The organism is Alcanivorax hongdengensis A-11-3, from assembly GCF_000300995.1.
In the GTDB taxonomy this organism is placed as follows: Bacteria; Pseudomonadota; Gammaproteobacteria; order Pseudomonadales; family Alcanivoracaceae; genus Alcanivorax; species Alcanivorax hongdengensis.
The window spans coordinates 54104-107364 of the sequence record NZ_AMRJ01000011.1; the positions used below are offsets into that span (position 1 = coordinate 54104).

53 protein-coding genes and 1 pseudogene (1 of these 54 cut by a window edge) are annotated in these 53261 nt (G+C 59.8%); 37 read left to right on the top strand and 17 right to left on the bottom strand.

From position 1 onward, the window contains the following. Together A11A3_RS08580 and A11A3_RS08585 are read left to right on the top strand one after the other, a co-directional pair. Positions 1–54, top strand: partial view of an AAA family ATPase gene (locus A11A3_RS08580; RefSeq protein WP_008928893.1) — the 3' end only. 876 nt of this gene lie to the left of the window's left edge; only the last 54 of its 930 coding nucleotides appear in the window; its start codon lies off the left edge, out of view; its stop codon occupies positions 52–54. Position 55: 1 nt separating this feature from the next. Beyond that, positions 56–1402 carry a VWA domain-containing protein gene (locus A11A3_RS08585; RefSeq protein WP_008928894.1) on the top strand — a complete coding sequence of 449 codons (1347 nt, stop codon included), beginning with the start codon at positions 56–58 and terminating at the stop codon, positions 1400–1402. Here A11A3_RS08585 and A11A3_RS08590 read toward each other — a convergent pair. Beyond that, positions 1399–3813, bottom strand: coding sequence for a hybrid sensor histidine kinase/response regulator (locus tag A11A3_RS08590; RefSeq protein ID WP_040296942.1), 2415 nt, complete (start codon positions 3811–3813; stop codon positions 1399–1401). The two genes, A11A3_RS08585 and A11A3_RS08590, sit on opposite strands and share 4 nt — an antisense overlap. A gap of 158 nt (positions 3814–3971) precedes the next feature. On the opposite strand from A11A3_RS08590, the gene A11A3_RS08595 reads away from it, so the two are divergent. After that, the gene (locus tag A11A3_RS08595) at positions 3972–4526 is read left to right on the top strand and encodes a porin family protein (protein WP_008928896.1); all 555 of its coding nucleotides are present in this window, start codon (positions 3972–3974) and stop codon (positions 4524–4526) included. Positions 4527–4550: 24 nt separating this feature from the next. On the opposite strand, the gene A11A3_RS08600 is transcribed toward A11A3_RS08595, so the two are convergent. Beyond that, entirely contained in the window at positions 4551–5879 is a 1329-nt protein-coding gene (locus A11A3_RS08600; RefSeq protein ID WP_008928897.1) for an ABC1 kinase family protein, read from the bottom strand. Between the two features lie 158 nt (positions 5880–6037). Next, a complete protein-coding gene (locus tag A11A3_RS08605) occupies positions 6038–6466 on the bottom strand; it encodes a phasin family protein (protein ID WP_008928898.1) in 429 nt (142 codons plus the stop codon). Positions 6467–6714: 248 nt separating this feature from the next. Here A11A3_RS08605 and A11A3_RS08610 point away from each other — a divergent pair, with 248 nt between their 5' ends. Then, complete coding sequence (locus A11A3_RS08610) at positions 6715–7095, top strand: hypothetical protein (RefSeq protein WP_008928899.1); 381 nt, start codon at positions 6715–6717, stop codon at positions 7093–7095. Between the two features lie 18 nt (positions 7096–7113). Here A11A3_RS08610 and A11A3_RS08615 read toward each other — a convergent pair whose 3' ends face one another. Continuing rightward, positions 7114–7317, bottom strand: coding sequence for a hypothetical protein (locus A11A3_RS08615; protein ID WP_008928900.1), 204 nt, complete (start codon positions 7315–7317; stop codon positions 7114–7116). A gap of 157 nt (positions 7318–7474) precedes the next feature. Then, positions 7475–8311: an SDR family oxidoreductase gene (locus A11A3_RS08620; protein WP_008928901.1), complete on the bottom strand. Its 837-nt coding sequence runs from the start codon at positions 8309–8311 to the stop codon at positions 7475–7477. A 154-nt stretch (positions 8312–8465) separates the two neighbouring features. Between A11A3_RS08620 and A11A3_RS08625 the strand changes: the two genes are divergently transcribed. Beyond that, positions 8466–9482, top strand: coding sequence for an AraC family transcriptional regulator (locus tag A11A3_RS08625; protein WP_008928902.1), 1017 nt, complete (start codon positions 8466–8468; stop codon positions 9480–9482). A gap of 102 nt (positions 9483–9584) precedes the next feature. Here A11A3_RS08625 and A11A3_RS18225 read toward each other — a convergent pair. Beyond that, positions 9585–9764: pseudogene (locus tag A11A3_RS18225) on the bottom strand (hypothetical protein); the annotation flags it as partial. A gap of 143 nt (positions 9765–9907) precedes the next feature. On the opposite strand from A11A3_RS18225, the gene A11A3_RS08635 reads away from it, so the two are divergent. Genes A11A3_RS08635 through A11A3_RS08645 form a run of 3 tightly spaced genes read left to right on the top strand, consistent with a single transcriptional unit; the run spans position 9908 to position 11695 of the window. Next, complete coding sequence (locus A11A3_RS08635; protein WP_008928904.1) at positions 9908–10306, top strand: HIT family protein; 399 nt, start codon at positions 9908–9910, stop codon at positions 10304–10306. Continuing rightward, complete coding sequence (locus tag A11A3_RS08640; RefSeq protein WP_008928905.1) at positions 10306–10500, top strand: CPXCG motif-containing cysteine-rich protein; 195 nt, start codon at positions 10306–10308, stop codon at positions 10498–10500. Before A11A3_RS08635 ends, A11A3_RS08640 begins: the two co-directional genes overlap by 1 nt. 13 nt (positions 10501–10513) lie before the next feature. Further along, the gene (locus A11A3_RS08645) at positions 10514–11695 is read left to right on the top strand and encodes a cation:proton antiporter (protein ID WP_008928906.1); all 1182 of its coding nucleotides are present in this window, start codon (positions 10514–10516) and stop codon (positions 11693–11695) included. Here the strand turns inward: A11A3_RS08645 and A11A3_RS08650 are convergent. From A11A3_RS08650 to A11A3_RS08660, 3 genes are read right to left on the bottom strand one after another with little or no spacing between them, the layout of a single operon-like run. Then, complete coding sequence (locus A11A3_RS08650) at positions 11692–11973, bottom strand: Rdx family protein (RefSeq protein ID WP_008928907.1); 282 nt, start codon at positions 11971–11973, stop codon at positions 11692–11694. The two genes, A11A3_RS08645 and A11A3_RS08650, sit on opposite strands and share 4 nt — an antisense overlap. After that, entirely contained in the window at positions 11973–12554 is a 582-nt protein-coding gene (locus A11A3_RS08655; RefSeq protein WP_008928908.1) for a YajG family lipoprotein, read from the bottom strand. Before A11A3_RS08655 ends, A11A3_RS08650 begins: the two co-directional genes overlap by 1 nt. Positions 12555–12581: 27 nt before the next feature. After that, a complete protein-coding gene (locus A11A3_RS08660) occupies positions 12582–13553 on the bottom strand; it encodes a polyprenyl synthetase family protein (RefSeq protein WP_008928909.1) in 972 nt (323 codons plus the stop codon). Positions 13554–13781: 228 nt separating this feature from the next. On the opposite strand from A11A3_RS08660, the gene rplU reads away from it, so the two are divergent. The 4 genes from rplU to proB all read left to right on the top strand — a co-directional run bounded on the left by rplU (position 13782) and on the right by proB (position 16932). Beyond that, on the top strand, positions 13782–14093 hold the full coding sequence (rplU, locus tag A11A3_RS08665) for a 50S ribosomal protein L21 (RefSeq protein WP_008928910.1): 312 nt from the start codon (positions 13782–13784) through the stop codon (positions 14091–14093). Between the two features lie 30 nt (positions 14094–14123). After that, a complete protein-coding gene (gene rpmA / locus A11A3_RS08670; protein WP_008928911.1) occupies positions 14124–14384 on the top strand; it encodes a 50S ribosomal protein L27 in 261 nt (86 codons plus the stop codon). 115 nt (positions 14385–14499) lie between these two features. Further along, complete coding sequence (cgtA, locus tag A11A3_RS08675) at positions 14500–15690, top strand: Obg family GTPase CgtA (RefSeq protein ID WP_008928912.1); 1191 nt, start codon at positions 14500–14502, stop codon at positions 15688–15690. Between the two features lie 108 nt (positions 15691–15798). After that, complete coding sequence (gene proB, locus A11A3_RS08680; protein WP_008928913.1) at positions 15799–16932, top strand: glutamate 5-kinase; 1134 nt, start codon at positions 15799–15801, stop codon at positions 16930–16932. A 127-nt stretch (positions 16933–17059) separates the two neighbouring features. On the opposite strand, the gene rpsT is transcribed toward proB, so the two are convergent. Then, a complete protein-coding gene (gene rpsT / locus A11A3_RS08685; RefSeq protein ID WP_008928914.1) occupies positions 17060–17326 on the bottom strand; it encodes a 30S ribosomal protein S20 in 267 nt (88 codons plus the stop codon). 260 nt (positions 17327–17586) lie between these two features. Here rpsT and murJ point away from each other — a divergent pair, with 260 nt between their 5' ends. From murJ to A11A3_RS08745, 12 genes are all read left to right on the top strand, one after another. Then, complete coding sequence (murJ, locus tag A11A3_RS08690; RefSeq protein ID WP_008928915.1) at positions 17587–19152, top strand: murein biosynthesis integral membrane protein MurJ; 1566 nt, start codon at positions 17587–17589, stop codon at positions 19150–19152. A 97-nt stretch (positions 19153–19249) separates the two neighbouring features. Continuing rightward, on the top strand, positions 19250–20203 hold the full coding sequence (gene ribF / locus A11A3_RS08695; protein ID WP_008928916.1) for a bifunctional riboflavin kinase/FAD synthetase: 954 nt from the start codon (positions 19250–19252) through the stop codon (positions 20201–20203). Next, positions 20200–23013: an isoleucine--tRNA ligase gene (gene ileS, locus A11A3_RS08700; protein ID WP_008928917.1), complete on the top strand. Its 2814-nt coding sequence runs from the start codon at positions 20200–20202 to the stop codon at positions 23011–23013. Before ribF ends, ileS begins: the two co-directional genes overlap by 4 nt. Then, positions 23006–23512 carry a signal peptidase II gene (lspA, locus tag A11A3_RS08705; protein WP_008928918.1) on the top strand — a complete coding sequence of 169 codons (507 nt, stop codon included), beginning with the start codon at positions 23006–23008 and terminating at the stop codon, positions 23510–23512. The genes ileS and lspA overlap by 8 nt, the downstream gene beginning before the upstream one ends. Further along, the gene (locus A11A3_RS08710; protein ID WP_008928919.1) at positions 23505–23975 is read left to right on the top strand and encodes an FKBP-type peptidyl-prolyl cis-trans isomerase; all 471 of its coding nucleotides are present in this window, start codon (positions 23505–23507) and stop codon (positions 23973–23975) included. The genes lspA and A11A3_RS08710 overlap by 8 nt, the downstream gene beginning before the upstream one ends. 95 nt (positions 23976–24070) lie before the next feature. After that, positions 24071–25006 (top strand): 4-hydroxy-3-methylbut-2-enyl diphosphate reductase, encoded by a 936-nt coding sequence (ispH, locus tag A11A3_RS08715; RefSeq protein ID WP_008928920.1) that lies wholly within the window; start codon positions 24071–24073, stop codon positions 25004–25006. A gap of 280 nt (positions 25007–25286) precedes the next feature. After that, positions 25287–25778, top strand: a complete 492-nt coding sequence (locus A11A3_RS08720; RefSeq protein ID WP_008928921.1) for a pilus assembly FimT family protein — start codon at positions 25287–25289, stop codon at positions 25776–25778. Further along, positions 25778–26299, top strand: coding sequence for a type IV pilus modification protein PilV (pilV, locus tag A11A3_RS08725; RefSeq protein WP_040296954.1), 522 nt, complete (start codon positions 25778–25780; stop codon positions 26297–26299). Before A11A3_RS08720 ends, pilV begins: the two co-directional genes overlap by 1 nt. Continuing rightward, the gene (locus A11A3_RS08730; RefSeq protein ID WP_008928923.1) at positions 26296–27048 is read left to right on the top strand and encodes a PilW family protein; all 753 of its coding nucleotides are present in this window, start codon (positions 26296–26298) and stop codon (positions 27046–27048) included. Before pilV ends, A11A3_RS08730 begins: the two co-directional genes overlap by 4 nt. 35 nt (positions 27049–27083) lie before the next feature. Next, positions 27084–27581 (top strand): PilX N-terminal domain-containing pilus assembly protein, encoded by a 498-nt coding sequence (locus A11A3_RS08735; protein WP_237738845.1) that lies wholly within the window; start codon positions 27084–27086, stop codon positions 27579–27581. Between the two features lie 14 nt (positions 27582–27595). Then, on the top strand, positions 27596–31012 hold the full coding sequence (locus A11A3_RS08740) for a PilC/PilY family type IV pilus protein (RefSeq protein ID WP_162136912.1): 3417 nt from the start codon (positions 27596–27598) through the stop codon (positions 31010–31012). After that, positions 31012–31470 carry a type IV pilin protein gene (locus A11A3_RS08745; protein WP_008928926.1) on the top strand — a complete coding sequence of 153 codons (459 nt, stop codon included), beginning with the start codon at positions 31012–31014 and terminating at the stop codon, positions 31468–31470. Before A11A3_RS08740 ends, A11A3_RS08745 begins: the two co-directional genes overlap by 1 nt. Here the strand turns inward: A11A3_RS08745 and A11A3_RS08750 are convergent, their stop codons facing one another. Further along, the gene (locus tag A11A3_RS08750) at positions 31471–32004 is read right to left on the bottom strand and encodes a pilus assembly FimT family protein (protein ID WP_008928927.1); all 534 of its coding nucleotides are present in this window, start codon (positions 32002–32004) and stop codon (positions 31471–31473) included. It abuts the gene before it with no gap. Between the two features lie 103 nt (positions 32005–32107). On the opposite strand from A11A3_RS08750, the gene A11A3_RS08755 reads away from it, so the two are divergent. Further along, positions 32108–33184, top strand: coding sequence for an NAD(P)/FAD-dependent oxidoreductase (locus tag A11A3_RS08755; protein ID WP_008928928.1), 1077 nt, complete (start codon positions 32108–32110; stop codon positions 33182–33184). Here the strand turns inward: A11A3_RS08755 and A11A3_RS08760 are convergent. Genes A11A3_RS08760 through A11A3_RS17425 form a run of 3 tightly spaced genes read right to left on the bottom strand, consistent with a single transcriptional unit; the run spans position 33160 to position 36345 of the window. Then, complete coding sequence (locus tag A11A3_RS08760) at positions 33160–34539, bottom strand: sigma-54-dependent transcriptional regulator (protein ID WP_008928929.1); 1380 nt, start codon at positions 34537–34539, stop codon at positions 33160–33162. The genes A11A3_RS08755 and A11A3_RS08760 overlap by 25 nt on opposite strands. A 14-nt stretch (positions 34540–34553) precedes the next feature. Continuing rightward, positions 34554–36107: a sensor histidine kinase gene (locus A11A3_RS08765; protein WP_008928930.1), complete on the bottom strand. Its 1554-nt coding sequence runs from the start codon at positions 36105–36107 to the stop codon at positions 34554–34556. Continuing rightward, positions 36097–36345, bottom strand: a complete 249-nt coding sequence (locus tag A11A3_RS17425; protein WP_083851722.1) for a PP0621 family protein — start codon at positions 36343–36345, stop codon at positions 36097–36099. The genes A11A3_RS08765 and A11A3_RS17425 overlap by 11 nt, the downstream gene beginning before the upstream one ends. Before the next feature lie 79 nt (positions 36346–36424). Here A11A3_RS17425 and A11A3_RS08770 point away from each other — a divergent pair, with 79 nt between their 5' ends. After that, positions 36425–38050 carry an NAD+ synthase gene (locus A11A3_RS08770; RefSeq protein WP_008928931.1) on the top strand — a complete coding sequence of 542 codons (1626 nt, stop codon included), beginning with the start codon at positions 36425–36427 and terminating at the stop codon, positions 38048–38050. A 258-nt stretch (positions 38051–38308) separates the two neighbouring features. On the opposite strand, the gene A11A3_RS08775 is transcribed toward A11A3_RS08770, so the two are convergent. Then, a complete protein-coding gene (locus A11A3_RS08775) occupies positions 38309–39127 on the bottom strand; it encodes an outer membrane protein assembly factor BamD (protein ID WP_008928932.1) in 819 nt (272 codons plus the stop codon). A 65-nt stretch (positions 39128–39192) separates the two neighbouring features. Here A11A3_RS08775 and rluD point away from each other — a divergent pair, with 65 nt between their 5' ends. From rluD to A11A3_RS17250, 5 genes are all read left to right on the top strand, one after another. Beyond that, positions 39193–40170, top strand: a complete 978-nt coding sequence (rluD, locus tag A11A3_RS08780) for a 23S rRNA pseudouridine(1911/1915/1917) synthase RluD (RefSeq protein ID WP_008928933.1) — start codon at positions 39193–39195, stop codon at positions 40168–40170. After that, positions 40167–40913 carry a peptidoglycan editing factor PgeF gene (gene pgeF / locus A11A3_RS08785; protein WP_008928934.1) on the top strand — a complete coding sequence of 249 codons (747 nt, stop codon included), beginning with the start codon at positions 40167–40169 and terminating at the stop codon, positions 40911–40913. Before rluD ends, pgeF begins: the two co-directional genes overlap by 4 nt. A 148-nt stretch (positions 40914–41061) precedes the next feature. Next, on the top strand, positions 41062–43647 hold the full coding sequence (gene clpB / locus A11A3_RS08790) for an ATP-dependent chaperone ClpB (RefSeq protein WP_008928935.1): 2586 nt from the start codon (positions 41062–41064) through the stop codon (positions 43645–43647). A gap of 142 nt (positions 43648–43789) precedes the next feature. Continuing rightward, a complete protein-coding gene (locus tag A11A3_RS08795) occupies positions 43790–44416 on the top strand; it encodes a sulfotransferase family 2 domain-containing protein (protein WP_008928936.1) in 627 nt (208 codons plus the stop codon). Continuing rightward, a complete protein-coding gene (locus A11A3_RS17250) occupies positions 44413–45264 on the top strand; it encodes an endonuclease/exonuclease/phosphatase family protein (protein ID WP_008928937.1) in 852 nt (283 codons plus the stop codon). The genes A11A3_RS08795 and A11A3_RS17250 overlap by 4 nt, the downstream gene beginning before the upstream one ends. Here the strand turns inward: A11A3_RS17250 and A11A3_RS08805 are convergent. Next, positions 45258–45728 carry a DUF4124 domain-containing protein gene (locus A11A3_RS08805; RefSeq protein WP_008928938.1) on the bottom strand — a complete coding sequence of 157 codons (471 nt, stop codon included), beginning with the start codon at positions 45726–45728 and terminating at the stop codon, positions 45258–45260. The two genes, A11A3_RS17250 and A11A3_RS08805, sit on opposite strands and share 7 nt — an antisense overlap. A gap of 449 nt (positions 45729–46177) precedes the next feature. Between A11A3_RS08805 and A11A3_RS08810 the strand changes: the two genes are divergently transcribed. Together A11A3_RS08810 and ilvN are read left to right on the top strand one after the other, a co-directional pair. Next, positions 46178–47899 carry an acetolactate synthase 3 large subunit gene (locus A11A3_RS08810; protein WP_008928939.1) on the top strand — a complete coding sequence of 574 codons (1722 nt, stop codon included), beginning with the start codon at positions 46178–46180 and terminating at the stop codon, positions 47897–47899. After that, on the top strand, positions 47899–48390 hold the full coding sequence (gene ilvN / locus A11A3_RS08815; protein ID WP_008928940.1) for an acetolactate synthase small subunit: 492 nt from the start codon (positions 47899–47901) through the stop codon (positions 48388–48390). The genes A11A3_RS08810 and ilvN overlap by 1 nt, the downstream gene beginning before the upstream one ends. A 46-nt stretch (positions 48391–48436) precedes the next feature. On the opposite strand, the gene ilvY is transcribed toward ilvN, so the two are convergent. Beyond that, positions 48437–49330 carry an HTH-type transcriptional activator IlvY gene (gene ilvY / locus A11A3_RS08820; RefSeq protein ID WP_008928941.1) on the bottom strand — a complete coding sequence of 298 codons (894 nt, stop codon included), beginning with the start codon at positions 49328–49330 and terminating at the stop codon, positions 48437–48439. Between the two features lie 148 nt (positions 49331–49478). Between ilvY and ilvC the strand changes: the two genes are divergently transcribed. The 4 genes from ilvC to msrQ all read left to right on the top strand — a co-directional run bounded on the left by ilvC (position 49479) and on the right by msrQ (position 53060). Then, entirely contained in the window at positions 49479–50495 is a 1017-nt protein-coding gene (ilvC, locus tag A11A3_RS08825) for a ketol-acid reductoisomerase (RefSeq protein WP_008928942.1), read from the top strand. Between the two features lie 97 nt (positions 50496–50592). After that, positions 50593–51375: a CDP-diacylglycerol--serine O-phosphatidyltransferase gene (gene pssA, locus A11A3_RS08830; RefSeq protein WP_008928943.1), complete on the top strand. Its 783-nt coding sequence runs from the start codon at positions 50593–50595 to the stop codon at positions 51373–51375. Positions 51376–51474: 99 nt separating this feature from the next. Beyond that, entirely contained in the window at positions 51475–52470 is a 996-nt protein-coding gene (msrP, locus tag A11A3_RS08835) for a protein-methionine-sulfoxide reductase catalytic subunit MsrP (protein ID WP_008928944.1), read from the top strand. After that, complete coding sequence (gene msrQ / locus A11A3_RS08840; RefSeq protein WP_008928945.1) at positions 52470–53060, top strand: protein-methionine-sulfoxide reductase heme-binding subunit MsrQ; 591 nt, start codon at positions 52470–52472, stop codon at positions 53058–53060. Before msrP ends, msrQ begins: the two co-directional genes overlap by 1 nt. Positions 53061–53261 lie beyond the last annotated feature (201 nt).

Here is a 53261-nt window from a genome sequence, read left to right on the forward strand (position 1 = left end):
ACCCTGGCCCGGGACCTGTTGCCTCGCTGGTTGCGTCAGCAGCGGAGCCGCTGAGGTGCCCCAGCGTCGTCTGCAGGAATTGATCCAGGCGCTGCGCGGCGCCGGCCTGCGCATTTCCCCCGCGGAAGCCACCGAAGCCATGCAGGCGGCGGCGTTGATTGGCTATCGGCACCGCGATCGACTGGAGTCGGCGTTGGCGGTGACCCTGGTCAAACGCCAGCAGGACCAGTTGGCGTTTGCCGAGACCTTTGCCCGCTTTTTTTCCCTGTCCGCTGCGCACGCCGATGACGCTGACAACACGGCGTCCCCCGGTGAGGCGGATCAAGCGTCGATGCCGGCGCCCGCGGCCAAACGCGATGACCCGGCCCTGCTGGCACAGTCGCCACAGCAGCTGCAGCAGCAAATGGCGGAAGCGGCGGCGCAGATGGATTTCACTGCCATGGAAGTGATTACCCAGCAGGGGCTGTTTACCCGACGACTGCTGATGAGCATGGGCATGGGGGCGGTGGACGAACGCATTCTCCAGCTTGATCAGGGGGATGGCCGCGATCAGGCCCATGCCGGGCAGTTGCGTCAGTGGCGCCAGCAGGTCCGCGCGCAGGCCGCCGCGCTGGTGCGCCGCCAGTTCCAGTTGCACGGTGCCGGCAAGGGTCGCGCCCTGCGCGAGCAAACCATGCGCGAGGTGCCGTTTCGGCAGTTGCGTGAGTTTCGGGATACCCGGGCGCTGGTGCGCAAGATGGCTCGCCGTCTGGCCAGCCTGCATCAGCGCCGAATGCGCCGCAGTCGACGCGGTCTGCTGGATGCCCGACGTACGCTGGTGGCCTCGGTTCGCAACGATGGGGTTCCGGCGCGGTTGTTCTGGCGTCAGCGTCCGCGGCGCAAGAGCCGGGTCATGGTGATCTGTGATGTGTCCAGTTCGGTGCGTGAGCCGGCCCGCTTTCTGCTGCAGTTTCTTTATGCCATGACCGATGTGTTGCCGCGGGTGCGCAGCTTTGCCTTTGCCTCACGGCTGGAAGAAATCACGGATGACTTTGCCGACTACCGGCCGGAAGTGGCGGTGGGGCGCATCCTTGACCGGGTGTCGGGCAGTGGGACCGATTATGGCAGCATGTTCGAAACGTTCTGGCAGCGCTGCGAAAAGCAGCTGGACAGCAACACCACGGTGATCGTGCTCGGTGATGCCCGCAATAACTACCTGCCCGATGGCGCCGAAACCCTGGCGCAGATCCGCCGGCGGGTGAAGCAGGTCTGGTGGTTGAATCCGGAGGCGCCGTCGCGCTGGAACAGCGGCGATGCGGTGATGGACCGTTATCTGCCGCACTGCCGGGTGGCCCGGCAATGCGGTTCGCTCAACGACCTGGAGCGAGTGGTGGATGCATTGCTGGCCGGGCTGGATCGCTAGCTCGCCATCCCCGCATCCCCACGCAGCACCTGCTGCAGGGCCTGCTGTAGGCGCGCCAGATTCACCGGTTTGGCGATATGGCCGACCATGCCGGCATCGTGGCAGGCGTGGATCTTGTCGGGCACGGCGTGGGCGGTGAGGGCAATGATCGGTGTCCAGGCCAGCCGCTCTTCCTGCTGCAGCTTGATGATGCGTCTGGAGGTTTCGAAGCCGTCCATATCCGGCATTTCGCAGTCCATCAGGATCAGGTCGAAGGTTTCTTTCGGGTTGGACAGCAGTACGGCAATGGCCTCCATGCCGCTTTCCGCCACCTCGGTGTGATAGCCGAGTTTCTTGCACAGGCCTTCGGCCACCATCAGGTTGATATGATTGTCATCCACGATCAGTAGCCGGTAATTACCGGGGGTAACCGTGGGGGTGCTGGCGGTGCTGGCCACCGGTGAGGCTGGCTGGTTGTCGGCAAGAGGCAGGGGCAGGCGAAACCAGAAGCGCGAGCCACGATGGGTTTCGCTGTCCACACCGATTTCTCCACCCATGATTTCCACCAGTTGCCGGCAGATGGCCAGGCCCAGGCCGGTGCCGCCGTAGCGTCGGCTGGTGGAGCTGTCGCCTTGCTGAAAGTAGTCGAACAGCTGGCCCAGCTGTTCCTGGCTGATGCCGATGCCGCTGTCTTCCACCTCGAACATGACATAGTCACTGTTGTTGGCGTCGCGCTGCGCGCGCACCGTGATGCGGCCGTTGTCGGTGAATTTCACAGCATTGCTGATCAGGTTGACGAGAATCTGTCGCAGGCGAACCGGGTCGCCCACGCAGCGGTCCCCCAGGGCCTCATCCAGCTCGCAGGTCAGCGTGTTGGAATGCACGTGGGCCCGATGCTCGAACAGGGCCGTGGACTCGTGGATCAGTGTCGGCAGCTCGAAGCGGGTTTCCTCGATGGGCATCTTGCCGGCTTCAATGCGCGAATAATCGAGAATGTCGTTGATCAGGTTGAGCAGGCTGTTACCGGACTGTTCGATCACGTTCAGGTTGTGGCGTTGGTCGTGGTCCAGTTGCGAGGCCTTGAGCATGTCCACGGTGCCGATGATGCCGTTCAGGGGGGTGCGAATTTCATGGCTCATGACGGCCAGGAATTCACTGCGGGCACTGAGGGCGGCATTGAGCTCGCGGGTGCGCTCGGCCACCCGTTGTTCCAGGGCGTCGGTGGCTTCTTTCTGGATGCGGGTATTTTCCGTCTTCAACACGGTCATACGATTGGCCAGCGCGAAAGACAGTAATAACGCCTCGGCCACCACGCCCAGTTGCATGGCATTCTCCATGAACCAGTTACCCTCGATCACCTGGAAGGTTTTAAGAATGTAGGCCACCGTGGCCAGGCCGATGGTGGCAAATGCCAGCAGAAAGTAGCGCGCCGGGGTATAGCCGCGGTAGAGCAGAAAGAGCGCCAGGCCGCTGGCGATGAAGGCCCAGGGAAGAACGATGGCGGTGCTGGCCTGAATAAAGAAATGAAAATCCACCAGGCTCAGGGGGGCCGCAATAAAGAGCCCGATGGCAATGCGATTGAGCCAGCGGTGCAGCCGCGGCAGCCGGGTTTTCAGCTCCAGAAACTGGGCAGAGAAAAGCAGCGAAAACGCCAATGTCAGCAGATTGAGCACGGGCAGTGAGTAATGATTCCACCAGGTGGCCTCTGGCCAGAGCCACTGGTAGCTGAGCCCTTCGCGGGTAAAGAGGTTGAGGCCGAAGCAGCCCAGGTAGAGCACATAGAACAGATAGCCCACATCACGGATCGACATGAAGATCAGCAGATTGAACAGACACATGATGGCGATAGAGCCAAAGTAGAGCCCGTTGAGCAACGTCAGCTCGTTGTCCTGTTGGGACAGGGCGGAGGGCGTCATCAGCTCCACCGGCATTTCAATGACGTTTTCGCCCTGGGCCCGCATCAGCACATAGCGGCCCTGCTGCTTGGGCAGCTGTAGCGGGATGACCAGCTGGTGATGGGGTAGCGGGCGTTCACTGAAAGGGATGCGGTCACCCAGTCGCATGTGTTCAAGCTGCTGGCGCTGCGGGTTGAACAGATAGACATCCAGATAGTCGAGATGGGGGCGCGCCGCCCGCAAAAACCAGAACGGCAGGGCGCTGCGATTATCCAGTTTGAGCAGAAACCACTGGTAACCGTCGAGAAAGCCCAGGGAGGGGTAGTTCATGTCCAGCGACTGCCCCTGGCCGGCCAGCAGGGCATTGAGCGCCATGGCCGGGCTCAGGGCGTAGTTCGGGTCACTCAGCCACTGCACCTGCGGTGAGGCCACATAGGTATGCTGCTGATCGTTCAACGTCAGCGCCTGGCTGTGGCCGGCCATGGCCAGCAGGCACAGGTAGACCCACCCCAAAATAGTGACACGTCCCTTTGACATTCCCGGTCCTGTTGTTCTGTTAAGTGTGACGGGGTTCCCCCCGCTGACGGTGCGCCGGTTCCGGTTATTCTGGCATTTTACAGAATTTACCGGAACAGCCGGAACAAGACGACAAATGGTGTCTCGAAATCGGTGACGAAACGGAAAAGGAGTATTTCATGAAGGTCACGATTCTGCGCAATGCCGTGCTGTTTTCCTGTTCTCTGGTCATGGCCCAGGGCGTTTATGCTGCGGGCCCCTACATTGGCGGCAGCTACAGCCAGATCCAGTACGACAACGAGGAATACGATACCGACACCCTGAAAATCGATTCGGCCACGGTACAGGCCGGGGTGGATATCACCGATTTCCTGGCCATCGAGGCCCGCGGGGGGCTGGGTTTTGACAAGGACTCCAAAGGCATTGCCGACTTCAAGATGGACCACCTCTACGGGGGCTACCTGAAGCTGGCGGCGCCGCTCAGTGAGGTAGTGCGCCCCTATGTGATCGGCGGCTATACCAAGGTGAAAGGTTCCGTGGAAGCCAACGGCACGGTCGCCGGCGTGGACTATTCCGTTGATGAGGATCGCACCTTCGAGGATCAGTCCTACGGCGGTGGCCTGGATTTCAACCTCACCGATACCCTGGGCGCCAATCTGGAATACATGCGCTACGTGGACAAGGATGACGAGGAGATTTCCGGCATCAGCGTGGGCCTGCGCTCCGCATTCTGATCGCCGTCTGGCAATGCGCCCGGGTTACTCCCGGGCGTTGTCCAGGGCCCGCTCCAGATTGGGCCGGAATGCCGTATTCACCCCCAGCTTCATCATGGTCCAGTAGTGGCCGCTGATGACCCTCTCCACCAGCAGTGAGCGCGACGACGGCTGGAACTTGAGCAACTGTTCCAGAGGCGTGCGTTTGACCTGCCGCATGATGTCCTTGTGCAGCTCGGCCCGGGCAAAGTCATAGGGCGTATCTCCGAACGCACGCAGCAGCAAATCGATCCAGGTGGCATAGAACTGATCGTTGACCGTGGTGCCGGCCTTGCGCGCGCCCAGTGCCTGCAGGTGCTGATCGAGTTCGGCCCAATGCTGACCCATGGCGGCCATGACGATATTTCGCAGCAGCTCGGTATCCTGGGCATTGAGCCGTTTTACCGCCCCGAAGTCATACATGACGATGGTGCCATCAGGCCGGAAGGCAAAGTTGCCCGGGTGCGGGTCGCAATGGACCGCGCGCAGGGCAAAGATCTGCTCGCCCAGCGCATCGAACAGCCGCTCGCCGAGCTGGTTGCGGGTCTGCTGGTCAAAACCGTGCGCGTCGTCCACCTGGTCCAGCGGCGTGCCTTCTTCCAGGCTCAACGTCAGTACCTTTTCGCTGGACAGATCATCGTAGACACGGGGGATGATCAGCCAGGGCTGATGCTGGTGGAATTCACGGAAGTGCGCCAGATTGCCGGCTTCCTGGCGGTAATCCAGCTCTTCCTGGAGCTGATTGCGGATTTCCCGGAACACCGCTTCCAGGGCCTGTTCATCGACTTTCAGCAAACTGCCAAGGCGCAGGATCCGCCGCAGGTGTTTCATGTCCGAATCAATGGATTCCTTGACCGCCGGGTACTGAACCTTGACCACCACGGTATCGCCGTCCGGCGTGACCGCCCGGTGCACCTGGCCGATGGAGGCCGCCGCGAAAGGCGTCTGTTCAAACTCGCGGAACAGGCTGTCCAGCTCGCCGCCCAGTTCCTTTTCCAGCTGGCGGCGGATCACATGAAAGGGCATGGGCGCGGAGGCGTTCTGCAATACTTTCAGCTGTTCGCTGATCTGGGCGGGCAGAATGTCCTGCATCTGCGAGGCGATCTGGCCCACCTTCATCACCGCGCCTTTCATTTCACCCAGGGTGGCCGCCACTTCCCGGCCAATGTGTTCCATCAGCTTGTCGCGGCTGGCGGCGCTGGCGTCGGCGGACTGGAACAGGCTTTTCACCTGATGGCCCGCGACTCGCGTGGCAATGGACGTGGTCATGCCGGTCAGCCGCATGAGGCGGCCGGCGGTGGTGGTCGGGCGTTTGCGTGGGCGGCGGTCAGCCATGGTCTGTCCTCGTTTGTGACTCTACAAGGCTAGACCGGCGACCCGGGACTGTACATGGTACAAGCAGGCCATTTGCCGCGTTTTTATGGCCGATAAAGAAAAAAGGGGCCCGTGAAGGGCCCCGAAAGGAGAGTACTACAGAAAGGGAACTGTCAGGCTTAGCCGCGCTTTTCGCCCGCCGCTACCAGCTCGTTGAACAGCTTTTCGCTTTCTTCACGAGCGGTGGCTACGGCGCCCAGACCGGCCAGCACAAATTCGTTGGTTTCGTCAGCTTTTTCGCCGCGCTCTTTCTTGCCGGCGGCAACAAACTTCTCATACAGCTCCTGACGTTTTTCCGGAGCGGTTTCCAGCAGGCTGCGGGCGCTTTCCAGCAGGCCGCGACCGGCCAGCAGGGCCTTGGATTTGCCTTCGGCGCTGTCGCCATAGGCTTCGGTACCGGCTTCCACGTACTTACTGTACAGCTCTTCAGAGCTTTCTTCTGCCTTGTCATAAGCGCCCAGGCCAGCCAGGTACAGTTTGTTGCCCAGGTCTTTGGCGCGGTTTACCAGCGTTTCGCTTTGTTCGCGGAGGTCTTTCAGCTCGCCCATGATATTCTTCCCTCATTGATTCCGGTGAATGTGGAGCCAATCCGGCTCCCGGTTGCTACAAGAGGTAACAACAGCACTAAGGGTAGAGGGGAGAGCGGGGTAGAGGCTGGGCAGCTGTCTGACAATTGGACATGTGGATCGTCAGTGCTGTGATATCCGTCAAAGTCTGTACGCCAATTTATCCATGGTCGTTATTTATTCGCAGGCGTAGACTGACTAAAAAAGACTGGACCGGCAGAGAGTGAATAATGATAGAAAAATTTATTGCCAAGGTGCCCACCCGAATCTGGTCGGAAGGCCGTCCACCGCGGGCACGCCAGTGGGAAAGTGAATTCAATGTGGCGTCCTGGGTGCGGGTTGGCGGTGCCGCCGGTCAGGTGCAGTTGGTGGTGCGCTACATGGACGACAAGAATGACCACGCCGTGCTCGTGGACACCGCCGACGTGGGTGGCGACGGCAGTGCCCTGCTTTCCGGTATGGTGCGTCTGCGTTTTACCGATGCGGTGGAGCAGGTGCAGATTTCCCTGCGCCTGGCCGATGCATCCATGACCCATATCGTCGAAGAGTTGTTCATGCAGCGACGGGGAGCGGCCCTGCGTCCCGGCGACAAGCTGATCTCCAATTACTGATATCGCAAAAAAAGCGCGTCAGCCCTGACGGCTGACGCATTGCGGAAAACTCTCCAGCCCGGATTGCGCGGATGCGCTCCGGGTTTCTTTTGTCTGGCTGTCGTCGTCGGCCGGTTGTATCAGTGATTCCGGCCAGCTCTGGAAATCCAGGCCGGTGAGCCGGTTCAGGTTTTCCAGCGCCGCGTCAGGGCGCACACGTTGCAGCGGAACGATTTTGCTCATGACATTTGCCTCGCCATTTTGACAAGAGCAAAAGCGAGAAGCATGCCAGTTTTTGCATCGACTCTCCGGTCTTTTAAATCAATGAGTTACCGGTTGCCTGTGAGACCTGTGTCACAGTCGATGGCGTGCTGCGGCAGCATGTGACAATTTCGGTAAGTCAGTCCAGAAAGAAATCCGGCAGCAGCTGGCTGTCATCCAGATCGGCATCCACCCGGTAGCCGCTAAAATCCTGGACCCCCGTGTTTCTCAGCACCTCTTCATCAATGAAGAAATTGCCACTGCAGGCCTGTTTGTCCTGGCAGAGGATGGCGTGGGCGGCGTCAGCCATGATTTCCGGCTGGCGGGCGGCTTTCACGGTAGAGGCGCCCCCCAGCTGGTTTTGTACCGCCGCGGTATTGATTACGGTTTTCGGCCACAGCGCATTGACGGCCACTTTGCCTTTGTACTCTTCGGCCATGCCCAGCACGCACAGGCTCATGCCGTATTTGGCCATGGTGTAGGCCACATGGGGCCCGAACCAGCGCGGTGACAGGTTGAGCGGTGGCGCCAGGTTGAGTATGTGCGGGTTGTCCGCCTTGCGCAGATGGGGCAGGCACAGTTTGCTGGCCATGAAGGTGCCACGACTGTTGATCTGGTGCATCAGGTCGTAGGACTTCATGGTGGTGGCTTCGGTGCCGGTCAGTGCGATGGCGCTGGCGTTGTTAACCAGAATATCAATGCCGCCGAAGGTCTCCAGAGCCTGGTCGATGGCCGCCTGAAGCTGATCCTCGAAACGCAGGTCGCCGACACACACCAGCGCCTGGCCGCCGGCTTCGCGGACGGCATCGGCCGCGGTGTAAAGCGTGCCGGGCAGTTTGGGGTGGGGCTCAGTGGTCTTGGCGAACAGGACGATATTGGCGCCATCCCGGGCCGCACGGACCGCAATGGCCTTGCCGATGCCCCGGCTGGCGCCGCTGATAAAGAGGGTTTTGCCTTTCAGTGAAGGGCTGCTCATGGTGTCTCTCCCGGTGTTTTTTTCAAATCCAGCAAACCAAGCAAGCGCTTGGTTTGCGCCAAGTAAACAAGAGTCACTTGTCAGCATCAAGTGGTGGCGGTATCTTCTTGGTTTTGTCGGTCATTTGGGGCCATGCCCCGGCAGGACGATAAGTATGACAATTCTCAAGATGGACCCGTCCGAGTATGCCATCTCGGCGGAGTATCTGGCCTTGCTGCTGGAGGTGCTGGGCCGGCGCAAGATTGCCCCGGAGGCGGTGCTGGATGGCACCGATATCGCGCCGGGCAGCTGGCGCGACCCGCAGATGCGTATCACCGCCCGTGATTACGAAAAGGTGGTGGAACGTGCCGTGGCGCTCACCGGCGAGCCCTGGCTGGGCTGGGAACTGGGGGCGTCAATGACGCTGTCGTCCCACGGCTTTCTGGGCTATGCGGCCATGAGCAGTGCCACCCTGGGCGAGGCGCTGGATCTGGCGGTGAAGTATTTCCGTACCCGAACCACCCTCGTCCAGCTGGAAGTGTTCCAGGATGGCGACCACGCGGTGCTGCAGATTGACGAAATGCTGGCTCTGGGTGTGCTGGCGCCGATGATGATGGAGAGTCTGTTTTCCAGTTTCCACTTCATGGGCATGAAGTTGCTGCCGGACATGGAGATTATCGGTGAGCTGCGGTTCTCCTACCCGGAGCCCGATTACTTCCAGTCACTGCGCCCGTTGATTCCGGTGCCGGTCTATTTCGACTGTGCCACCAACCAGATGCGCTTCCCCGTCGAGCGACTCAATTATTCCCTGCGCTTTGCCGATCCGCGTCTGGCACGGATGGCGGCGGCCCAGTGCGAGCAGGAAATGGCCTCCATCAAGGCACCGCCGGCGCTGCTCGGCAAAGTGCGGCGGATCATTCTCAGTGGCGCCGGACGTTTCCCGGGGGTGGATGAAGTGGCTACCGAGATGCACATGTCGTCGCGGACGCTCAAGCGCAAGCTGCAGCAACTGGGGACCAGTTACCAGACGGTGCTGGATGACCTGCGCAAGGGACTGGCGGTGGAATATCTCACCCAGTCGGACAAGACCGTGGATGAAATCGCCATGGCCCTGGGTTACTCCGACGCCTCCAACTTTGCCCGTGCCTTCCGTCGCTGGACTCAGCGCAGCCCCTCGGATTACCGTCAGTAACCGCCGGGCAGCAGGGTCAGGATGGCGCCGGCCAGGGGGGCCCAGCAGCAGAAAAAGGGTACTGATAAAGCCGATCAGGAAGCCCTTGCCACGTTGGCAGGGCTCGTCCAGGTAATGATTGAAATAGCGTTGGCGGCCGATAATGAACAGCAGGCCGACGCCGGCGGCCAGGTGGGGTTCCAGAAACCCGCCGCACAGCCACAGAGCGGGCAGGAAAATAACCCGCTGCTCCCCTGGTACTTGACCCGGGCCCGGCCGACCATAAAGCTGAACAGCGTACACTGAAGCAGCGCGATGATGGTGGTGATGGCAATTCAGGCCATGGCCGGGCCTGCCCCTGTGTTGTTATTTCTATTATTTGCATATCGATATTGTCTGATATAACTGCTATCGCCGGCGGTTGCTGCTGCCAAGGAGTTTTGCCGATGACCTCTCTGCATCCCCGTCTTGCCCAGGATACCCGCCCGGTGGCGGAAACCGACCTGTGCTGGGTGCGTTACATGAACGACCAGCGTTTTGCCTGGCTGGTGGTAGTGCCCAAGCGGGAGGGGCTGCGTGAATGGCATCATCTGCCCGTTGCCGAGCAACAGGCATTACTGGCCCTGGTCAATGATCTGGCCGGCCAGCTGGAGCGGCTGACCGGTGCCGACAAGATGAACCTGGGGGCGCTGGGCAATATGGTGCCCCAGTTGCATATTCACATCATTGCCCGTTTTGAGGGCGACCCCTGCTGGCCGGGGCCGGTCTGGGGCCAGGGGCAGCCCGAACCCTGGGCCGAGGATGAGGCACCCGCCTGGCTGACGCCGCTTACCGTGGAGGCATGATGCAGGATCTGTTGCCGGTAACCGTGCAGTGCCCCCATTGCTGGGAAGCCATCGAGGTCCTGGTGGACCCATCGGTGAGCGAACAGGAGTACGTGGAAGATTGCCAGGTGTGCTGTCGCCCCCTGCTTTTCACCGTACAGGTGCCCTATGGTGGGGGTGAGCCGATGGTGGATGTACGACCGGAAAATGACTAGGGAGTGATCGGGGATGCTGCTACCGGGGATCTTTATCGTGCTGGTGTTTGCCTACGGCCTGCTGTCACGGCGGCTGGAGGGCTCGCTGCTGACAGCCCCCATGCTGTTTACCCTGGCCGGCATGCTGGTGGCGGCGCTGCTGACCCCAACCCTGGCCATGGAGTCCGGTGGTCATTTGTTTCTGACGGTGTCGGAGCTGACGCTGGTGTTGCTGTTGTTCAGTGATGCCTGCCACACCAATCTGCGCGAATTTCGCCGCGACGGCATGCTGTCGGCCCGCCTGTTGTCCGTGGGCATGTTGCTGACGATTCTGCTGGGCGCGGTGCTTGCCTGGCTACTGTTTCCGTCTTTGGGGCTCTGGTACGCGGCCATCGTTGCCACCATCCTGGCGCCCACGGATGCCGGGCTGGGCCAGGTAATTGTCAGCAGTGACAGGGTGCCGGAAAAGGTGCGCGAAACACTGAATGTGGAGGCGGGCCTCAATGACGGCTTGAGCGTGCCCCTGTTGCTGTTCTTCATCGTCATGACCGGAGTGCATGGGGTCAGCAGCCAGGGTGTGTTGTTGCAATACGTGATTGAACAACTGGGTTACGGGGCTCTGGTCGGTCTGGTGATCGGTGGTGGTGGCGGCCTGTTGCTGGACGCCTCCCGGCGCCGGGGCTGGTTGTCCGAGGATGGCGAGCAGATGGCGGTGTTGTCCCTGCCGGTCATGGCGTTACTGCTGGCGGAGGCGGTGGCGGCCAGCATGTTCATTGCTGCCTTTGTGGCGGGCCTGGCTCTGCAATGGCGTTATCGGCCGCGCAGTCGGGAAGGGCGCTTCCATGGCCTGCTTGGCGAATGGCTGAGCTACTCGGTGTTCTTCCTGTTCGGCCTGCTGGTGGTGGGTGCGATGGCGTCGTTGCGTTGGGAGTATCTGCTTTACGGACTGTTGAGCCTGACGTTGATTCGCATCGTGCCGGTGATGATGGCGCTGCTGGGAAGCGGGTTGAGCGCACGTCAGCGACTGTTCATGGGCTGGTTCGGCCCGCGCGGACTGGCTTCCATCGTGCTGGGGCTGGTGTTTCTCGAACAGCACGGCAGTGGTGAGCGAGTCTCGCTGATTGGCCAGCTGGTGGTGGCCACGGTGCTGCTCAGCATCTTCCTGCACGGGTTGACCGCCAGCCCGGGGATCCGCTGGCTCAACCGGGATCGTTAGGGCTGGCGGTCCAGGTGGCCCAAAGGCCGGTCCGGGCAGATCACATCCCGGACCCGCCGTTTCAATTCGACAATGTCCGGAAAGCCGCCGTCACGCTTGCGTTCCCAGATCTGCACGTCATTGGCATGGATCTCGAAGAGGCCGCCGGTGCCGGGGCGCAGAGCCACTTCCTCCAGTTCATCGCTGAAGGTGCTGAGCAGCTCTTGAGCATACCAACTACTCCTGAGCAGCCAGTGGCACTGGCTGCAATAGTGAATACGGACTCGTCCGCCAGCCATTACGGATTGTCGTTGCCGGCCAGAAAGGCCTGCATCTTGGGATCATTGAGCAGGCGGGTAAGGGCACCGCTGAGGATGTCGTTGACCATCTTCTGGTTACGCCCGGCGGAGGGGGTAAACGGCACATCGTTGACCACACTGCTCTTGTAGGTGCCAGTGTGGATCACGTCCCCGCGGGACGCTTCCGCCAGCAGATTCAGATTGAGGGTCACTTCGTTAACCACGGAGCCGTCCTCGGGGATGTAATCGAGCTGTTCCAGGCGCACCTCCAGGCGGGTGGCATCCGGGCCCGGATTGAAGGCGTTGAAACCCTGCTCCTGTAAACCCTGGCGTACCGCCTGGGCAATGGCGTCCTTGACGTCATTGGCGGGGCGCACCAGGGCGGTTTCCTTGTAGACACCGCCACGGGTGCCAAAGGCTTGCTGGTCGCGTGAATCCACGGCGATCACCTGGACCGGCTGGTTGTGGCCGACATTGGCCGTCTGCACATCCGCTTTCGGGGAAACATCAATCTGCTGGGGGCTCAGTGCACAGGCCGAGGCCAGTGCACACAACAGAGTCAGAGTCAGGGCGCGCAACATGGGGCTCTCCTTGTGTTGGCGTGAGTGTCAGTAGGTACGCTGCAGGGACTCGTTGGCCAGCCTGACCAGGGCGTCCTTGTAGGGGGAGTCCGGTACCTGTGCCAGGGCGTCCAGGGCCAGATGAGTCTGCTCGTCGGCCTTGTCGATGGTGTATTGCAGACCACCGCTGGCGCGAACGGTTTCAACGATTTCCTGCAGATGCTCCAGGCCGCCACTGCGAATGGCATCACGGATCAGCCTGGCCTGCTCCGCCGAACCGTTGTTGATGGTATAGATCAGCGGCAGGGTGGGTTTGCCCTCGGCCAGGTCATCGCCCACGTTCTTGCCCAATGCATCGGCATCGCCCTGGTAGTCCAGCACATCATCAATCAGCTGGAAGGCGATGCCCAGGTGGCGGCCATAGCGGGTGAAGGCTTCCACATGGTCATTGCCGTCGGTGGCACCCAGGACCGCACCGGTTTCCGCCGCAGATTCGAACATCTTGGCGGTCTTGTGGTGGATCACCCGCATGTAGTTCTGTTCGGTGGTGTTGGGGTCACGCACGTTGATGAGCTGTAGCACCTCCCCTTCGGAGATGGTGTTGGTGCTCTGGGAGAAGATCTCAAGCAGGCGCGGGTGCTGCAGGGCGACCATCAGCTGCAGGGCCCGGGAAATCAGGAAGTCCCCCACCAGCACGCTGGCGGCATTGCCCCAGACCGCGTTGACCGTGGGCCGGCCCCGGCGCAGGTTGGACTCGTCCACCACATCGTCATGCAGCAGGGTGGCGGTGTGCAGGAACTCGATGACGGCGGCCACATCAATGTGCTGCTGGCCGGTATAGCCGGAAGCGCGGGCGGCCAGAATCGACACCAGTGGACGCAGGCGCTTGCCACCGGACTGGACAATATAGTCGCCCACTTCGCGGATCAGCGGCACATTGGAGTCCAGGTGGTGGTTGATAAAGGCGTTAACGGCCTCGAAGTCGTCATCGACGACGGAATAAATTGCCTTGAAATCCATGCACTTGAGTCCAAGTAGAAGGTGGGCGCAACAGCGGGCAATGCTAACAGGGGTTCCCGGCCAGTCAAGGTAACCGAAAGGGCAGTGAGGTCAGGGTCAAGACCGCGTGCAAAGTCTTGTGTTGACTGGGCGCATGGCGTAAACTCCGCGTCCCAATTTCATCCTCTGCCTGGCCCGCAAGTGGTGATTCGATCACCCGCCTGAGTGGAGTTGTGCTGGAGCACGCAAATGTACGCAGTAATCAAAACCGGTGGCAAGCAGTATCGCGTTGAGGAAGGCGATGTTGTGCGCATCGAGAAAATTGAAGTGGCCACCGGCGAATCCGTGGATTTCGACCAGGTGCTGCTGGTAGCCAACGGCGACGACGTGAAAGTCGGCCAGCCGGTTGTGGATGGCGCCAAGGTTACCGCGGAAGTGCTGGAGCAAGGTCGTCACAAGAAAGTGAAGATCGTCAAGTTCCGTCGTCGCAAGCACTCCCGCAAGCAACAGGGTCACCGTCAGTGGTACACGGCGGTGAAAATCACCGGGATCCAGGGCTGATCCTTAGACATTAATAGAGAGGATTGAGACATGGCACATAAAAAAGCCGGTGGTAGTACTCGTAACGGTCGCGATTCGGAAAGTAAACGCCTTGGCGTGAAGCGCTTCGGTGGCCAGCTGGTTAACGCCGGCGAAATCATCGTGCGTCAGCGCGGCACCCGTTTTCACGCTGGCGTCAATGCCGGCATCGGCAAGGACCACACCATCTTTGCCAAGGAAACCGGTCGCGTTAAGTTCGAGACCAAAGGTCCGCTCAGCCGCAAGTATGTGGTGATCGAGCCTGTGGCCTGATCCTGACGGATCAAAAAAAGCCCCGCGAGGCTCGGCCCGCGGGGCTTTTTTGTATCAGGCGTTTGCTGCGCTGATACCGTAGAATGCCCATTATCCTGTTGAGAGTGTCTGTTCCATGCAATTTGTCGATGAAGCCACCATTGATATCCAGGCCGGCAAGGGCGGCGATGGCTGTCTGAGCTTCCGGCGCGAGAAGTACGTGGAGTTCGGCGGCCCGGACGGCGGTGACGGCGGCGCCGGAGGTCACGTTTTCGTGGAGGCGGACAGCAACCTCAATACCCTGGTGGATTACCGTTACGAGCGCATGTTCAAGGCCCGTAACGGCGAGCCGGGCAAGGGCCGCCAGATGACCGGAAAATCCGCCGACGATGTGGTGCTGAAAGTGCCGGTGGGCACCACCGTGGTGGATCTGGAAACCGACGAGGTGCTGGCGGATCTCACCGAAGAGGGCAAACCGGTGATGTTGGCCCGCGGTGGTCGCGGCGGCCTGGGCAATGTGCACTTCAAGAGTAGTGTCACCCAGGCGCCCCGGCGTACCACCAAGGGCACTCCGGGTGAGGCGCGCCGTGTGCGGCTGGAGCTCAAGGTGCTGGCGGATGTGGGGTTGCTGGGCATGCCCAATGCCGGCAAGAGCACCCTGATTCGCGCCATTTCCGCGGCCAAGCCGAAGGTGGCCGATTATCCCTTTACCACCCTGGTACCTAACCTGGGCGTGGTGAAAGCCGACCGGCACCGCAGTTTTGTGGTGGCCGATATTCCCGGCCTGATCGAAGGGGCGGCCGACGGCGCCGGCCTGGGCATCCGTTTTCTCAAGCACCTGGCGCGCACCCGTCTGCTGTTGCACGTGGTGGACCTGGACCCCATGGACGGCTCTGACCCGGCCAATGCCATTGATGCCATTGCCGACGAGCTGGATCGCTTCTCGCCGGCCCTGGCCGAGCAGGAGCGCTGGCTGGTATTCAACAAGATCGACCTGCTGGCCGATGACGAGGCCGAACAGCGGGTGACGGCCATTGTCGAGGAGCTGGGCTGGCAGGGGCCGGTATTCCGTATTTCCGCCGCCGCCGGCGTGGGTTGTGAAGAGCTGGTCTATGCGCTGATGAACGCCATCGAGGATCGTCGTCGGCTGGAGCAGGAAGACCCGGAATATGCTGCAACCCAGAAGGCCCTGCGTGACCGGCTGGAAGAAGAGGCCCGCGAGAAGGTTCAGGAACTCAAGGCCGAGGCCCGTCGTGCGCGCCAGAACCGTGATGATGACGACGATGATGATGACGATCACGATGTGGAGATCGTCTACGAACCGTAAATCCGTGTAGGGCGGCAAAGGGCGAATGCCCATCTCCGCCGTTACCGCTTGGCTGGCGGAGATTGGCTGGCGCCAATTTCCGCCCTACGGAACCTGTAAGGAGCGAAGGTGGCAGATCGCCAGCGTTGGGTAATCAAGATCGGCAGTGCCCTGCTCACCAATGATGGCAGGGGGCTCGATTGCGCGCTGATGCAGGCCTGGGTGGATCGCATGGTTGCCCTGCGTGAGCGCGGTATTGATGTGGTGATCGTATCCTCCGGGGCGGTGGCCGAGGGCATGACCCGACTGGGCTGGCAGCAACGTCCGGATTCCGTGCACGAATTGCAGGCCGCCGCCGCCGTGGGGCAGATGGGGCTGGTGCAGGCCTGGGAATCCCGCTTCCAGAAACACCAGCTGCATACCGCCCAGGTGTTGCTCACCCATGATGACCTGTCTGATCGCAAGCGTTACCTCAATGCCCGCTCCACCCTGTTGACTCTGCTGGGGTTTGGGGTGGTGCCGGTGGTCAACGAGAACGATACCGTGGTCACCGATGAAATCCGTTTTGGTGATAACGACACCCTGGCGGCGCTGGTGGCCAACCTGATCGAGGCGGACCATTTGCTGATTCTCACCGACCAGGACGGTCTGTTCGATGCGGACCCGCGTAGTAACCCCCAGGCGCAACTGATTCGCGAAGCGCAGGCTTCCGACCCCCGTATTGCCCGTGTGGCCGGCGGTGGTGGCCTGCTGGGGCGTGGCGGCATGGCCACCAAGGTGCGAGCCGGCAAGCTGGCGGCCCGATCCGGGGCGGTGACCACCATTGCCTCCGGCCGCAGCCCCGAAGTGCTGATCGAGTTGGCCGATGGGCGAGGGCCCGGCACCACGCTGCTGCCGGATACGTCGCCCATGAATGCCCGCAAGCAGTGGCTGGCCGGCCATCTGCAAATGCGTGGACGCCTGGTGCTGGATGAGGGGGCCGTGCGTCGTGTGCGCGAGGGCGGCTCGAGCCTGTTGCCGGTGGGGGTGACGGATGTCTTCGGCCAGTTTTCCCGGGGTGAGATGGTGGCCTGTGAGGATGCCGCCGGGCAGCGCATTGCCTGTGGTCTGGTCAACTATGATGCGGCGGATGCGCGTCGGCTATGTGGCAGGAAAAGCGGCGAGATTGCCGACGTGCTGGGGTTCATGAACGAGGAAGAGCTGATCCACCGGGATAACATGGTGGTATTTGAGGAGGTCGGGCGTCTGATGCCGGACGACTGACCTTGCCCCCGGGTTTTGTCTGTTCTTCCCGATACCGGGGCACTGGATTATTGGGCGGCGCCCGACGTCCGACCATAAAAAAACCGGCCTGTGGCCGGTTTTTTTATGTCCAACGCGAAGGCGAAGATCAGGCAGCCATGGCCTTGATCTTGGCATTCAGACGGCTCTTGTGACGAGCTGCCTTGTTGGGGTGAAACTTGCCCTTGCGGGTGGCTTTGTCCAGCACAGACACCGCTTGGTTATATGCTTCCTGGGCGGTACCTTGGTCGCCGGACGCAATAGCCGCGTTCACCTTCTTCAGGTACGTACGCACCATGGAGCGCATCGCTGCATTGTGCTGGCGGCGCTGTTCCGCCTGACGCGCACGCTTGCGTGCTTGCGGTGAGTTAGCCAAGGTCCTGCTCCTATCAATCGATTATCAACGTAGAGTGGCCGCGAGCGGCCGGTGCGAAGGTTGTTTGTTCAAAAAACATCCGCACCACGGTCTAAAGACGCGCAACTATGCCGATCCGGCACTGGATTGTCAATGGGGAAATGGCGCCAATGCTGGCGAATCGGCAAGCCTTTCGCTACCCTTGCCCGGTTACCCGGCGTGGCCCGATTTCACTGGCCCGCGACTCCCCAGATTGATTGCTCCGGACAGCAAGGACACCCATGACTGACACGCCGGAAGTAAAGGCAAAACGCGGCGGCCTGCTGGCCTCCACCGCCGTGGTGGCGTCCATGACCATGCTGTCGCGGGTGCTGGGCCTGGTCCGGGATGTGGTGATCGCCCGCATGCTGGGCGCCTCCGCCGGCGCCGACGCCTTTTTCGTGGCGCTCAAGATTCCCAATTTCATGCGCCGGCTGTTTGCCGAAGGGGCCTTCAACCAGGCTTTCGTGCCGGTGCTCAGTGAATATCGCAGCCAGGGCTCGCTGGCCGCCACCAAGCTGCTGGTGGACCGGGTAGCCGGGACCCTGGGCGGGGTGCTGGTGCTGGTGACGCTGCTTGGGGTGCTGGCGGCGCCGGGCTTCATCTGGCTGTTTGCTCCCGGGTTTGGTGATGATCCGCACAAGCGGGCGCTGGCGGTGGAAATGCTGCGCCTGACCTTTCCCTATCTGCTCTTTATAGCCCTGACAGCCTTTGCCGGTGGCATTCTCAATACCTGGAACCGCTTCGCGGTACCGGCCTTTACCCCGGTGCTGTTGAACCTGAGCCTGATCGGTTGCGCCCTGTTCCTGACACCGTATTTCGCCGATGACCGCATGGCGGTGGCACTGGCCTGGGGGGTGCTGATTGCCGGGGTGGTGCAGCTGTTGTTCCAGTTGCCGTTTCTGGCCCGGCTGAATCTGCTGCCGGTGCCGCGCATGGCCTGGCAGGACCCGGGGGTGCGCAAGATCATGCGGCTGATGGCTCCGGCCCTGTTTGGGGCGTCGGTGTACCAGCTCAATTCCCTCATCAATACCATTCTGGCGTCGCTGCTGCAGACCGGCTCGGTGACCTGGCTCTATTACACCGACCGCCTGATCGAGCTGCCGCTGGGGATTTTTGCCGTGGCCATTGGCACGGTGATTCTGCCCAGCCTGTCGAAAAAGCACGCCGAGGCGTCCACCGAGGCTTTCTCGCGCACCCTGGACTGGGCTATCCGCCTGGTGCTTTTGATTGGTCTGCCGGCGGCGCTGGCCTTGCTGGCGCTGGCCGAGCCGCTGCTATCGACCCTGTTCCAGTACGGCGAGTTTTCCGCCTTCGATGTGACCATGACCGCGGCCTCCCTGCGCGCCTACAGTGCCGGCTTGCTGGCGGCCATGCTGATCAAGGTGTTGGCGCCGGGTTTCTATGCGCGCCAGGACACGCGCTCGCCGGTGCGTATCGGTATTCTCGCCATGGTCGCCAATATGGCACTGGGCGCTACGCTGGTGTGGCGCTGGCACCATGTGGGTCTGGCCGGGGCCATGGCACTTTCCGCCTGGTTGAACGCGGCGTTGCTCTACCGTGGCCTGCGCAAGAGCGGCGTCTATCAGCCGCAGCCGGGCTGGGCCATGCACTGGTTGCGCATGCTGGCTGCGGGCCTGACCATGGCCGGTGCGACCTGGTGGATCAGTCAGCAGACCCGGGTCTGGGATCAGGGGGGCGTTTGGCTGCGGGTGGGCTGGCTCGGTGCGGTGATCGCCGCTGGCCTGCTGATTTATCTGCTGGTGCTGGTGCTGTTGGGGCTGCGCATACGCCATCTGCGCCGCTGACCATACAATTCGCCCGCCGGGCCTGTATAATCGCCTCCTTTGCAGGCAGGCGCCTGTGGCCGTTTGCGGGGTCACGGGCAGACATGACGGGGACCGCATGCAACTGATTCGCGGCATTCACAATCTGCGCCCGGAGCACCGGGGCTGTGTGGCCACCATCGGCAACTTCGACGGGGTGCACCGGGGTCACCAGTGCATTCTCGATCAGGTGATTGCCGAGGCCCGAGCCCGTGGTCTCAAAGCCACGGTGATGCTGTTCGAGCCCCAGCCCCAGGAATTCTTTGCCCCGCAGGGGGCGCCGGCGCGCCTGATGAGCCTGCGTGACAAGCTGATCGCCCTGCGCGAGGCCGGTGTCGATCAGGTGCTGTGCGCCCGGTTTGACGACCGTTTCCGCTCCCTGTCCGCCGAGGCATTTGTTCGCCAGCTGCTGGTGGATGGCCTGGGGGTGGAGTATCTGGTGGTGGGCGATGATTTCCGCTTCGGCTGTGGCCGTGACGGCGATTTTGCCTACCTGCAGCAGGCCGGTGCCGAGCACGGTTTTGCCGTGACCGATACGCCCACCTGTGAGGTGGCCGGAGAGCGGGTGTCCAGTACCCGGGTACGCTCGGCCCTGAGCGAAGGCGATTTCGCGCTGGCCGACACCCTGCTGGGCCGTCCTTTTACCATCAGTGGCCGGGTGCGCCACGGTGACAAGATCGGCCGCACGCTGGAGCTGCCGACCGTGAACCTGGCGCTCAAACGATTGCGCTCGCCGTTGCAGGGCGTGTTTGCGGTAACGGTGAGTGGCGCGGGGCTGGAGGGTCAGCCCGGAGCGGCCAACATGGGCACCCGGCCCACGGTCAACGGCACGGAAAACCGCCTGGAAGTGCATCTGCTGGACTACCGCGATGCCGGTGAGGGCAAGGACAGCCTGTACGGGAAACATCTGACAGTTGCCTTCCGCCATTATGTGCGGGCAGAAGAGAAATTTGCCGATCTGGATCAGCTGAAAACCGCCATCTGGCAGGACGTGGATGCGGTCCGGACTTACTTTGAAAAGACGGGATTATGACGGACTACAAGGCTACGCTTAATCTTCCCCATACCGACTTCCCCATGAAGGCCGGTCTGTCCCAGCGTGAACCGGCGCGGCTGAAGGAATGGCAGGGCAAGCAGCTCTACCAGAAAATCCGTGAGACCTTTGCCGGCCGTCCCAAATTCATTCTTCACGATGGCCCTCCCTACGCCAACGGCAATATTCATATCGGCCATGCGGTGAACAAGATCCTCAAGGACATGATCGTCAAGTCGCGCACCCTGGCGGGCTTTGATGCCCCCTATGTGCCGGGTTGGGACTGCCATGGCCTGCCCATCGAGCTGATGGTGGAAAAGAAGGTCGGCAAGGCCGGCCACAAGGTGGATGCCCGCACCTTCCGGCAGAAGTGCCGTGAATATGCTGCCAAACAGGTGGATGGCCAGCGCAATGATTTTATCCGCCTGGGCGTGTTCGGTGACTGGGACAATCCCTACCTGACCATGGATTACGCCTTCGAGGCCAACATTATCCGTGGCCTGGGCAAGATCGTCGAAAACGGCCACCTGCAGCAGGGCTTCAAGCCGGTGCACTGGTGCCTGGACTGTGCCTCGGCGCTGGCCGAAGCGGAGGTGGAGTACTACGACAAGGTGTCCTTCGCCATCGATGTGGCCTTCCCGGTGGTGGACGTGGCGGACTTCGCCGCGCGCAGTGGTATCGAGGCCAAGGCGCCCAGCCTGGTGATCTGGACCACCACGCCCTGGACCCTGCCGGCCAACCGCGCCGTGTCCGTGCACCCGGAGCTGGACTATGTGCTGCTCACCGGCGAGCTGGACGGCCAGAGCCGAGAGCTGCTGGTGGCCGAAGCGCTGGCCGATGATCTGGTGGAAAAGTGGGGGCTGGAAAATGTCTCCCAGTCCGCCACGGTGAAAGGGGCCAAGCTGGAAATGCTGTCGCTGCAGCACCCGTTCCTGGATTTTACCGTGCCGGTGATTCTGGGTGAGCACGTCACCACCGACGCCGGTACCGGCCTGGTACATACCGCCCCCGGTCATGGTGCCGACGACTTTGTGGTCGGCCAGCAATACGATCTGGACCCGGTCAGCCCGGTGCTGGATAACGGCAAGTTCCGTGACGACCTGGCAGTGGTCGGCGGCCTGCATGTGGCCAAGGCCAATGAGCCGGTGATCGAAGCGCTGAAGGAAAACGGCGCCCTGGTGAAGCTGGCCAAGCTGGAGCACAGCTACCCGCATTGCTGGCGCCACAAGACGCCGCTGATCTTCCGCGCCACCGCCCAGTGGTTCGTGTCCATGGACAAGAACGGCTTGCTCAAGCGGGCCCGGCAGGAGGTGGACCAGGTGCAGTGGCTGCCGGAGTGGGGCAAGGCCCGGATTGAGGGCATGCTCACCGATCGCCCGGACTGGTGTATCTCCCGCCAGCGGACCTGGGGCGTGCCCATTGCCTTGTTCGTCAACAAGGCCACCGGTGAGTTGCACCCGGATACCCCGGCGCTGATCGAGCAGGTGGCCGAGCGGGTCGAGAAAGATGGCATCGATGCCTGGTTCGACCTGGAGCCAGCAGAGCTGCTCGGTGACCAGGCGGATCAGTATAGCAAGGTCACCGACACCCTGGACGTGTGGTTCGATTCCGGTGTTACCCATTACTGTGTGCTGGACCAGCGCCCGCAGCTGCATACCCCGGCGGACCTGTACCTGGAAGGCTCCGACCAGCACCGTGGCTGGTTCCAGTCCTCGCTGCTGACCAGCCTGGCGATTCGCGATGCGGCGCCTTATGAAACGGTGTTGACCCACGGGTTCACCGTGGACGAGCAGGGTCGCAAGATGTCCAAGTCCATCGGCAACGTGATCGCGCCCCAGGAGGTCTGGAACGACCTGGGCGCCGACATCCTGCGCCTGTGGGTGGCCGCCACCGACTACCGTGGCGAGATGTCCGTGTCCAAGGACATTCTCAAGCAGATGGGCGACAGCTATCGTCGCATCCGCAACACCAGCCGTTTCCTGCTCTCCAACCTGAGCGGCTTCGACCCGGCGGCGGATGTGTTGCAACCGCAGCAAATGCTGGCACTGGATCGCTACATCGTCGATCGCGCTCTGCAGTTGCAGGATGAGATCAAGGCCCTCTACGACGGCTACCACTTCCATCAGGTCTACCAGAAGTTGCACAACTTCTGTGCCCTGGATCTGGGTGGCTTCTACCTGGATATCATCAAGGACCGCCAGTACACCACCCAGGCGGATTCGGTGGCCCGGCGCTCCTGCCAGACCGCGCTCTACCATATCGCCCAGGCGCTGGTGCGCTGGATGGCGCCGGTGCTCAGCTTCACCGCCGAGGAAATCTACGAGAACCTGCCCGGCGAGCGGCTCGATTCGGTGTTCCTGGCCGAGTGGTACGACGGTCTGTTTGCCTTGGCCGATGACGCGGACATGGGCCGGGCCTTCTGGGACAAGGTGCAGGATGCCAAGCAGGCGGTGAACAAGGCCATCGAAGGGGCCCGCCGCGACAAGCTGATCAAGGGCGGGCTCAGTGCCGAGGTGGTGCTGTTTGTGGATGACGCCCAGCAGGCCCTGCTGGGTCAGCTGGGTGACGAGCTGCGCTTTGTCACCATTACTTCCGCCGCCACGCTCAAGCCTCTGGCCGAGGCGCCGGCAGACCTGGAAGACACCGCCGTAACGGGCCTCAAGGTGCAGGTGCTGGCCAGTGAATACAGCAAGTGCGCGCGCTGCTGGCACCACCAGCCGGATGTGGGCAGCCATGCCGAGCACCCGGAACTGTGTGGTCGCTGCGTGACCAATGTGGAAGGTGACGGTGAGGAGCGCCATTATGCCTGATGCGATGCGCCGGTTTGGCCAGTTGCGCTGGCTGTGGCTGACGGTGGTGGTGATCGTTATTGATCAACTGACCAAGGCGGCCATCGTGGAGCGCTTTGCGCTTTACGAGCGGCTGGAGGTCTTGCCGTTCTTCAATCTCACACTGGCCTATAACAGTGGCGCGGCGTTCAGCTTTCTGGCCGATGCAGGGGGCTGGCAGCGCTGGTTCTTTACCGCCATCGCGGTGCTGGCGTCACTGATGATTCTGGTCTGGCTGTCTCGTCTGGAGCGCAGGGACCGCATGCAGGGCGCCGCACTGGCGCTGATTCTGGGGGGCGCGCTGGGGAATTTCTACGATCGCCTGGTGCTGGGGCATGTGGTGGACTTCCTGGATTTCTACTGGGGCAACAGCCACTTCCCGGCCTTCAATGTGGCCGATTCCGCCATCACCGTCGGCGCCGCCCTGATCCTGCTGGACATGCTGCTGGGCGGCCGCAAGGAGTCAACGGACCATGAGTGAAATCTTACGCGCCGGCCCGCAGATGCAGGTCACCCTGCATTTTGCGGTACGGCTGATGGACGGCACCGAAATGGATTCCACCTTCGGGGGGGAACCAGCCAGCTTCGTGTGGGGGGATGAATCCCTGCTGCCCGGTTTCGAGAGTGCCATTCGCGGGCTCAAGGCCGGTGACAAGCGCAGTGTCTTCATCGACGCGAAAAAGGGCTTCGGCGAGTACAACGAACAGAATGTACAGCATTTCACCCGCGATACCTTCGCCCAGCATGACGAATTGAACCCGGGTATGGTGCTCAGTTTCGCCGATGCCGCCGGCGCCGAGCTGCCCGGTGTCATCGCCAAGGTGGATGACGAATGGGTGACGGTGGATTTCAATCACCCCCTGGCCGGCCGCGATCTGACCTTTGAAGTGGAAATCGTTCAGGTAGAGCGCCATGCCCCTGAACAGCCCGTCACGTTGAATTAGTGAATAATGAATAGTTAATAACGAGAGAGTACAGTGGAGTAGGCTGCCTGAAGGGTAGTGCTATGAATTATTAACTATGAATTATTAATTGCCTTATGGAAATTCGTCTCGCCAATCCCCGTGGTTTCTGTGCCGGGGTGGACCGTGCCATCGAAATCGTCAACCGGGCCCTGGAAGTGTTCGAGCCGCCGGTCTATGTGCGCCACGAAGTGGTGCATAACCGCTATGTGGTGGACGACCTGCGCCAGCGCGGCGCCGTGTTTGTGGAAGAACTCCATGAAGTGCCCGACGATGCCATTGTCATCTTCAGTGCCCACGGCGTTTCCAGGGCCGTGCAGCAGGAGGCCGAGCAGCGCCAGCTGAAAGTATTCGATGCCACCTGCCCGCTGGTCACCAAGGTGCATATGGAGGTGATCCGCTACGCCCGCGAGGGCCGCGAGAGCATCCTCATCGGCCATGCCGGCCACCCGGAAGTGGAAGGCACCATGGGCCAGTACGACAAATCCCAGGGTGGCGATATTTACCTGGTGGAAGACGAGGAGGATGTGGCGCGCCTGCAGGTCCGTGATCCGCAGCGTCTCGCCTTTGTCACCCAGACCACTCTCAGCGTGGACGATACCGCCCGGGTGATTGATGCTCTGCGGGCCCGGTTCCCGTCCATTCTGGGGCCCAAGCGTGAGGATATCTGCTACGCCACCACCAACCGCCAGGATGCCGTGCGCCAGCTGGCGCTGGAGTGTGGCCTGGTATTGGTGGTGGGTTCGGTGAACAGCTCCAATTCCAACCGTCTGCGCGAGCTGGCCGAGCGCTGTGGTGCCGAGGCCCATTTGCTGGATGAACCATCCCAGATCGATCCGGCATGGCTGGAAGGGAAAAGTGCCGTAGGCGTCACCGCCGGCGCCAGTGCCCCAGAGGATCTGGTTCAGCAGGTCATCGCCCGCCTCAAATCCCTGGGCGGCGAAGACGCCCGGGAGATCCCCGGCCGAGAAGAAAATATCCGCTTTTCCATGCCCAAGGCGTTACGACCGTAACGCCCGTTCGCCTACAGCTACCGTTGATCCCCCGGGCGCTCGCATCCGTGAGCGTCACGGCTGTTCTCGTCCCGTCGTCGTACCGTTTGATTGGCTTTTACTACTACTAAAGTGTGAGCCCATTCACAGCATAAAGTACCAAAAAGCTAGGTTTTTCAGTGATTTATGCCGCTCATGACCGGCGAATGGCCACTTGTCTCAAGTCGATTGCTGGTAAACAGCCAGTTGCTAAAGTGGGCTCGGGTACTTTGCTTTTCGACGCTGAAGGCTGTTTCTGACAATGGACATGAGAGAAATAAAAACGGGGATCAAACAGGTCGGGTTCACCCTGATCGAGCTGATGATCACCCTGCTGATAGCTGGGGTGATCTTGTCTTTTGCGATACCCGCATTCGATAACGTGACGGCCAATAATGCGTTGCGCTCCACCGCTGCGGATCTTATTACGGCGCTGAATACCGCCCGGGTGCAATCGGTGAGCCTGCGTGACACGGTGCAGGTGCAGCCTCAATCGGGCACAGACTGGGGCTCAGGCTGGAAGCTCAGCTATTCCAATGCCGGGTCACCGGAACAGGAGAAGTCCTTTACCCCGCGTGGCGGTGTCAGTGTTACCCAGACGGAAGGCAGTGCAGGGCCGCAGTTTTATGCCAATGGCTTTGTGTCGGAAGCGGTTACCTGGACCATCTGCGATGGTCGTTCGGGTGAAACCGGCCGCAAGATCCATGTTTCTCCGGTAGGCCGAGTGAGCAACACGGAAGAGGTTTGCAGCTGATGAAACGATATGGGGTATTGAACAAACAGGCCGGGCTGGGCATGACCGAAATTCTGGTGGCGCTATTGGTGCTGGCCATTGGCGTGCTGGGTTATGCAGGGCTGCAGCTGTCGGCACTGAAGAAGTCTGAAGATGCCAACAATCGTTCAGAAGCGACTCTGATTGCGCAGGATGCTCTGGAGCGAATTCAGGCCAATGATGGCTCGCTAGCCACCTATACCAGCGCGACCTGGCCAACATCCACGATCGTGCCGGGAGCGGATGCGCCACCGGCAGATTGTGTGGGCGCGGCCAAGTCCTGTAGCGGCGCAGACATGGCAAGTTGGGATATCAAACAGCTGGCATGGAGCGCCGGCAATCAACTTCCCAATGGCATGGTGGATATTCGTGACTGCAATGGTAGTTCCATGGTGTGCGTGATTGTTAGTTGGGGCGAACAGAAGCCGGAGGATTGTCTGACCAGTGATGGGGTCAGTACCGCCGAAGACTCCAATTGTGTAGTGATGGAGGTGTCACGATGAAGGCCTCCCAAACGGGGTTTAGCCTGGTTGAATTGATGGTGGCTTTGGTGCTGGGCCTGATGGTCACGGCGGTGGCCATTCAGTTATTCAGCACCAATCAGCAGACCTTTGCCATACAACAGACCGAGTCTCAGCTGCAGCAGGATAGTCAACTAGTAACGCGGTTTATGGTTCGTGATCTCCGGCGGGCCGGGCTGGTACTGGATGGTGTCGCCGCCAGCGAAGATATGGGTATCAAGTTCAGCACCGGTTCGGCTGGGTTTGCAGGCTCAGCGGACGCAGATAGTGGCGATAATGACCGGTTGACCCTGGCATTCAACGGCAGAACCGATTGTGCCGGTAGCGTTAGTACCCAGACTAACGGTGAAGAAATTACTAACACGTATTTCATCAAGGATAACGGTAGCGGCGATGCCCTTTACTGCAAGGGCAGCGTGGATGATGAAACCGTCGAGCTGGTGGAAGGTGTGGAAAGTTTCCAGGTGGAATACGGTATCGATGATGGTGTTAACCAGACATTGCAAGTCAGCAAGTATGTGACAGCGACCAATGTCGGAGCCAATGATGCTGTGGTTGCGGTGAGAGTGGGTTTGTTATTGCACCGCGCCAATAACAGCCTTCCAGTCAGTGACGGCAGTCGCAAGTTTTATGTGCTGGATAAGACTGTCACCGAGCCCGCTGACCGGGCCATGCGACGTCTAGTAATGACCACAATCAAGTTGCGCAACGTGAACTGGGATGACATATGAAAACGAGACGAATTAACACGCGCTCCCAGAGAGGGGTGGCTTTGCTCATTGCCCTGCTGATTCTGGTGGTGGTGTCTCTGCTGGGCATCTCGGCCATGAAGACCAGCCTGTTTGCCTCCAAGGTAGCAACTGGTACCCAGGCTGATGCCATGGTTTTTGAAGGAGCGGAAACCGCGATTTCCGAAGCCTACAAAGAATTTGATGAAATGAATTCCACGCAACTTTCCAACTTTATGGATGGCGGCAATATGATCCGTTGTGTAGAGAAAGGTGCGCCAAGAAAGACCGGCTTGTGTGCCGGTGCGGACTACTCGGATGCCAGAGGTCTCATCAAGGTCTCATCGGATTCTTCAGTAAAAGGTTATCAGTTGATATCCGGTGCTCAAGTGAGTGCTACCAGTAATGGTGGCACCTTTGTTGATTATCAGCTGGAAATTCAGGGCACGGCAGAGATGCCGAGCTTTAGCATGGGTGATACCCATGTTCAGGATCTTCTAAAACGTGGCATCAAGCCAAACTCGGAAATCGATTGATGGGGGGTAAGAAAATGATAAAGCTGACTAGACAGGCCTTCGCTATTTGCCTGACGCTGGCCCTGCCATTGAGCAATGCGCACGCTGATGACACCGAGATTTTCTATGCGGATGCTGATGCGAGCAACAATCAAAATACGCCTCAGGCGAACGTAATGGTTTTGCTTGATAGTTCGGGCAGTATGGGTTACTGCAAGACCTCCGCATGTAATGATGGCACCAGGCCACGGATTGATATCACCAAAGATGCCTTCAATGCCATGGTTGATGCACTGCCAGACAGGGTCAACATGGGGCTGACACGTTTTTATAATGGTAAGGACGGTCAGGTCTTATTCCCGATCTCCAAGATGTCTCAAGGTGGGCGAGCTGCCATCAAATACGAAGCCAGCAAGATCAACCCTACAGGCGGCACTCCTACGTTTAAAGCGTATAATGATATCGCTCGTTATATGTATGGGGAATCGACCAATACATCGAAAAATTTCGACCAAAAAGTTTGTGTTGATAGAACAGTGTCAGAATCCTGTAGTGATAATATTGTATACGACAAATATGGCAATATCGTTTACGAAGATAGCTGGCAGGAATTGACCGGTATCGCGACTTGCAACGATTTGCCCGATAGCATGAAAAACTATCAATGCAAGATCGGTTATGGGAGTTGGAGTCAAACCGATGGTGGAGGTACCACTACATGCAATCCTAATAATGACGATTGCAAGGTTGAGTACCAAGGTGGCTTTCATGATCTTCCGAGTGGCGATTCCTGCGATCCGACTCAGAGCTACTGTCAGGTAACTCAGTGGTCACCCTGGAGTGACTGGGGTACCAAGAATAAGAATAAATGCAAAAATAAAGATAAAGATGCAGGCATTTGCCAGGAAAACAGCCGTAGTGAATTTATTTGTACCGGTTCAATTTTTGGTTTTTGCTATGCGGGTTACTATCAGACTGAATATCAAAAGAGAACCGCTCTGACTTTTGCAAAAAAAGACCCGGTTTATTACACCCGTCAGACAACGGTTTTGGTAAAGGCGCCAAAAACCCAACAAGAGTGTACCACCAGTACAACCTGTAACGGGTATGGGGAGATCTATGATGATGATAATAAATATGTATCCCCAATGAATAATAAGAATGAATGTGAAAAAAATTACATTGTCATGATGACGGATGGTGAACCGAATGGGGATAGTGGTGTCCAGGCCGCGGGAGACCTGCCCTCTTGTAGAAGCAATGATAGTAGCCTCAGTACCTATCAGAGTTACCAGTGCCAAGATAATCTGGCCAGCTTTATGGTGGGCGCAAGCAAAGCAGATAATCAGAAAGTAAAAACCTACACGGTGGGTCTTTACATGGATAGTGGTTATATCGATGACATGAAGGGTGTCGCCAGTAACGGTAAAGGTGAGTTCTATCAGGCTGATGATGCGGATTCTCTTGCTAAAGCTTTCATGAAAATTGTTGATTTGGTTGACGAACAGTCACGCTCGGTTTCTTCTCCGGGGGTGGCGGTGAACCAGATGAACCGATTTGAGCACCTGGATCAGCTGTACTACTCAATTTTTCAGCCTGCCATAAGTACTTACTGGGAAGGAAATCTGAAAAAATACCGCCTTGTGGGTGGTCAGATTCAGGATGCCAATGACCGAAATGCTGTCAGCGATAGCACCGGTTATTTTACGTCTACCTCTAAAAGCTATTGGAGTGATGAGACCGATGGCTACGATGCAACCAAGGGCGGTGCTCGTGGTGAAGTGTCAAAGCATAAGATTTTTTATGACGCCCAAGGCCTAAGCAATGGCGGCAGCTTGACTCAAGTGGATTGGGACAAGGTTGGTACCAGCAGTGGCCTTGATAGAACTTTCTTTGGGCTTAAGTCTACAGCTGAAGATGCAACCTTTAATGACTTGATTAGCAAACTGCAGACGTTGTGGTCTGACCCAATGCATAGTGTGCCGGTTCTGGTCAATTATGGCGGTAGCAGTGAAGACGCCAATGATCAGAATAACGTGATCTTCGTTTCCACAAATGCCGGCATGCTTCACGCCGTTGATGCTAAAACCGGTGCCGAGAAGTTCACCTTTATGCCTTACAAGTTTATTACCGAGGCGAACAAGTTCACTGTTAATCGACCGGGTCTTGACGGTAATAGCCGCGCTCTTTACGGCCTGGATGGTAGCTGGATTGCTTGGCGCCGTAAGAATAGCAGTGGAAAAGCGGGTGATGCTCCACGTGCGGTTTATCTGTATGGCGGTATGCGCCGGGGTGGCAGGGATTATTATGCTCTGGATGTAACCAATCCTGATGGTACGCCAAATCTCCTGTGGCATATTACTGGAGGCGTGGGTGATTTCGCCCGTCTTGGGCAAACCTGGTCCACCCCGACCTTGACCCAGATACCGCTTGGTGATGACGCTACCCCGACCCCGGTATTGGTCTTTGGTGGGGGTTACAGCCCCAATGATCATGATAGTCAGAATGCTGGATCCACCAACCGTTCCAGTGAAGATGAAATGGGTAATGCCATTTATATTGTCAATGCCTTGACGGGCGATCTTGTCTGGTCTGCCAGCTCTTCATCCGGAGCGAGCAAAACGGTTTCCAGTATGAAATGGGCTATACCAAGCGGTATCTCGGTTGTTGACAAGGATCTGGATGGTGTAGCGGATAATCTCTACTTTGGTGATCTGGGCGGGCAGCTTTTCCGTGTGGATATTGACCAGAGTGGTGGTAAAGACATGAAGGTTCGTAGGATGGCCGATTTGGGAGGCGATGGTTCGGATCATCGCCGCTTCTATGAAGCGCCAGCGGTTGCTTATGTAAGAGAGAATAACTCCGATGTGTTCTATGTTTCGCTTGGTTCTGGTTACAGGGCTCATCCCAAGGATAAATCTACCAAAGAAGCTTTCTTTGTCGTTCGTGATCCGACCGCTGCGAATGATGCTGACTTTGGCAGCGTATTAAGCCTGGATGATCTTACCAATATTACCAGCAGTGGTAAGGGCAGTCCGAAGTCTGCGGGCTGGTACTATTACTTAGATAATGCCAATGGCGAAAAGGTTATGTCGTCGCCGGTTATTCTTAATAATACGATACGCTTCAGTACCTATTCGCCGGTATCAACTACTAGCCCGGATAATGCTTGTGTCGTTAGTGTCGGGAGCGCCTACTTGCATACAGTCAGTCTTGTGACGGGCGAAGGTCTCAATAATGATGGCACGGTTTCTAGTGACCGAAGAGAACAGCTGAAACAGCAAACGCCACCCCCAACGCCGGTGCTGTTAACTGATGGTGACGGCAATGTGAGTGTAGTGGTTGGCACAGAAGTTGTGGCAGATGACTCTCTTGGTAATGTCGGCTTGCGCAAGACTCGCTGGTATCAGATGGGGGTCGATGGAGCTGGTAATGCGTCTGGTGGTCAATGATGAGTGTTGTTAATAACCTGAAAGCGGGGCGGACGTTGTCCGCTTCCGGCTTTACCCTGACAGAATTGCTTATTGCGCTGGTAATTGTTTCGATCCTGGCGGCGATTGCTTATCCGGCCTACACCAGGCAAGTGCAGACGTCGCGTCAGTCTGAGGCGCAGGGTCAGATGATGGCCCTGGCCACAGGTCTAGAAGGATATCGTAGTCGAAACTTTACCTATAAGGATGCGGGTTCCTCTGCAAATATTGCTGCGATGTCTCCGGATATTGCCAACAATGATTTTTATACGGTTAGTGTCGCAGTGCCTTCTCCCTATCAGAGCTACGTGATAACAATGACGCCCAAATCTGGGAGTGCCATGGCGGGCACCGAGGTGATGAAGCTTGATGACAAAGGACGAAATTGCATGAAAACAGGGGGGTGTACCCTGGGCACTGATCCGTCCTGGGGGGATTGATCAGTGGCAGTGACTGGCTGAAGCCGCCTCTACCCGGGGGCGGCCGATCCAGTTCATAATTATTTTTCTGGCATGATGTTTATTACAAACCAGAAAGTGGCCATTCTGAAAATAGGCTTTGCCGCTATGGCGATAGACGAGAGCGGTTCCCCTGAAGCGCTTCCATGTCAGCCACGTACCAGGCGGTAATGTCAGGACCCTTTCGATTTCCTTCTTTTCCAGAGTGTGGTTCCCGTTTGAGTCAGAGCCCATGATCAATTTGTTGGTTTTTCCGAAATGCTGACAGTTTTGCAGGCCATCGCAAATAAGGTACCCAGCCCCGGTCATGGCGTTGGCTCTGGCTTCCAGTATCATCCCCAGTACATTGTTGGTACCGGCGACAACGCGTTCTTTGGGTAGCCAATCGCTGACCGCATTGTGTGCGCTAATAACCAGCACCGCCATAATGGCAATACAGAACAGTAGTTCCAGCAGGGTAAAGCCGTTTGCCCGGTGGTGCAGACTGTCTTTGCCCGTAGTGTTCGTGGTCGACATCTTGCGCCCCCCTTTCGTGATGGTTCATGACCGTAACAGTCCAGGGAATGTGAGGGTGTGTTATTGTGACCAGCCTTGATGTACTCCTTTGATGGTTTGAACTATGTCTGATGTGCTCATCGTGGGCGGTGGGATTGTCGGTTTGTTGAGTGCGCTTGAGCTTACAGAGCGTGGGCGCCAGGTCACGCTGGTGGATGACGGCCAGCCGTGGCCTGCCTCATGGGCTGGCGGGGGAATATTGTCGCCGCTCCATGCCTGGCGTTATCCGCAGGCAATGAACCGGTTGACCTTCGATGCAGTGAGTCGTTACGGGCATTTGATTAATCGGCTGGCAGGCGCCGGGTTGGTGGATAGATCGGCTTTGCACCATTGCGGTCTTTGGGTGCAGACCCGTGATGACGAAACGCGGGAGGCGCTTGACTGGGCGCGCGATGTGGCCATTGAGGCAGAGCCCGCCACGGCTTCCTCGGTGATGCCTGATTCCCCTCTTGGCGACGGTGTCTGGTTTCCTGCGCTGGCCAATATTCGTAACCCCCGATTGTTATCGGCTTTGCGTGGCTACCTGTTGCATCAGGGGGTGCGTTTTATGACGGGGCGCGTCGATACTGTGCGCCGGCTGGGAGGGCGGCCCGATGTGTTGCTGGATAACGGCAGGGCATTGCAGAGTGTTCAGGTACTTGTTTGCGCTGGCTTTGAGAGTGAACGCTTGCTAAAAAACATGGGTGTGAAGCTGCCGCTTTTTGCCGCTAAAGGGGAAATGCTGCTTTATTCCATGTCACCAGGGCAGGTGCCGGCCGTTATGTTGACGGACAACGGTTACCTGATTCCACGCTCGGATGGTGCTGTTCTGGTCGGCTCAACATTACAAAAGGGCGACAGCAGTCGTTATCCAACCGTGGCGGGTCGTTATCGGCTGGAGTCACTCGCCGCCGACTTGTGGCCGGTGCTTTCCCGGCACAAGCCAGACTTCCATTGGGCCGGGGTTCGGCCCGGTTGTGGGCGACCCTATCCCTACATGGGGTCAGTGCCGGGCATGCCGGGAGTGTTTGCGGCGGTGGGGCATTATCGCAATGGCCTGGTTGCGGCACCGGCCAGCGCTGAGCTCATGGCTCAATTGATGTGTTCGCAGGCGCCGGAGATTGACCCGCGGCCTTATCAACTGTCGCCGGTATCGTCCTGATCGAGTTCCAGTTTTTTCAGCCGATAACGCAATGACCGGAACGTCATGCCAAGCTTTTTCGCGGCAGCGGTGCGGTTCCAGTGAGTCTCCTCCAGAGCCTGCAGGATTTCCTGTTTTTCGATGTCCTGCAAGTAGTCTTCCAGGGGAATCTGACTGGGCCGGCCGGCCTCTGTTTTCCTGTGAGGAATGTCAGTATCCGTTATTGGCGTGGTGGATTGCAGGCTGAGGTTCTCTTCGGTGATCTGGCTGCCGTCACACAGTGTCAGGGCTCGCTCCAGTATGTTTTCCAACTCGCGAACATTGCCCGGGAAACCATATCCCTGTAGTGCCTGCATTGCGCCAGTGCTGATTTTCGGAGGCGAGATCTGCCAGGCGTCACTCAGACGAGCCAGTATGTGATCCACCAGGCCGGGGATGTCTTCGCGCCGTTCACGCAGGGGCGGCACGTGGGCTTCGATGACGTTGAGACGATAGAACAGATCCTGCCGAAAGCGGCCCTCCGCCATTTCCCTGGCCAGGTCCTTGTGGGTGGCGCAAAGAATGCGGAGGTTGACCGGAAATTCACGCGCTTCACCAACGGGCCGTACGGATTTTTCCTGAATAGCGCGCAACAGTTTGACCTGCATATGGAGAGGCAGGTCTGCCACTTCATCCAGAAACAGGGTGCCGCCGTCGGCTTCCCGGAACAGCCCTTTTCTGTCTTCCACTGCGCCGGTAAAGGCACCCTTGCGGTGACCAAAAAATTCACTTTCCATCAATTCTGAGGGGATGGCGCCACAGTTAACAGCCACAAAGGCCTTTTCGCGGCGGGGGCCCTGGGCGTGGATCATGCGCGCAATACGCTCCTTGCCGCTGCCGGATTCCCCGCTGATGTAGATGGGCGCCTGGCTGCGGGCCAGTTTCCGTACCTGTTCCTTGAGCACGAGCATGGCGGGGCTGTCCCCTACCAGGTTGTCGCTGGGGGTATTGGTGTCTTCATTCTGGCGGATGCCGAGGCCGTCCTGGATCAATTGACGCAGGCGATCCAGCGCTACCGGTTTGGCGATAAAGTCGTAGGCGCCACCTTTCATGGCAGCGGTGGCCATTTCCATATTGCCGTAGGCGGTGATCACCGCGATGGGCATGTCCGGGGCGGTCTGGGCGGCAAAATCTATCACTTCCAGGCCGGTACCATCGCCCAGGTTCATGTCTGTCAGGCACAGATCAAAGCGGTGCTTTTCCAGCAGATCCCGGGCAGAAGCCAGCGAGTCAGCGGTGCTGGCCTTCAGCTTCATCCGTCCCAGAGTTATCACCAGCAGTTCGCGTAGATCTGCCTCATCGTCAACAACCAGTACATGGGGGGTCTCAGCACTCATGGAAACAACCGTATTTATTGAAATTGTCGGTTAGGGTGAGCAAAGGTTATCACAAAGCTGGCGCCCTGTTGCCCCGGTTCATAATCCAGTGTGGCCTGGTTTGCCTGGCATAGCTCCCGGCAGACATAAAGGCCCAGGCCGTTACCATTGCTGGCGGTAGTATAAAAGGGTTCAAAGAGGAATTGAGCCTCTTCGTCACTGATTCCCTTGCCATTGTCTCGAATACGTAGCCAGGGCAGGTCGGTATTCAGGTGGCGACCATACTCGAATGTAATCTTGCTTTTGGCTCCGCCATGATGAAGCGCGTTATCAACAAGATTGTTGAGTATCTGGCTTAACTGGTTACGGTCAAAACGTACCAGAGTGTCATTGGGAGAGGCATGAACCAGCTGCTCATCGGTAAGCCCCTGGAGCTTTCTTTGTTCGCACAGTTCGTTTATGAACTCACGCAGGGAAAGTCGCTCCGCCTGACTGCGACTTCGGCGCGAAAGATCGAGTACATCGTGAATAATGCCGTTTACTCGGGTGACATGATTACGAATGATGTTGAGCAATTGACGGTCTTCATCGCTGCGCTCGCCGTCTGCCAGCAGCTCGGTGGCGTGATTGATGGCGCTGAGCGGGTTGCGGATTTCATGGGCCAGAGTAGCGGAGAGGCGTCCCAGGGACGCCAGATTCATCTGCTGGGCTTCCTGGGCCACCCGGGCGCTGTCCTCCAGAAAAAGCAGGGTCTGGGTCTCGTGGCCGGTATCCATGTTGGCAAAACGCGGGCTGAGTGCTGGCGATTGCTCGGAGACCTTGATGGTTTCCAGGGGGAGTTGCGGGTTGTCACTCCAGCGCTGATGTCGCTCGATAAGTGGGCCTGGCAGGTGGCGGCCCAGCATGGCAACACCGAAAAGATTGTCAGCTGAGGCATTGGACATTTGCACAATAAAGTCCCGGTTAAAGACCAATACTCCGGTACGCATGCGCTGAACAATCTGCTGGTTGAGGGCTTCCAGACGGTCAATGGCGGCCCGTTGTCGCCGGGCAATGTATTCGCTCTGGTCAAGGCGTCGGGCAATCTGCTGAATGATCAGCGAAACCATGAAAAAGGCGATACCCAGCAGGCCGGATTCCGTCAGCTGGAAAGGCGACGACAATTGTTGCTGAACTGAAAAGTAGAATTGTTCGAACATCACGGCGAGCGTGGCCAGGGAAGCGACCAGATAGCCCAGCCGCCCCCGCAGGAGAATGTTGCCGGCAGCCACCGTGACCAGTAAAAGAACCGCCAGGCCACCTTCCAGGCCTCCATTGGCATGTACGATCAGTACCAGAACGATGAGATCCACCATCAGAGCCAGCGGTTGCATCCAGAGAGGGCGCCGCCGCGCTAACCGAAAATCCAGGGCCGTGGAGACCAGGGTCAGCGTCAGGTAGACAATGATGGTGGTTTCAAAAAGGGGCGGATCATGTTTGCCAAGCAACGGCGAGGCAGGGGCGAAGTGCAGCAGTAGCAGGGCACTGGCAATGGCAATGCGATAGACATTGTAAATGCGTGCCGGCGTCCAGTTCTGGTTAATCCCCATGGTGCTCCAGATATCGACGTTGGTGTTCCTGGCTGCAGAAGTGCAGCTGGCCATGGCTGAATGCCTCGTGGGCGGGAACATGTACGCCGCACTGCTGGCATTTGAGCATGCGTTCCGGGTCGGCATCTTTGTCCGGGCCGCTTTGTGAGCCCGGTGACGGCGTCTGTAACAGGTTCTTGACCACGCGCCAGGCCAGGTAAAGCAATACCGCGATTATTAGAAGTCTTATCAGGCCCATGGGCTCTCCGCTTGGCTGATTCATACCTTGCCGGCTAAAGAGTACAATCAGCGCTCATTCGAGGAAAGGTCGGTAGAGCATGCGCATTATCATGGCCCAGCAGAATACCCTGGTGGGTGACATCGAGGGCAATGCCCGCATCATCATCAAGGCCGCCGAGGAGGCGCGTCGCCTGCTGGGCGCGGAATTGGTGCTGTTTCCCGAACTGGTGCTGACCGGCTATCCGCCGGAAGACCTGTTGCTGCGGCCCAGCCTCAACAGTCGGGTGGATGACGCTCTGGCCCGGATCGGCCAGGAAATTTCCGTGCCGGTGGTGATCGGTTACCCGGCGGTGCGTAACGGCATGCGCCGCAACAGTGCCGGGGTGCTGTTTCCGGGAGACACGCGGCCGCGCCATGAATACTTCAAACAGCATCTGCCCAACTACCGGGTTTTCGATGAAAAGCGCTACTTCCAGCCCGGTGACCGGGCCTGTGTATTCGAGCTCAATGGCCAGCGTTTCGGTCTGACCATCTGTGAAGATATCTGGCACAGCGGCCCGGCTTCACAGCTGCAGGATGCCGGCGTCGATGTGGTGCTTAACCTCAATGCCTCGCCGTTCCGGGCCGGCAAGGTGGCTGAGCGCCTGGAGCAGGTGCAGGCTCGTTGCCGGGAAACCGGGCTGCCCGTGCTCTACTGCAACCTGGTGGGTGGTCAGGATGAACTGGTGTTTGATGGCGCCTCTTTTGCCTGTGGTGCTGACGGTGAGCGTTGCGTACAGGGCGCCAGTTTCGCTGATGCCCTGATTCCTGTGGATCTGAACTGTGAGGCCGGTAGCTGCCGGCCCCGTGGTGAGCTCCTGCCGGTACCGGGGCACGAGGAAAGCCTCTACCAGGCGCTGGTGCTGGCCACCCGTGATTACGTCAACAAGAATGGCTTCAAGGGCGCCCTGCTGGGCCTTTCCGGCGGTATCGACTCGGCGCTCACGCTGGCGGTGGCGGTGGATGCGCTGGGGCCGGAACGGGTGGAAGCGGTGATGATGCCGTTCCGTTATACCTCGGCCATCAGTGTCGAAGATGCCGAGAAACAGGCAAGAACCCTGCGGGTGCATTACCGGGTGCTGCCCATCGAGAGTGCCTTTAACGGCTTTATGGACATTCTCGCCGAACCCTTTGCCGGCCTGCCCACCGATACCACCGAAGAAAACCTGCAGGCCCGCTGTCGCGGGGTGCTGCTGATGGCGCTGTCCAACAAGAACGGTTCGGTGGTGCTGACCACCGGTAACAAGAGTGAGATGGCGGTGGGTTATGCCACCCTCTACGGGGACATGGCCGGGGGCTTTTCGGTATTGAAGGATGTTTTCAAGACCTGGGTGTTCCGCCTGGCCCGTTGGCGTAACCAGCAAGCCGGGGCCGAGATCATCCCGGAGCGGGTCATTAGTCGCCCACCCTCTGCCGAGCTGGCGCCGGACCAGGTAGACAGCGATTCGCTGCCCGATTACGACCAGCTGGATGCCATCCTGGAGCGCTATGTGGAACAGGACATGAGTGCCGAGGCCGTGATTCGTGACGGTTTCGAGCGTGACACCGTCTACCGGGTGGTCAAGCTCACCGATCGCAACGAGTACAAGCGACGCCAGGCGGCGGTGGGCCCGCGGGTTAGTCGGCGAGCCTTTGGCAAGGATCGCCGTTACCCGATCACCAACGGCTGGCGACCGGGGGACTGAGCCCATAAAAAAGCCCGGCCCAGCCGTAATGCTGTTCACTTAAGCTTTTAAGCCCCTCTCCCCTTGCGGGAGAGGGGGTGGGGAGAGGGGGGCGTGACAGCCAGATCAATGGGAAGTCATTGAAATTTGTCCGCACCCTCTCCCTGTCCCGCTCCCGCAAGGGGAGAGGGGACCTGCCTGAAAGAGTTGAGCCAGATTTGCTCCGCTTAAGTGAACAGCATTACGCCGGTTGGCGGGCTTTTTTGGCTCTGCGGCCTGCTAGAGCAGGTCGAAGGTCAGCAGGCTCAGCAGGCCATTGTCTTCATTGGGCCACCAGGCCAGCCGGATCTGCTGGTCCTTGCCCAGAAAGGGGCTGTCCGGCCAGTTCAGTGCCAGTACCTGGCGGCTCTTTTCCGCCAGTTCCGGGCGGCCCAGGCGTTCGTAGCCCTTGGCCATGATCGCCAGGGCTTCCGGTACCGCCGGGGTCTGCTCGTAGTGTTTGACCACATACTGGGCCCGGTTGATAGAGGCAATAATGGCTCCACGGCGGGCGTAGTAGCGGGCCACGTGCAGCTCCTGGCGGGCCAGCTGGTTGCGGATATGAACCATTCGCGAGCGGGCATCCGGCGCGTAGGGGCTGTCCGGGAAGCGGGACACCAGTCGTTTGAAATCCTGGAAGGCATCACGGGCGGACTGCAGGTCCCTGGAGGACTTGTCCGAGGTGACCATGTTATCGAACAGGCCTTTTTCCATATTGAAGTTGGCCAGACCGCGCATATAAAGGGCATAGTCCACGCGGGGGTGGCCCGGATAGTTACGGATAAAACGCTGGGCGGCCACTACCGTGGCCGGGTAATCCACCGACTGGTAATTGGCATAAATCAGATCCAGTTGCGCCTGCTCGGCATATTCGCCGTAGGGGAAACGGGCCTCCAGCTCCTTGAGGTCGTCAATGGCGGTCTGGAAGTTGTTCTTCTCCAGAGACTTATGCGCCTGGCGATACTGGTCGGCCTCGGTCAGTTCCGGGCGGTCCTCCGGGTTACTGGCACAGCCGGCAATCAGCAGTGTACACAGCAGTGCCCATACAACTCGTGGCATTCTTTCCTCGTTGAACCGGTTACAATTCGCGAAAATCGGTTGGCTATTTAAGCATAGGATCAGTTATGGGACATCTTGGCGGCGAAAAAATTCAGCTCAGCGAGCAGGTCCGGCCGGAGCAGGCTGGCCAGCGGCTGGACCAGGTGGCCGCGGAGCTGTTTGATGGCTTCTCCCGCTCCCGCCTGCAAGGCTGGATCAAGAGTGGCGCTCTGACCGTCAATGGCAAGAGTGCCAAACCCAAGGACAAGCTCACCGGTAATGAGTCGCTGGCCCTGGAGGCGGTGATCGAGCCGGAGATCGAGGATCAACCCCAGTCCATCCAGCTGCAGGTGGTCTACGAGGATGACGACTTGCTGGTGATCAACAAACCGGCCGGGCTGGTGGTGCATCCGGCGGCGGGGCATGCGGATGGCACCTTGCTCAATGGCCTGCTGCATCATGACGAACGGCTCAACAGCTTGCCCCGGGCCGGTATTGTGCATCGCCTGGACCGGGATACCACCGGCCTGATGGTGGTGGCCCGGTCCCTTGAGGCGCACCAGAGCCTGGTGGCCCAGCTGCAGGACAAGAGCCTGTTTCGCCAGTACGAAGCCATTGCCGTGGGGGTCATGACCGGCGGTGGCAAGGTGGACAAACCCCTGGGCCGCCACCCGGTGGACCGCAAGAAGCAGGCAGTGGTGGCGCAGGGCGGCAAGGAAGCGGTCACTCACTATCGGGTGATAGATCGCTATCGGGCCCATACCCGCATTCAGGTGAGGCTGGAGACTGGCCGTACCCACCAGATCCGGGTACACATGGCCCATATCCGATACCCGCTGGTAGGTGATCCACTTTATGGCGGGCGCCTCAAGCAGCCCGCCGGCGCCACCGAGGCCCTGCGCGAGGCCCTGCGCCGCTTTCCGCGCCAGGCCCTGCATGCCCGCAAGCTGGGCTTGATTCATCCGGCCAGCGGTGAATACTGTGAATTTGAGGCGCCGCTGCCCGATGACATGCAGGCGCTCATCCAGGTGCTGGAAGACGACGCAAAGGCCGACTCCCCATGACACTCCCGTCCCGTTCCCAATGGCTGTGGCCGGAATGGCACCCTCACCCGTCGGTGCGCGTGGTGGTTACCACCCGTGCGGGTAGCCATTCGCCCAAGCCCTGGGACGGCTTCAATCTCGGCCTCAACTGCGGCGACCAGCCGGAGCGGGTGGCCCAGGCGCGTCATCATGTGGAGAAGTTGTTGCAAGCCGATCACCCGGCTGCCTGGCTGACACAGGTGCATGGTAATCGGGTGATCCGGGCCGGTGAGCTGGACACCGAGGCCGATGGTGTCTGGACCGACCAGCAACGCTGGCCCTGTGTGGTGCTCACCGCCGATTGCCTGCCGGTGTTGCTGGCGCGTAACGACGGCAGCGCCGTGGCCGCGGTACATGCCGGTTGGCGCGGTCTGCAGGCGGGCATTATCGGCAAGGCCGTGCGTCAGCTGGCGCCGGCGGGGCAGTCGCTCAGCGCCTGGCTAGGGCCGGCCATCTGTGGCAAGTGTTATCAGGTGGGGGATGAAGTATACCGGGCGTTCCTCAAGGCCGATCCGGCTTACCGCGATGCCTTCAAGGCGGATGCCACTCCGGGGCGCTGGCGCTTTTCCGTGGCCCAGGCGGCCATGATTAATCTGGCCGGTCTGGGAGTGGATGACGTCCAGGGGGGCGAGCTGTGTACCGCCTGTGACCTTTCCCGTTTCTATTCCTACCGCAAGGAAGGGGATACCGGTCGTTTCGCCTCCCTGATCTGGCTGGACGCTTGATCCAGCGCAAGGAATTTCTTCTCCATTCGCTTGAATATGGCCCAATCGGACCCATTTAAGGCTCAGTGATTGATTGAGCCGGTGATCGTTATTGCCTTGCCTGCGGGGAGGCCCTGACGGATCACAGCCGGAGAAAGGAGAGCCATAGATGCGAATGGATAAACTGACTGCCCGTCTGCAGGAAGCCCTGTCGGATGCCCAGTCCCTGGCCGTGGGGCAGGGCAACAGCACCATTGAGCCGGTGCACCTGATGCTGGCATTGATGCAGCAGCAGGGCGGCGCCGCCAAACCCCTGCTGGAAAAAACCGGTGCCAACAGTGCCGATGTGATTACCGCCCTGAACATGGCCGTGGAAAAGCTGCCCACCGTGAGCAATTTCAACGGTGATGTGCAGATGGGGCAGGCCCTGGGCCGCATGCTCAACCTGGCGGACCGGGAAGCCCAGCAGCGCGGTGACCAGTACCTGTCCACCGAGGTGGTGCTGCTGGCCGCCTGTGATGACAACGGCGAACTGGGCAAGATCATCAAGAACGCCGGCGTCACCAAGAAGGTGCTGGCGGACAAGATTGCCGAAGTGCGCGGCGGTGAAGCGGTGAATGACCCCAATGCGGAAGACAAGCGCGAAGCGCTGGACAAGTACACCGTCAACCTGACCGAACGGGCCGAGTCCGGCAAGCTGGACCCGGTGATCGGCCGTGACGACGAGATCCGCCGTACCATCCAGGTGCTGCAGCGTCGCACCAAGAACAACCCGGTACTGATCGGCGAGCCCGGCGTGGGCAAGACCGCCATTGTCGAAGGGCTGGCCCAGCGCATCGTCAACGGCGAAGTGCCGGAAGGGTTGAAGGACAAGCAGGTGTTGTCGCTGGACATGGCGGCCCTGATCGCCGGTGCCAAGTACCGCGGTGAATTCGAGGAACGCCTCAAGGCGGTGCTCAACGAGCTGGCCAAGCAGGAAGGGCGCATCATCCTCTTTATCGACGAGCTGCATACCATGGTTGGCGCCGGCAAGGGCGAAGGCTCCATGGATGCCGGCAACATGCTCAAACCGGCCCTGGCCCGTGGCGAGCTGCACTGCGTGGGCGCCACCACCCTGGATGAATACCGCCAGTACATCGAGAAAGACGCGGCGCTGGAGCGGCGTTTTCAGAAGGTGCTGGTGGACGAGCCCAGCGTGGAAGACACCATCGCCATCCTGCGCGGTCTCAAGGAGCGCTACGAGGTGCACCATGGGGTGGATATCACCGATGGCGCCATCATTGCCGCCGCGCGTCTGAGCCACCGCTACATCACCGACCGGCAGCTGCCGGACAAGGCCATCGACCTGATCGACGAGGCTGGCAGCCGCATCCGCATGGAAATCGATTCCATGCCGGAAGAGATGGATCGCCTGGATCGTCGCCTGATCCAGCTGAAGATGGAGCGCGAAGCGCTGCGCAAGGAAGAGGACGAAGCCAGCCGCAAGCGTTTGGAAAAACTGGAAGAGGAAATTGCCGAGCAGGAGCGCCAGTACGCCGACCTGGAAGAGATCTGGCAGGCGGAAAAGGCCGCCCTGCAGGGCGCCCAGGAATACAAGGCGGAGCTGGAACAGGCCCGGGTGGAGATGGAGCAGGCGCGTCGTGCCGGCGACCTGAACCGCATGTCCGAGCTGCAGTACGGCGTGATCCCGGAACTGGAGAAAAAGGTTCAGCAGGCCCAGGACCAGGAGGAGCAACAGGCCCAGTCCGAGAACCAGCTGCTGCGCAACAAGGTCACCGACGAGGAAATTGCCGAGGTGGTGTCCAAGTGGACCGGCATTCCGGTCTCGAAAATGCTGGAAGGCGAAAAGGACAAGTTGCTGCGTATGGAAGAGGCCCTGCACCAGCGGGTGGTGGGCCAGGACGAGGCAGTGGAAGCGGTGGCCAATGCGGTACGCCGCTCCCGCGCCGGCCTGTCCGACCCCAACCGGCCCAATGGCAGCTTCCTGTTCCTGGGCCCCACCGGGGTGGGCAAGACCGAGCTGTGCAAGGCGCTGGCCAACTTCCTGTTCGACACTGAAGAGGCGATGGTGCGCATCGACATGTCCGAGTTCATGGAGAAGCACTCCGTGGCCCGGCTGGTGGGGGCGCCTCCCGGTTACGTGGGTTACGAGGAGGGTGGTTACCTGACCGAAGCGGTGCGTCGCAAGCCCTACTCGGTGGTGCTGCTGGACGAGGTGGAAAAGGCCCACCCGGATGTCTTCAACATCCTGTTGCAGGTGCTCGATGACGGTCGCCTCACCGACGGTCAGGGCCGCACCGTGGATTTTCGCAACACCGTGGTGGTGATGACCTCCAACCTGGGGTCCGACCTGATCCAGAAGCTGGCCGGTGACAATGACTACGAGGCCATGAAAGCCGCCGTCATGGAAGTGGTGGGCAACCACTTCCGCCCGGAGTTCATCAACCGGGTGGACGAAACCGTGGTCTTCCATCCGCTGCAGAAGGACCAGCTCAAGGGCATTGCCTCCATCCAGCTGGACTTCCTGCGCAAGCGACTGGCCGAGCGCGATATTCGTCTGGAGCTCAGCGATGCGGCGCTGTCGAAACTGGTGGAAGCCGGCTTCGACCCGGTCTACGGTGCCCGGCCGCTCAAGCGGGCCATCCAGCAGCAGCTGGAGAATCCGCTGGCCCAGGCATTGCTCAAGGGCGAGTTTGCCCAGGGCGATACCATCCGGGTGGATGTCAGCGAGTCTGGCTATAGCTTCCAGCGCTGATAGCCACTGGGCGGGAGAAGGCCGGCATTTGCCGGCCTTTTTATTGCCTGAACCCCCTTCATCGGGTTTCGCCAAATTGTCATGCCAATGACCCTTGAGGGCGACTGACAGTGGCCATGCTCTCGCTCAGAGGGAGCAAGGCATGCTGATTTCCGAACACAAGCAGTTCATCTTCATTCATATTGAAAAGACCGGGGGCACCAGTGTGCGCACGGTGTTGCGTGAGCATGCGCTGGCGCGCCCCCCCAGCCGCTGGTTCTCATTGCTGCGGCAGGTGGGGTTGCCACGGGATTATCGGCACTATCGTTTCCCCACCCACTGTGGGTTGGCGCTGGTACAGTCGCGCCTTCCCCGGCAGGACTATCAGCGCTTTTTCAAGTTTGCCTTCGTGCGCAATCCCTGGGACCGGCTGGTATCGGAGTACAATGCTGCCCTGCACAAGCAGCGCCGGCGTCGCCACCGGCACATCGCTGCACTGGGCGAGTTTTCCGATTACGTGCGCTATGAGATTCGTCGCGGCAAGCTTCATCAGGCCCCGAGAGTGCTGGACCGGGCTGGCCAGCCCGGGCTGGACTTTGTCGGCCGCTATGAAAATCTGTCGGCGGATTTTGCGTTTGTCTGTGATCATCTGGGCCTGGATAACCCGTTACCGGTGACCAATCGCTTTCCTCACCGTCCTTACCAGGACTACTACGATGCTCGCACCCGGGACCTGGTGGCTCGGCACTGGCAACGTGACATCGAGCTGTTCGGGTACTCGTTCTCATGATGGCGCTGCTGCTGGTTGTGACAATGGCCGCCTTGCTGCACCTGCTGGGACGCAGGCAGGGGGTGGGGGCCGGATATGGTCAGCAGGTACCGGGCAGTGGTGGGCAGGCCCGCCAGGATTTCTGCCGTATTGGCATCTATAACATTCATCGTGGTAAGGGACTGGATGGCCGCCGTGATCTGGGGCGTATCGCCAAGGTGCTCGGCGCCATGGATGTGGTGGGACTGTGCGAGGTGCAGGGCGCAGTGTGGCCCTGGCAGCAGAACCAGGCCCGGCGTCTGGCCGGCTTGCTGGGCCTGGGGGGCCTGTACGCGCCCTGTCAGCGGCGCTGGTTCAGTGACGACCGGGGTAACGGCTTGCTGTTTCGTCCGGCATTGCGCCGCTGGTACCGGGAGCCCTTGCCGGACAGCACCGGTACCCATCCGCGCTGCCTGCTGTCCGCCGAGGTGGAGGTGGCCGGATTGCCGCTGACGGTGATGGTGACGCACCTTGCGCGCCGCCGCGATCAACGAATTCAGCTGGAAACCGTGCTGGCCCGTTTCATGGCCCAGCCACGGGCGGTGCTGATGGGGGATTTCAATGTGCCGGCGGCTTATCCGCTATTACAGCATTTTCTGCAGACCCATCCCCAGGTGGATGCGGTGCGATTGGCTCGGGTGGAAAACCCCCAGGGGCGTATCGAGTGGATTCTTGCTCGGGGCGTGGATGTGCTGGATGGGGGCATGGCCCCGGCAGGCCCGTCGGACCACCCCTTCTACTGGGTCAGTGTAAGGCCCCGCCGGGCGGCTACGGTATTGCCGCTGCCGGCCCCGGCAGAGCCGGTGGCCGCGGCGCGTCAGGCTTATTGACCGCTGTCCTTCTGGCACTGTTCCAGTGCCTTTTGGGTATCATCGATCATCTTCTGGCGCTCCTCCTGATCCATCACTTCCATTTCCCCGGTGTCCGGGTTCTTGCGACGTACCGTGGGTTTGTTGGTGAGGATATCCAGGTTTTTGCGGTGCTGTTCGCAGCGCTCTTTGGCGACCTGGTCCGGATTGTCCTCAACGCGTTTCTGCTCCTGGGCCTGCTTTTCTGCCTTGGCCCGTTCCTGGGCGGCCTGCTCACGCTGTTTTTCCAGCTTTTCAATGGCGCTGGCCTGGTCGGAGCTGGCGTTATTGTAGGTGCGCACTTCTTTGGTCTGCACATCCTGGGGCGGTTGCGCATCGTAATGGGTGGTGCCGTTCTCGTCGGTCCATTTGTAGAATTTGGCGGCAAAGCTGCTGCTGGCCAGTACCATCAGCACACCCCCAAGTAACAGTGTGGTTTTTTTCATAGCATGGTTCTGTTTATTGTCAGGGTGGGCTTAGCATGCCGTGCTGCAGGGAAGGGCTGCAACCGAAAGTGGCGTTCGGGGGTTTGAAAGGTCGCACATTTCTGACAAAATCAACACTTTCCGGAGATCGGGACCCGCATTCGCTTACCGGCGATTGTGTGGCCGGGACCCGGGGCATCGTTACCGCGATGTCCGGTCAGCAGTATCACTGCACTCTCGTCCCGCTGTGGGAGCCTCCGGAGGTTTCTGTGTTCAAAGCGGGATTCGTCTCTTTTTTCCCCGCTTTCGAGCCCGGCACCTCCTGATCGCCTCTCTGCCTGCGTCCTGGGTCGGCCACCTCCGACCGGACTTCAGAATGCCCAAGTAAGGCGTTCTCTCTGCAGGTCTCCAGCAAAGTCGTCCCGCTGCCAGGCAGTGGGTTATATGCATTCTGATTTGAGGTAGCAACCGTGGAAATGTTATCCGGCGCGGAAATGGTGGTCCGTGCGCTGCAAGACGAGGGGGTGGAGTACATCTTCGGGTATCCCGGAGGGTCTGTACTGCACATCTATGATGCGCTGTTCCAGCAGGACAAGGTCAACCACATTCTGGTGCGCCACGAGCAGGCGGCCACCCATGCGGCGGACGGTTATGCCCGTGCCACCGGCAAGCCCGGTGTGGTCATGGTCACGTCCGGCCCCGGCGCCACCAATGCCATCACTGGCCTGGCCACCGCCTTCATGGACTCCATTCCCATGATCGTGCTGTCCGGCCAGGTTCGCTCTGACTGGATTGGCGATGATGCCTTCCAGGAAACCGACATGATCGGTGTGTCCCGTCCGGTGGTGAAGCACAGCTTCATGGTCCGCGACGCCAAGGACATTCCCGAGATCATGAAGAAGGCGTTCTACATTGCCACCACCGGCCGTCCCGGCCCGGTACTGGTCGATATTCCCAAGGACCAGACCGCGCCGAACGTGAAGAACCCCTACGAATACCCGAAAAAGGTCAAGATGCGCTCCTATGCGCCGGTCAGCCGTGGCCATTCCGGCCAGATCCGCAAGGCGGTGGAAGAGCTGATGAAAGCCAAGCGCCCGGTGATCTATGCCGGCGGTGGCGTGGTGCAGGGCGAGGGCAGCGAGCTGCTGACGCAACTGGCCCATCGCCTCAACTTCCCGGTGACCAACACCCTCATGGGGCTGGGCTGCTTCCCGGGCACTGACAAGCAGAACGTGGGCATGCTGGGCATGCACGGCACCTATGAAGCCAACATGACCATGCACAATTCCGACGTGATCCTGGCGGTTGGTGCGCGCCTGGACGACCGCGTGACCAACAACGTGAAGAAGTTCTGCCCGGGGGCCAAGATCATCCACATCGATATCGACCCGGCGACTATCTCCAAGAACGTGATGGCGCACATTCCTATCGTCGGTCCGGTGCATCAGGTGCTCGAAGAGATGCTGGCGGCCCTGGACGAGCACGGCGGCGAGCCGGATCAGAAAGCGCTGGAGCGCTGGTGGGAAGAAATCGAAGGCTGGCGCAAGATCCATGGCATGCGTTATGAGGTCAACAAGGATGGCCCCATGAAGCCCCAGCAGGTGGTGGAAGCACTGTACAAGGCCACTAACGGTGACGCCTATGTCACCTCTGACGTGGGCCAGCACCAGATGTTTGCCGCCCAGTACTACAAGTACGATAAGCCCCGTCGCTGGATCAACTCCGGTGGCCTGGGGACCATGGGTTTCGGCTTGCCGGCGGCCATGGGCGTGCAGTTCGCGTTTCCCGATGCCACCGTGGCCTGTGTCACCGGTGAAGGCTCCATCCAGATGAATATCCAGGAGCTGTCCACCTGTTTGCAGTACGGCCTGCCGGTGAAGATCATCAACATCAACAATCAGGCCCTGGGCATGGTGCGCCAGTGGCAGGACATGCAGTACGGCGGTCGTCACAGCCAATCCTACATGGAGTCCCTGCCGGACTTCGTCGCCCTGGCCGAGGCCTATGGCCATGTGGGCATGAAAGTCACCAGGTTTGAGGATCTGCAGGGGGCCATGGATGAAGCCTTCGCCCTGAAGGATCGTCTGGTATTCATGGATATCTATGTAGACCCCACCGAGCACGTGTACCCGATGCAGATTGCTGACGGTTCCATGCGCGATATGTGGCTGAGCAAGACGGAGCGGACCTGATGCGTCGAATTATTTCTATTCTCATGGAAAACGAGCCGGGCGCACTGAGCCGGGTAATTGGTCTGTTCTCCCAGCGGGGCTACAACATCGATTCCCTGTCCGTGGCGCCCACCGAGGACAGCACTCTGTCCCGTCTGACCCTGACCACCTACGGGGATGATCTGAAGATCGAGCAGATCACCAAGCATCTCAACAAGTTGATCGAGGTGGTCAAACTGGTGGACCTCACCGAGGGGGCGCACATTGAGCGTGAGCTGATGCTGATCAAGGTGAAAGCCACCGGTGCCCAGCGCGCCGAGGTGAAACGCAGTGTGGATATCTTCCGCGGTCAGATCGTGGATGTGACCAGCACGGTTTACACCATCCAGCTCACCGGGGCGTCCGACAAGCTGGATGCCTTCATCGGCGCCATTGGTGAAGCCCAGGTGCTGGAAGTGGTGCGTTCCGGCGTCTCCGGCATTGCCCGCGGCGAAAAGGTGCTGAGCCTGTAAGGCGCCAATGTCGTGGTTGAAAAGCCGCCCCCTCGGGGCGGTTTTTTTATGCCTGCTTGTCAGGCAGCTGTGACCAGAAAGCCTGGATCAGCGGCTCTTCCCGCCGTCGCTCCTGGGTAAATAACCCCACCTCGTAGGGGGCCAGCGCCGGCTGCACATCCAGTACCCGGATGCGACTGGCCAGTGGGCTGTTGTCGAGCACGATGCGCGGCACGATCCCGACACCAAAGCCCAGGCTGACCATGCTGACGATGGCCTCGTTACCGCCCACCTGGGCATAGATGTGGGGTTTGACGCCCAACTGACGAAACCACCGGTCCACCCGCTCCCGGGCCAGGCCTTCCTCGGACAGGATCATCGGTACATCCTGCCAGGCACTGTCTCGGGCTTCGCCGCCCAGCCGATCGGCCAGCTGGGACTGGCCGGCCGGGGCAATAAACAGCAGGGGGGAACGGGCGATGGGGCGAAAGGCGATACCGCCGGGCAGGTGGTCCGGGCGGGCGCCGATGGCAATATCTTCCTCGCCCTGCTGAATGCGCTGCACCGCCCAGGCCGGGTCGCCGGTGTGCAGTTTCAGCTCGATACGCGGGTACTGGTGGCGGAAGCTGCTGAGAATGTCATACAGAAAGCTGTAGCTGGCGGTCACCGAGCAGTACAGGCTCAAGGCCCCTTGCAGAACCCGCCGGTCCTCCTGCAGGGCATGGCGCAGCGTGTCCCAGCGCATCAGGGTATCGCGGGCGTATTCCTGGAAGCGCCGGCCTTCCCGGGTCAGGGTGACGCTGCGGTTGTCGCGGTAGAACAGGGGGACGCCCAGCTCCTCTTCCAGTTGCTGGATGGTACGGCTGAGCGTAGACGGGCTGACATGGCACATGGCGCTGGTGCGACCGAAGTGCAAGGTGTCCGCCAGGGTCAGGAACAGGCGCAGGGGTTTGGTATCCATGGGGTTGTTTCTTTAATCGCAATGCAATGTTTCAAATATATCATTTTACGCAATGCGGCAGATAGCCTAGAGTGGCTCGCCTGTCCGGGGCCGCTTTTGACGGCTCGACCCTTATTCACTGCTATCTGAAAGAGCCAGAGCTATGAGCATGCAAGTGTATTACGACAAGGATTGCGATCTTTCCATCATCCAGGGCAAGAAAGTGGCCATCATCGGCTACGGTTCCCAGGGCCACGCCCACGCCTGCAACCTGAACGACTCCGGCGTTGACGTGACCGTGGGCCTGCGCCCGGGTTCTTCTTCCATCGCCAAGGCCGAAGCCCATGGTCTGAAGGTTAGCGATGTACCGTCCGCCGTTGCCGCTGCCGATGTGGTCATGGTGCTGACTCCGGACGAGTTCCAGTCCCAGCTGTACCGTGAAGAGATCGAGCCGAACCTGAAAGAAGGCGCCACCCTGGCCTTCGCCCACGGTTTTGCCATCCACTACAACCAGATCGTGCCCCGTAGCGATCTGGACGTGATCATGATCGCTCCCAAAGCGCCTGGCCACACCGTGCGCACCGAGTTCACCAAGGGCGGCGGTATTCCCGACCTGATCGCCATCTTCCAGGACGCTTCCGGCAACGCCAAGAACGTGGCCCTGTCCTATGCGTCCGGCGTGGGCGGTGGTCGTACTGGCATCATCGAAACCACCTTCAAGGATGAGACCGAAACCGACCTGTTCGGTGAGCAGGCTGTCCTGTGTGGTGGTGCGGTAGAGCTGGTCAAAGCTGGTTTCGAAACCCTGACCGAAGCCGGCTATGCGCCGGAAATGGCCTACTTCGAGTGTCTGCACGAACTCAAGCTGATTGTCGACCTGATGTACGAGGGCGGCATCGCCAACATGAACTACTCCATCTCCAACAACGCGGAGTATGGTGAGTACGTGACCGGTCCGGAAGTGATCAACGAGGAGTCCCGTGCCGCCATGCGCAACGCTCTCAAGCGTATCCAGAGTGGTGAGTACGCCAAGCAGTTCATCTCCGAAGGTGCCCTGAACTACCCGTCCATGACCGCGGCCCGTCGCAACAACGCGGCCCATCCCATCGAGCAGGTGGGTGAGAAGCTGCGTGGCATGATGCCCTGGATCAAGGCCAATCAGATCGTCGACAAGAGCAAAAACTAAGCGCTTGTCCTGATCGACGGAAAACGCGGCTTCGGCCGCGTTTTTTGTTTCATGGGGCTGCGCTACACTAGCCCCAATCATTAATGGATGGACGACCATGCAGGACAACGACAAAACCCGGCTGCCCGAGGCATCCGAAACCTTTGAGGTGGTTGAAGCCGAGCATCGCACCGGCGCCCGCCACAAGGGTGTGTATCTGCTGCCCAATCTGTTTACCACCGGCGCATTGTTTGCCGGCTTTTATGCGATTGTGGCGGCCATGAACGGCCTTTTTGAAAATGCCGCCATCGGCATCATCGTGGCCGGCATTCTGGATGGTATGGATGGCGGTGTGGCGCGCCTGACCAACACCCAGAGCAAGTTCGGCGCCGAGTATGACTCCCTGTCCGACTGCGTCGCCTTCGGGGTGGCTCCAGGGCTGGTGGCCTACGCCTGGGCGCTCTCCGGGCTGGGCAAGTTCGGCTGGATGGCGGCTTTCATCTATGTGGCCTGCGCGGCCCTGCGCCTGGCTCGTTTCAATGTGCAGGCGGAAACCACCGACAAGCGTTTCTTCATCGGCCTGCCCAGCCCCACCGGCGCCGGCCTGGTGGCGACCATGGTCTGGCTGGGCGCCAGTCGCGGCATTGACGGGGCTGACGTGTCCTGGCTGGTGGCGATTGCTGTGGCCGGGGCCGGCCTGCTGATGGTGTCCTCGGTGAAATATCACTCCTTCAAGGAGTTCCACATCGGCCGGGTCCCTTTCAAGGTGCTGCTGGGGGTGATCGTCGCCTTCGCCATCGTCTTCCTGGATCCGCCGCTGGTACTGTTGTCCGTGGCGGTGATTTATGTGATTACCGGTCTATTGCTCAGTCTGTGGGGCATTCGCAAGAAAACCGCGTAACAAATGCCGCTTTGCGGTATCAAAGAAGGGCGTCTTCACGAAGGCGCCCTTTTTTTGTTCTAGGCTGTTAGCAACCGCCACTGGATACGGGAGCCCATCATGCTGATCAGACACACAGACCCCAATAGCCCGCGCAGCCACGAGATTACCCCGGAGTCGGTCTACCTCAAGCGCCGCGAGCTGATGATGCTGGGTGGGCTGGCGGGCCTGTTCAGTGCCATGCCCGCCTGGGCCCGGGAGGTGGCGGCCGTGGATGAGGATGCCGCCCGCCCACGCTGGCTCAAGGACCAGGTGGCCAAGGCCATGGATGGCAAGCCGGATAGCGATGAGGCGCTGACGCCTTATCAGGATGTCACGCACTACAACAATTTCTACGAATTCGGTACCGGCAAGACCGACCCGGCCGCCAATGCCCATACACTCAAGACCGATCCCTGGTCGGTGACCGTGGCGGGCGAGGTGGAAAAGCCCGGTGAGTACGCCCTGGAAGATCTGCTCAAGGGCCTGCAACTGGAGGAACGCATTTATCGCCTGCGCTGTGTGGAGGCCTGGTCCATGGTGATTCCCTGGGTCGGCGTGCCCCTGGCCAGCCTGCTGAAAAAGCTCCAGCCCACCAGCAAGGCCAAATATGTCGCCTTTACCAGCCTGGCTGATGCGGACCAGATGCCCGGCGTGCGCTCGCCCTTCACCGGCATCGACTGGCCCTACCGGGAAGGGCTGCGGCTGGACGAGGCCATGCATCCGCTGACGCTGATGGCGGTGGGGCTCTACGGGCGCACCTTGCCCAACCAGAATGGGGCACCCTTTCGGCTGGTGGTGCCCTGGAAGTATGGCTTCAAGTCGATCAAGTCGATTGTCCGTATCGAGTTGACCGACACCCGGCCGCAGACCACCTGGAACATGCTGGCGCCCAATGAGTACGGCTTCTATGCCAACGTGAACCCCCATGTGGACCACCCGCGCTGGTCCCAGTCCCGCGAGCGTCGTCTGCCCAACTCCTTCTTTGACCCCAACTGGGTGCCCACCCGCATGTTCAACGGCTATGACCAGGTGGCCAGCCTGTACAAGGGCATGGACCTGAAGAAGTACTACTGATGAAAACACGATACTGGACATGGCTGGCCTGGCCCCTGGGAGCGCTGCCGCTGGGCTGGATTGTCTGGCAGGCGGCCAGTGGCGCCATGGGCCCGGATCCGGCGGAAACCTTCGTCAAGGCCATCGGCTGGTGGGCGCTGGTGCTGATCCTCACCTGCCTGAGCATGCGACCGGCATCCCAGCTGCTCAAGGTGCCTGGTCTGGTCATCTGGCGGCGAACCTTCGGGCTCTGGGGCTTTATCTATGCGTGTCTGCATTTTCTTGCCTGGGCAACCCTGTTGCTTGGTTGGGACCCGTCGGTACTGGGTCAGGAACTGACCAAGCGGCCCTATATCGTGGTGGGCACACTGGCCTGGCTGGCCATGTGGCCTCTGGCCGCCACTAGCACCCGCAAGGCACGCCGCCGGCTGGGTCGAAAATGGACAAAATTGCATAAGTTGATCTTTGTCACCCTGGTGCTGGCCATCATTCACCAGTACTGGGTACAGAAATCCGGCTATGGGGAGACCGTGGTGTTTGCCTCGGTGGCCGCTGTGCTGCTGCTGTACCGCCTGCTGAAAGACCGGATTCTGGTCAAGAAACAGCCGTAAATCGCCGGATTTGGCGGTTTTTCCACCTTCATGCTCAAAAGGTGACCGTTCGATAAAAAAGTCATGAAAAAAGTGTTGACGGTTCCCCGCAAATCTCTAGAATGCGCCCCCACAACGACGGCGGACACGGCAACACGCCAACGACGCAGTCGGGAAGCAAACAGCTTCCAACGCTCTTTAACAATCAGGCAAGCAAACGTG

What these genes read in the sequence shown, in the direction of transcription:
- A11A3_RS08750 (WP_008928927.1), bottom strand. Translation starts at nt 32,004, where the DNA reads ATGTCGACCACGAACACTACGGGCAAAGACAGTCTGCACCACCGGGCA.
- ileS (WP_008928917.1), top strand. Translation starts at nt 20,200, where the DNA reads ATGACGGACTACAAGGCTACGCTTAATCTTCCCCATACCGACTTCCCC.
- A11A3_RS08795 (WP_008928936.1), top strand. Translation starts at nt 43,790, where the DNA reads ATGCTGATTTCCGAACACAAGCAGTTCATCTTCATTCATATTGAAAAG.
- pilV (WP_040296954.1), top strand. Translation starts at nt 25,778, where the DNA reads ATGAAACGATATGGGGTATTGAACAAACAGGCCGGGCTGGGCATGACC.
- ilvN (WP_008928940.1), top strand. Translation starts at nt 47,899, where the DNA reads ATGCGTCGAATTATTTCTATTCTCATGGAAAACGAGCCGGGCGCACTG.
- A11A3_RS08755 (WP_008928928.1), top strand. Translation starts at nt 32,108, where the DNA reads ATGTCTGATGTGCTCATCGTGGGCGGTGGGATTGTCGGTTTGTTGAGT.
- A11A3_RS17425 (WP_083851722.1), bottom strand. Translation starts at nt 36,345, where the DNA reads ATGGGCCTGATAAGACTTCTAATAATCGCGGTATTGCTTTACCTGGCC.
- rplU (WP_008928910.1), top strand. Translation starts at nt 13,782, where the DNA reads ATGTACGCAGTAATCAAAACCGGTGGCAAGCAGTATCGCGTTGAGGAA.
- A11A3_RS08775 (WP_008928932.1), bottom strand. Translation starts at nt 39,127, where the DNA reads ATGCCACGAGTTGTATGGGCACTGCTGTGTACACTGCTGATTGCCGGC.
- A11A3_RS08600 (WP_008928897.1), bottom strand. Translation starts at nt 5,879, where the DNA reads ATGGCTGACCGCCGCCCACGCAAACGCCCGACCACCACCGCCGGCCGC.
- cgtA (WP_008928912.1), top strand. Translation starts at nt 14,500, where the DNA reads ATGCAATTTGTCGATGAAGCCACCATTGATATCCAGGCCGGCAAGGGC.
- A11A3_RS08650 (WP_008928907.1), bottom strand. Translation starts at nt 11,973, where the DNA reads ATGGCTGGCGGACGAGTCCGTATTCACTATTGCAGCCAGTGCCACTGG.
- A11A3_RS08595 (WP_008928896.1), top strand. Translation starts at nt 3,972, where the DNA reads ATGAAGGTCACGATTCTGCGCAATGCCGTGCTGTTTTCCTGTTCTCTG.
- A11A3_RS08745 (WP_008928926.1), top strand. Translation starts at nt 31,012, where the DNA reads ATGAGTGTTGTTAATAACCTGAAAGCGGGGCGGACGTTGTCCGCTTCC.
- ilvC (WP_008928942.1), top strand. Translation starts at nt 49,479, where the DNA reads ATGCAAGTGTATTACGACAAGGATTGCGATCTTTCCATCATCCAGGGC.
- pgeF (WP_008928934.1), top strand. Translation starts at nt 40,167, where the DNA reads ATGACACTCCCGTCCCGTTCCCAATGGCTGTGGCCGGAATGGCACCCT.
- A11A3_RS08590 (WP_040296942.1), bottom strand. Translation starts at nt 3,813, where the DNA reads ATGTCAAAGGGACGTGTCACTATTTTGGGGTGGGTCTACCTGTGCCTG.
- A11A3_RS08640 (WP_008928905.1), top strand. Translation starts at nt 10,306, where the DNA reads ATGCAGGATCTGTTGCCGGTAACCGTGCAGTGCCCCCATTGCTGGGAA.
- lspA (WP_008928918.1), top strand. Translation starts at nt 23,006, where the DNA reads ATGCCTGATGCGATGCGCCGGTTTGGCCAGTTGCGCTGGCTGTGGCTG.
- rluD (WP_008928933.1), top strand. Translation starts at nt 39,193, where the DNA reads ATGGGACATCTTGGCGGCGAAAAAATTCAGCTCAGCGAGCAGGTCCGG.
- murJ (WP_008928915.1), top strand. Translation starts at nt 17,587, where the DNA reads ATGACTGACACGCCGGAAGTAAAGGCAAAACGCGGCGGCCTGCTGGCC.
- ilvY (WP_008928941.1), bottom strand. Translation starts at nt 49,330, where the DNA reads ATGGATACCAAACCCCTGCGCCTGTTCCTGACCCTGGCGGACACCTTG.
- A11A3_RS08710 (WP_008928919.1), top strand. Translation starts at nt 23,505, where the DNA reads ATGAGTGAAATCTTACGCGCCGGCCCGCAGATGCAGGTCACCCTGCAT.
- A11A3_RS17250 (WP_008928937.1), top strand. Translation starts at nt 44,413, where the DNA reads ATGATGGCGCTGCTGCTGGTTGTGACAATGGCCGCCTTGCTGCACCTG.
- A11A3_RS08730 (WP_008928923.1), top strand. Translation starts at nt 26,296, where the DNA reads ATGAAGGCCTCCCAAACGGGGTTTAGCCTGGTTGAATTGATGGTGGCT.
- A11A3_RS08610 (WP_008928899.1), top strand. Translation starts at nt 6,715, where the DNA reads ATGATAGAAAAATTTATTGCCAAGGTGCCCACCCGAATCTGGTCGGAA.
- A11A3_RS08720 (WP_008928921.1), top strand. Translation starts at nt 25,287, where the DNA reads ATGGACATGAGAGAAATAAAAACGGGGATCAAACAGGTCGGGTTCACC.
- A11A3_RS08635 (WP_008928904.1), top strand. Translation starts at nt 9,908, where the DNA reads ATGACCTCTCTGCATCCCCGTCTTGCCCAGGATACCCGCCCGGTGGCG.
- clpB (WP_008928935.1), top strand. Translation starts at nt 41,062, where the DNA reads ATGCGAATGGATAAACTGACTGCCCGTCTGCAGGAAGCCCTGTCGGAT.
- A11A3_RS08625 (WP_008928902.1), top strand. Translation starts at nt 8,466, where the DNA reads ATGACAATTCTCAAGATGGACCCGTCCGAGTATGCCATCTCGGCGGAG.
- A11A3_RS08805 (WP_008928938.1), bottom strand. Translation starts at nt 45,728, where the DNA reads ATGAAAAAAACCACACTGTTACTTGGGGGTGTGCTGATGGTACTGGCC.
- A11A3_RS08740 (WP_162136912.1), top strand. Translation starts at nt 27,596, where the DNA reads ATGATAAAGCTGACTAGACAGGCCTTCGCTATTTGCCTGACGCTGGCC.
- A11A3_RS08620 (WP_008928901.1), bottom strand. Translation starts at nt 8,311, where the DNA reads ATGAGCAGCCCTTCACTGAAAGGCAAAACCCTCTTTATCAGCGGCGCC.
- A11A3_RS08645 (WP_008928906.1), top strand. Translation starts at nt 10,514, where the DNA reads ATGCTGCTACCGGGGATCTTTATCGTGCTGGTGTTTGCCTACGGCCTG.
- A11A3_RS08615 (WP_008928900.1), bottom strand. Translation starts at nt 7,317, where the DNA reads ATGAGCAAAATCGTTCCGCTGCAACGTGTGCGCCCTGACGCGGCGCTG.
- A11A3_RS08605 (WP_008928898.1), bottom strand. Translation starts at nt 6,466, where the DNA reads ATGGGCGAGCTGAAAGACCTCCGCGAACAAAGCGAAACGCTGGTAAAC.
- msrP (WP_008928944.1), top strand. Translation starts at nt 51,475, where the DNA reads ATGCTGATCAGACACACAGACCCCAATAGCCCGCGCAGCCACGAGATT.
- A11A3_RS08760 (WP_008928929.1), bottom strand. Translation starts at nt 34,539, where the DNA reads ATGAGTGCTGAGACCCCCCATGTACTGGTTGTTGACGATGAGGCAGAT.
- A11A3_RS08660 (WP_008928909.1), bottom strand. Translation starts at nt 13,553, where the DNA reads ATGGATTTCAAGGCAATTTATTCCGTCGTCGATGACGACTTCGAGGCC.
- ribF (WP_008928916.1), top strand. Translation starts at nt 19,250, where the DNA reads ATGCAACTGATTCGCGGCATTCACAATCTGCGCCCGGAGCACCGGGGC.
- msrQ (WP_008928945.1), top strand. Translation starts at nt 52,470, where the DNA reads ATGAAAACACGATACTGGACATGGCTGGCCTGGCCCCTGGGAGCGCTG.
- rpmA (WP_008928911.1), top strand. Translation starts at nt 14,124, where the DNA reads ATGGCACATAAAAAAGCCGGTGGTAGTACTCGTAACGGTCGCGATTCG.
- A11A3_RS08655 (WP_008928908.1), bottom strand. Translation starts at nt 12,554, where the DNA reads ATGTTGCGCGCCCTGACTCTGACTCTGTTGTGTGCACTGGCCTCGGCC.
- ispH (WP_008928920.1), top strand. Translation starts at nt 24,071, where the DNA reads ATGGAAATTCGTCTCGCCAATCCCCGTGGTTTCTGTGCCGGGGTGGAC.
- pssA (WP_008928943.1), top strand. Translation starts at nt 50,593, where the DNA reads ATGCAGGACAACGACAAAACCCGGCTGCCCGAGGCATCCGAAACCTTT.
- A11A3_RS08765 (WP_008928930.1), bottom strand. Translation starts at nt 36,107, where the DNA reads ATGGGGATTAACCAGAACTGGACGCCGGCACGCATTTACAATGTCTAT.
- A11A3_RS08770 (WP_008928931.1), top strand. Translation starts at nt 36,425, where the DNA reads ATGCGCATTATCATGGCCCAGCAGAATACCCTGGTGGGTGACATCGAG.